Origin of the sequence: Marinobacter manganoxydans MnI7-9 (genome assembly GCF_000235625.1) — a bacterium.
In the GTDB taxonomy this organism is placed as follows: domain Bacteria; phylum Pseudomonadota; class Gammaproteobacteria; order Pseudomonadales; family Oleiphilaceae; genus Marinobacter; species Marinobacter manganoxydans.
In genome coordinates, this window is record NZ_AGTR01000085.1 from 57,672 (window position 1) to 114,626 (window position 56,955).

A 56,955-nucleotide genomic window follows, 5' to 3' on the forward strand; every position below is an offset into this window, starting at 1 on the left:
GCCATCCAGGCGCCACTGGATGATTTTGCCGGCACGGTGAGGCAATTCTTTGAACGGGGTGGCAAGGGCCTGAACGTAACCGTGCCCTTCAAGGAGGACGCCTGGAAGCTGGCGGACCGTCGTACCGAGCGGGCCGAGAATGCCGGGGCCGCCAATACCCTGTATCTCGATGACGAGGGCCGGCTCACCGCTGACAACACTGACGGGTGCGGTATTGTGCGAGACCTGGTTGTGAACCACGGTGTTGTCCTTGGGCAGGCACGCATCCTGGTGCTGGGGGCCGGTGGCGCGGTTCGTGGTGTTCTGGGGCCGATCCTGGCGGAGCATCCTGCCGCCATTACCATTGCCAACCGGACGGTTGCCAAGGCTGACGCGCTGGTTAAGCTGTTTAAACCCGTGGCGGGCGAGACCGCGCTTTCTGCCTGCGGATTCGAACAGCCCCGGGAGCCTTTTGACGTGATCATCAACGGTACCAGTGCCAGCCTCCAGGGCGATCTGCCACCGCTGTCACCGGAGGTACTCGGAGAGCAAACGGTGGTCTACGACATGATGTATTCTCTGCAGACCACCACCTTCAATCAGTGGGCACTTGAACAGGGCGCACAGATCGTCCATGACGGGCTTGGTATGCTGGTGGAGCAGGCGGCTGAATCGTTCCGGATCTGGCGCGGCATCAGCCCCGCCACACGTCCTGTCATTGAGGAATTGCGTAACGACTGAGTCGCGGCCCCCGGATTGGGCTATGCTCAGGGTCAACATTCCGTAGGGATTTTCGATGGATATTCTTACCCTTGTGGGGCTTGTGGCTGGTGTCCTGATCGTCTTGCTGGCGATGCTGGCCAACGCCTCCTTCCTGACGTTCCTGAACCTTCCGGGCCTCGCCATTGTGCTGGGCGGAACCTTTGGTGTAACCCTGATCAAATTCCGCATGGCGTCGGTGATGAGCGCGTTCCGCCTGGCCATGTCTGCCGCGTTTACCGACCGTATGGCGCGGCCGGCGGAGCTGATCCGGGAAGTGGGCGCGCTGGCCATGGTGGTGCGCAAAGAGGGCATTCTCGGCCTGGAAAACCACCAGACGGATAATGAGTTCCTGCAGAAGGCGATCAATCTGTGTGTCGACGGCCACCCGCCGGAACTGGTGGAAGAGGCGCTGGCCCAGGAAACCCAGCAGACCGCCGAGCGATACGAAGTGGCCGAGCGGGTGTTCCGGGGTATTGGCGAATCGGCCCCGGCCATTGGCATGCTGGGCACCCTGGTGGGTCTGGTACAGATGCTCAATACCCTGGATGACCCGTCCTCCATTGGCCCGGCCATGGCGATCGCCCTGCTCACCACCTTGTACGGTGCGTTTATTGCCCAGCTGATTGCCCTGCCCCTGGCCGACAAGCTGCAGCTGAAAGCCGAGGACGAGGCCCGGAACCAGATGCTGATCATCACGTCCATCAAGAACATCATGCGCGGCGAGAATCCCCGCGTAATGACGGAACTGCTGTCCTCCTTTGTTACCCCTGAGCAGCGCACCGGCCTGGCGCCGGAGCGGGAGGCCTGAGGGTTTGGAACTGGTCCAGAAGAAAAACAGGAAGCGTCTGCAGAACCAGACGCCGGCCTGGATCGTCACTTTTGCCGATCTGGCCACCCTGCTGCTGACCTTTTTCATACTGCTGCTGTCGTTTGCCGAAATGGACGTTGAGAAGTACCGGGCCATGGCCAACTCCATGGCCGTGGCCTTTGGCTCCAGCAACGTCCTGGCGGAGGATATTGGTGGCTCCCCGTTGACCATGATTGAATCGGACACGGTCTCCCTTCCCGAGCCCACAGAATCCCAGGCACGGGAGCCCGAGTTCATTGATGAGCGCGCGGAGGGTGCCGCGCCCACCCAGATTCCGGGTGGTGTGATCGATCTGGCCAGCCGGATGATCCGGGAACTGGAATCGGAGGTGGCTTCGGAAGCCCTGAGTGTCAATTACGACCAGAACCAGGTGGTGATCCGCTTCTCCGAGGAGGCTACCTTTCGATCCGGCGAGGCCGCCATCAAGCCCGAGATGATCCCGATTATCGAACGGGTGGTGAACGTGCTGTCGGCGTGTACCGGTGATGTGTTGGTGTCCGGCTACACCGATAACCGGCCCATTTCCAGTGACCGCTACCGCTCTAACTGGGATCTTTCCGCGGCCCGTGCCGTGTCCGTGGTGCACGAGTTGGTGATGAATCGGCAGGTGCCGGCCGAACGGGTGGTGGCGGCCGGGCGTGCCGAGACCAACCCGCTTGCGCCGAACGACACACCGGAGAACCGGGCCCTGAATCGCCGGGTGGAAATCGCCATTCGCAATCCCGAATGCAACGACGAGGTGCCCACCGGCGATCTGCCCGTCGAAATCAGGCCCTGAGCCTTATATCTGAGGCGTAGCTTCTCATTCGCAATCCATATAACTGTCCAGCTTTCAGGGCTTTATACTGTGCGCCCGATAATTCACTGGCACAGCGAAGCGAGAGAGCAACCATGAGTGGACCGGATAAGCCGAAAGTGATTGGCGAGGAATGGAGCGATGAGCGGGTCAGGAGTTTTCTGGATATCCGCCCCTGGGATGCTGCGGAGAATGCCGACTATAACGCTCTGTTGAAAGCCTACCAGGCCATGCGAGCGGAAGATTTCGAACGCTTTATCGGATTTCTCGTTGCCGAAGGACGGGATCTGAATGCCACCGGCCCGGACGGGGAAACCATTCTGGACCTGATTTCCCGGCATCGCCGCAGTGTGGATTATGCCCGCGCGCTGGAAAAGGCCGGTGCCAAAAAAACGGCCGCAGCCGGGAACTGATCCCGCTGCGGCCGTGCGTTATTGCCTGAGGTTGTCGGCGTTTACTGCACGTCGACTTCAATGGCCTTGGGCTCCTTCGGCTCGGCTTTCTGGAGCGTCAGGGTCAGCATGCCGTCCTTGAAGTTGGCCTTCACGCTGTTCTCATCGACATTGTCCGGCAGCGTGAAGCGGCGCAGGAAGCTGCCATAAAAACGCTCTATCCGGTGGTGCTTCTTGTCGTCGGTCTCGTTTTCACTCTTGCGTTCACCCTGAATGCTCAGAACGCCCTCGTGTACCGTTACTTTTACGTCTTCCTTGGACATGCCCGGCAACTCCGCCTCGATGGTGAAGGCCTCCGGAGTTTCCTTGATGTCCACGGCCGGAGCCCAGTCGCTGCGGCTGAACACGTCTTTGCTTTCGCGCTCGCCGCCTGAGCGGGTCAGGCCGAACATGCGGTTATAGCGGTTCATCAGGTCTTCGAACTCATTGACCGGATTCCAACGGGTAAGATTGCTCATAAAGCATCCCTCCTTTTCAAACGAAACGAATCTGAATAATTGAATATCAGCTTCGATCGCGGAACAGCTCCATGCCGGTAGCGCCTGCCGGATGGCTATCCGTGAACCTCTGCTAATTCCGAATGTAGGTGCAGCAAAAATGTTTTCAAGGGTGGGGTTGGTCGAATTTTGATCAGGGTCGAATTGGCTTCAGAGTTCCCCGAAATGCCGGTGTAAAAACGGACGGAATCGGCTCATGGTGGCGCCTGCCGTCTCCGGATCGGGCCGGATACCGGGTTGGAATCCCGGGAGCTCGCCGGACAGGAAAGGTTCCACCAGCGATGGGTTGGCACTGATGACATGAACGAGCACATCGCGGCTGGCGTCCTCACCGGTGATCAGCGGCGCCGGCTGATGGTCGCCCAGGATGACCATCAGAGCGTCCTGTTTCAGATAGTGGGTGGCGAAGCCTCCGGCAACTTCCAGGGCATAGGCAATGGCCTGTCCGTAGTGCTGGCGAACCCGGTCCGGATCGCGCCATAGCGAAACCGGTGCCTCGCCGGCACCCTCCCAGCGCCGGAACACCTCTCCGTTGCCGATGCTTTGCCAGTCCTCAAGCACCGGCAGGATCGGAACCCAGGGTGCGTGGCTGCTGATCAGCGCCAGTTCGGCGAACAGCGGCCCCTGATGGGCTTCCCGAATGGCCTGGAACCGGTGCCAGGTGTACTGGTCGGGCATGGTGACCCAGTTGAACGGCGGCCCCTGGTAATCCAGATCATCGTGATCGTAGATCCGGTCGTACCGGAACAGTCGGCCCTCGGGCCAAGCCTGGGTGATTGCCGGCATCACGGCGACAGTGCTGTGCCCTGTACTGCGGAAGTCATCGATTAGAGTGGCGTAGCCGGAGCTGAGGAGGGTTTCGTAGGCAAGCTGGTTGTGGATCCACTGGCCACTCAACACGGATAGATGACCAAGCCAGGACTGGCCACCCTGGATGGGTGATTGCAGCCGGCCGGTGGCGACCGTCAGCCCGGCCGCGTCAAGTGACCGGCCCATGGCTTCAAGGCCTCGGCTGACCGTCGAACGGTAGCGCTCGTCGGTGATTGTCGACACGCCGTAGGATTCGATAAAACCCAGAATTACATCCGTTTGCGCCAGCTTTGGCAACGGAGTGGGCTGGCTCTGTCGTCCGGGCCGGGTGTTCAGCTCGGCGGCAAAGTTCCGGGTTGTCTGGTGGGTGTGGGTGATCAGGGAAGCCTGATTGGCAACGAACGCCAGTGCCGGGCTACCAATCCACGGGGTTACGGCCCCGGCCAGGAAAAGCCCGGACATCAGCCAGAGGGGTTTGCCCAGATGGGCCGGGGAATGATGGCCCAGTCGGTCCAGTCCATAGTGAAACAGCCAGCCTATCCCGACAAGCACGGCTGCCAGAGCACCGAGAGCCAGCACCGCCAGAACGCCCCCCAGGTTGGTATCCAGCAGGTTCCAGGCGGCGTCCAGCAGACCAAACTCCAGATAAAGATTCAGTCCTCGGCCAAGACTTTCCCGAACCAGAGCATCTGCCAGAACAAGAAGCACCAGCAGCCCATACAGAACGGCCAGCACCTGGGCGACGCGATACCGCTGTTGCGGCACTCTGAGCCCGCAGATGACGGCCCAGACGACCAGGGCTTCCAGGGAAAACCAGGGATTGTCGCCGGGCAATGCCAGGGCGGGCAGCAGGAATAATCCGTTCAGGATGAGCAGCCACACCAGTATCACGAGGCCGCCTCTACCCATGCCAGTTCGTCTCGCCGACGGGGCAAGGACACTGCAGCCGGAGGGGCCCCCTCAACGGACTGCGCCATACGAACCAGCACGTCACGCCATGGTGATTCTGATGAGGCATTCCAGGCTCGCCAATGCAGGGCTTCCAGGGCCCCCGGATGGTTGCAGATCAGGCTGAGTTCCCGGTGATTCAGTGCCTCTTTACCTCCCGTGGCGCAAAGATTGACCAGCCGTTCCAGTGCCCGTGCTTTTTTACCGGGGCCGGCTGAGCGTCATATCGGGAAACCCTGGCAAAGACCGGCGACAGAACCATCTGCTCGAACCAGCTTAACCGGTCGGGGTTATGGCGAAGTAGGGGGATGGCGCTGGCCAGTTCAATCACTCTCGCGATATGACCATCCTCGGGCACTTTCAGCCAGGTATCTGTGCTGGGCTTTTGGGCCAGCAAGAAGGCCAGAGCCGGCGCCAGTAATACCGGTGTCATTACCGGTAGGGCCCAGGGCGTCAGAGTCGGCGCGTGCCAGTGAATCAGAGCAAGGCCTGCGGCGGCTGATAACAGAAGCGGGCCAAAGTGCTGGAAGCTGAGCCCCGGAGTGAAACCGCCGGACCGGTTCTGCCCCTGCCAGCCCACCTTGAGATTCAGCAGAGCCCGGACCACATGGAGGGTATGAACCAGCATCCGGATCGGAGCGAGCGCCAGCGCCGCCAGTGTTTCGACGAGAGTGCTGCCATAGAGCCTGAACGGGCCTCCAAACCTGGCGGTTCGTCGGGCCAGACCGTGGTCCGTCACGGCAAGAAGCCGGGGGCCAAAGAGTAGCAGTGCGGTTACCGCAACCAGCAGGGCACCTGTGCCTGAGCCGGCTTCCGTTGTGGCCATTACGCCGGGTAGCGCAGGCTCGGGCGTCGGGCCGGCCAACGCCACATAGCCGGATAAGCCCAGGAAAATCAGCCAGAGCGGAGAAGCCAGATAGGAGAGAATACCGGTCAACAGGGCCATCCGGTGGGCCATTCGGATCTTGCCCATGGTTACCAGTAGCCACAGGTGCTGGAGATTGCCCCGACACCAGCGCCGGTCGCGGATCAGGTCGTCTTCGAGTGTCGGCGGTGATTCCTCGAAACTGCCGGCGATGGCCGGTTCCAGCCATACTTCGTAGCCTGCCCGGCCCATCAGTGCAGCCTCGATGAAGTCATGGCTGAGAACGGGCCCCCGGAACAGACCGGGCCCCCGAAGCTTGCGAAGACCACAGTGAGCCATGAACGGGGCTACCCTGATGATCGCGTTGTGGCCCCAGTAAGTGGCTTCCCCCAGTTGGATGGCTGCCAGACCGGCACTGTAGAGCCTGCCATAGCAGCGATTGGCAAATTGTTGCAGACGGGCAAACCGGGTTTCTGCCCGGGCCAGGCGGGGTGTGGTCTGGATGATCCCCGCCTTGGGCCGAGCTTCCATGAGCTGTATAAGCCGGGTAATGCAGTGGGCACTGAGCAGACTGTCGGCATCCAGGACAACCATATAGCGGTAGCGGCGACCCCATCGACGCAGGAAATCGGCGATATTGCCGCTCTTGTAGTTCAGGTTGATGTTGCGCCGCCGGTAGAACAGGTGCTGGCCTGGGCCCAGCTCCCGGCGTATCTGCTCGCAGGTCGCCTGTTCCTCCAGCCAGATGTCCGGGTCCCGACTGTCCGAGAGCACATAGAAATCCACGGGCCCGGCCTGCCCCTGTTGCTCAAGATCCTGGATGATCGCTTTCAAACCACCGAGGGAATGCTGCACAGGTTCATGGCAGATGGGCATCACGACCGCGGTTGGGGCAGAGAGCGACTCCGAGGGCCCACTCGGCCCTGCACGGCTGGAAAGGCTCCAGGGGTCGCCACCGAAACGGAGGGCAACGAATCCGAAAACGGCCGTCCAGAAACCCACGCCAATCCAGGCAAACAGCACCCCGAATACCAACAGCAATAAGGCGATCATTCCGGAACTGGCCTGATCCGGGATAGTCTGGGCACACAGAACCACGCCGGCCAGCGTCTGAGCGGCAACGAGGAAGACAAGCAGGAAGCGGCGCCGGAAGGCAACCGGGCGCCAGGAGCCGGCATTAATCACGGGGATACCTGATACTGGCCCGGGCTATGGGTGGCAGATGACGACCCTGATGAAGCGCGGGCAGGACAAACCACTGGGACATTTGTTCCAGTAATTGCCCGGTACTCAAGGCCGGGCTCTCAGCCTCGCGCGCCTGCAACATGCTGTGTACCCGCGCTCGGGTTTCCGGGCCGGTATCGTGGCCTGCAGCACGCAGGTACAGCAATGCTCGATCAAACGGTTCGTCCGATGAATCCACAATGGTCTCCGGGATGCTGGGTTACCCCGAAACATACGGCTACGGCCCTGAGTTCAGACCACTGGCTTACTGATCGTTAAGGTACTCATCCTTCAGGCGGACGTAGTTGGCGGCGGTGTATTTGAAGAACCCCCGCTCCTTCTCGGTCAGCGCCCGGGCTTTTTTGCAGGGCGATCCCACATAAAGGTGCCCGGATTCCAGGGTTTTGCCAGGTGGCACCAGACAGCCCGCGGCAACAATCACCTCGTCCTCCACCACGGCGCCATCCATAATGATGCAGCCCATGCCCACCAGAACGCGGCTGCCAATGGTGCAGCCGTGCAGCAGCGCCTTGTGGCCCACAGTCACGTCGTCCCCCAGTGTGAGCGGATAACCACCGGGGTTGTAGTCACTGGCGTGAGTGATATGCAGAACCGACCCATCCTGGATGCTGCACCGATGCCCGATACGGATTTTGTGCATATCGCCACGCACCACGGTCATCGGCCAGATGGAAACGTCATCGCCGGTTTCAACATCGCCAATCACCACTGCACTTGGATCTACCCACGCCCGTTCCCCAAAATCTGGCGTGATACCCTTGTGTGAACGTATATTCGTCATTACATAGTACTCATTGATGAATTACCCGAAGGCCCGGGGTGCCTGTGGGAGAGGCCCTTCCAAAACTGTCTGTCGCCATGGATGGCGACAGTCAAGCGTCACATGGGTGAGGCTGAGCGTTTATGAAGCAAAGCTTCATGCTTCAGCCGAACGACTGCAATCTATGATTGCAGGCCGGACCCCGGAGGGGTGCCGCAAGGAGCGTGTTTTGGAAGGGCCTCTCCCACAGGTGCCAGCCTCATAACTTGAAGAAACCAAACTACCCAAGATTCGACTAGCTGAGAAGGGGACCTATGAATAACCCGTTACTGACTGACGACCTGTTGCCGAAGTTTGACCATGTTCGCACCGAGCACATGGAAACGGCAATTGACCAGATTCTCAGTGAAAACCGGATGAAGATCAGCCAGCTCGCGGAGCAGGAGGATCCCACCTGGGAGACCCTGGCGCAGCCGATGCAGGCGCTGGACGACAAGCTGAGCAATGCCTGGTCGGTGATTTCGCACCTGAACGGCGTGATGAACAACGACGAGCTGCGCAAGGTTTACAAGAACTGCCTGGAGAAGCTCACCGAGTACAGCACCGAAGTGAGCCAGAACGCGGCCCTCTGCGACGCCTACAAGAAGCTGGCCGAGCGAGACGATTTCAAGAACCTGAGCGAAGCCCAGCGCAAGTCTGTGGAAAACACCCTCCGGGATTTTCATCTGGGTGGTGTCGACCTGCCGGAAGACAAGAAAAAGCAGTATGCCGAGTTGTCCCGGGAGCTGTCCGAGCTGTCCAACAAGTTCAGCGATAACGTGCTGGACGCAACCCAGCATTGGTTCAAGCACATCACAGACGTGGATGAGCTCGCCGGCGTCCCGGAGACGGCTATTGAGAGCGCCAAACAGGCCGCCCGCCAGAAAGAGCTGGAAGGCTATGTGATCACCCTGGATTTCCCCAGCTTCTTCCCGGTTATGACCTACTGCGACAACCGGGATCTGCGCCGGGAAGTCTATGAAGCCTTTGTGACCCGCGCCTCCGACCAGGGCCCGGATGCCGGCCAGTGGGACAACACCCCGGTGATGGCGGAGATCCTCAAGCGCCGCCACGCCCAGGCCAAGCTGCTGGGCTTTGACAATTACGCCGAGCGCTCTCTGGCCACCAAGATGGCCCGCAGCAGCGACGAAGTGCTGGACTTCCTGAACCAGCTGGCGGCCAAGTCCAAGCCCCAGGCCGAAAAAGAATTTGCCGAACTCAGGGCGTTCGCGAAAGACGAGTACGGCGCCGAGGAACTGCAGGCCTGGGATATCGGCTATTACAGCGAAAAGCTTCGCCAGAAGCGCTACGACATCTCTCCGGAAACCCTGCGTCCCTGGTTCCCGGTGAACAAGGTGGTGCCCGGACTGTTCCGTGTCGCTGAAAAGCTGTTCGATGTCCAGATTGAAGCGAAGCCGGAAGTGGAAACCTGGCACGAGGATGCGACTGCCTACTGTATCAGTCGCAACGGTGAGCCCCTGGCCTGGTTCTATCTCGACCTCTATGCCCGCCAAGGCAAACGTGGCGGTGCCTGGATGGCCGATTGCCGGGTGCGCTGGCGCAACCTGCGTGGCCAGCTCCAGTTGCCGGTAGCCTTCCTGACCTGCAACTTCACACCGCCGGTCAGCGGCAAGCCGTCACTGCTGACCCACGATGAGGTCACCACCCTGTTCCACGAATTCGGCCACGGCCTGCATCACATGCTGACCCAGGTGGACGTGCTGGATGTGTCCGGCATCAACGGTGTCGCCTGGGACGCCGTCGAGCTGCCCAGCCAGTTCCTGGAAAACTGGTGCTGGAATCCGGAATCCCTGGGCCTGATCGCCTCGCACCACGAAACCGGTGAGCCGCTGCCGGAAGATCTGCTGCAGAAACTGCTGGCGGCCAAGAACTTCCAGTCCGGCATGGGCATGGTGCGCCAGCTCGAATTTTCACTGTTCGACTTCCGCCTGCACGCGGAATTCACCGACGAAGCGCCCACCAACCCGCTGGATATGCATCGCAAGGTGCGAAGCGAGATTGCCGTGGTGGAAGCCCCGGAATTCAACCGCTTCCCCAACTCCTTCTCGCACATCTTTGCCGGTGGCTATGCGGCTGGCTACTACAGCTACAAGTGGGCGGAAGTGCTGGCGGCCGATGCCTTCTCCCTGTTCGAGGAAAAAGGTATCTTCGACCCGGAAACCGGCAAGGCCTTCCTCCATAATATTCTGGAGAAAGGCGGCTCACAGGAGCCGATGGAATTGTTCAAGGCCTTCCGGGGTCGCGAACCGCAGGTGGATGCGCTACTGAAACAAACCGGCATCACGGACGAAGCGGCCTGACCCAATTTGAGCCGGCAGTCGTAAAGGCTGCCGGTTGTTCCAAACGGGAGTATTTATATGGCGAGTCCAAAACGTTTTATCGCCGGCGCCGTCTGTCCTCGCTGCGCGGAGATGGACAAGATCATGATGTTCACCACCGACGACGATGACCAGGTACGCGAGTGCGTGGCCTGCGGCTTCACCGATGCGGTGTCTGACGCCGAACAACCGTCCAACCCCGAGCTCGAGACCCGGGTGAACAAGCGCAAGAACGAGGACGATCACACCGTCAAGCAGGTTGTGTTTTTCAAGTCTGCTGCTGACGACGAGGATTAATTCTTATCTCCTGGCCTTCTGGTTGAGGGGCGGAGAGGCCATGGGAATGCTTTTCTTCTGGGAAAAACAACTCGCTTCGCTCAGACATCTTTTTCCCGGCAGAAAAGCACACCCACACCCTCTCGATCTGACTCAAAAGATATCTCTTTAAGGCAAATTCTTTTCAGCGATATCTGATGGTTTCTATGTGAGGGGGCCGGGATATTTTTCCCGCCGGAAATTGATGTCTGAGCGCAGCGAGTTGCCATTTCCAAGGGAAAAATATCCCGGCCCCCTCGCAACTCCCCTCAACAAGCAGGCTACAGAAAAACCTCCCAGCTCAAAGAACCATAGCCGCCAACCACCCAAAGCCAAGCAGCGGCAAATTGTAGTGCAGGAACGTCGGCACCACGGTATCCCAGATGTGGTTGTGCTGGCCGTCGGCGTTCAGGCCGGCGGTGGGGCCGAGGGTGGAGTCGGAGGCCGGGGAACCGGCATCCCCCAGGGCGCCGGCGGTGCCGACCAGGGCCACGATGGCCAGGGGGCTGAAACCCAACTGCAGGGCCAGGGGCACGTACAGGGCCGCGATAATGGGGATGGTCGAGAAGGACGAACCGATACCCATGGTAATCAGCAGACCCACCACCAGCATCAGCAGCGCCGCCATGGCCTTGTTCTCGCCGATAGTCGCCACGGAGCTGTCCACCAGGGCGGCAATTTCACCGGTTTCCCGCATCACTTCGGCAAAACCAGACGCGGCGATCATGATGAAGCCGATCATGGCCAGCATCTTCATGCCCTCGGTGAACAGGTCATCGGCTTCTTTCCAGCGCACCACACCAGACAGGTTGAAAAGCACGAACCCGGCCAGGGCGCCCAGGATCATCGAGCCAAGCCAGAGTTGCACCACGAAGGCAGTGACGATGGCGACCAAGGCCATCACCAGGGTGCGCGGGCTGTAGCTGGTGTCTACCCGTTCCGCTTTGGTGATGGTTTCCAGGTTATAGGTGCGGCCGTTTCGGTAGCTGAAAAAGACCGCGATCAGCAAACCACAGAGCATGCCCAACGCTGGCAGGGCCATGGCTTTCATGACGCTCAGGCCGGAGGCATCGACGCCGTTGGCGTTGATCTTGGCGATCAGGATCTCGTTCAGGTAGATGCCGCCAAAGCCGACGGGCAGGAACATGTAGGGTGTAATCAGGCCGAAGGTCAGCACACAGGCAACCAGGCGGCGGTCCATGTTCAGTTTTGCCATCACGTACAGCAGCGGCGGTACTACCAACGGTATGAAGGCAATGTGGATCGGCAGGATATTCTGGGACGAGATGGCAATGGCCAGCAGCAGGCCAATGATCAGGAAGCGGATGCCGTTAACGGCGGCGCCTTCTTCCTGGCGACCGACCAGGGCCAGGGCCTTGTCGGCCAGGGCGTGGGCCAGGCCGGACTTGCCGATGGCAACGGCGAAAGCACCGAGGGTGGCATAGGACAGTGCCACGGTGGCACCGCCGCCCAGGCCGCTATTGAAGGCTTCGATGGTGGCTTCCAGGGACATTCCTGCAATCAGGCCGCCGGATACGGCACCGATGATGAGGGCAACAACAACGTGAATGCGGCACAAACTCAGGACGAGCATGATGGCAACCGCAGCAACAACGGCATTCATGGCAAAACTCCGGGTAGGAATTAATGGTTTGTCCGGCCCCTTGTGGGGACCGGCATCATGAAAAGCGCGGTAATGTGCAGGAAATGATCGCGGTAGTCAAAGCGGTTGTGTAACGGTCAGACTTCGTCAAGGCGGGCAAAGCGGGGGACCTGTTCGCCGGCCATTTCCACGGTTTCCCGGAACATGGTCAGCGGGCGTACCCAGAGGCTGTAATCACCGTACAGGCAGCGATAAACCACCATCTGTTCTTCAGTTTCACTGTGCCGGGCGATCCCGAGTACTTCGTAATCCTTGCCCTTATAGTGCCGGTAACGGCCAGGGCGTATGTCGTTCTTGCGTTCGGTCATTCTCGGCCTCGATGGTTTCAGGCAATGCTGGCCTTGCAGTTATAGAGGACGCAGCACGCGCAACCGTCTAAAATGGAAGCAACTGCAAGGATGCAAAAAGACTCAGTCAGGGCCTGAAAGTGTAGAACACCAGGAAGGGCCCGGAAACCGGAAACCGGAAACCGCTATGATGCGGCAGTTATCCTGCATCCTTCTGATTTTTCTGTCGCTGGCATGCCTGGCCAGCGCGCCTGGCAGAGGTTTGGCTCAAATGAGGTTTTTAATCGCGGGTTCAGCGATGGCAGTTTCTGGCTGAGAGTCGAGATTCCGCCAGAGCCGGTGAACCGGGTTCTGGAAATCGGCTATCCGTTGCTGGACGAGGTGTCCGTGCACTGGGTGGTTGATGGCGAGCTGATCCAGACCCACCATACGGGCGATACCCTCCCGTTCAGCAGTCGCCCGATTTATCACCGCAATTTCGTCTTCCTGGTACCGTCGAATACCGATACGGCGACCGCCTTTGTGCGCGTGCAAACGCTCGGGTCGGTACAGATTCCCGTGGCAGTCACGCCTTCGGCCGAATTCCTGGCCAATGAGCAGCTGTCTTACGGCTGGCAGACGATGTTTCTGGGTATCATCGCTGCGATGGCGCTCTACAATCTGTTTCTGTTTGTCATCGTGCGCCATTCCACCTACTTCTGGTACGTGCTGACTGTTGTGTTTACCGGGCTGGTTCAGCTCAACTTCAATGGTGTGCTCTTCCAGTGGCTGTGGCCGAATGCCCCGGGTATCAACCGGTATTTCACCATTCCGGTTATCTGTTTCGCTCTGTTCTCCGCCATTATCTTCGCCATCCGTTTTCTCAATATCCGGTCCTACAGCCTCAGAAGTTACCGCTTCCTGCAGTGGATTCTGGCCGCCATTTCTGCCAGCTTCGTCTTTACTCTTTTTGGCAGTTACCAGACGGGGATTGTCCTGGTCAGCGCGATTGCGGCAGTGGTCACTCCCGCGGTCTGGTTCATCGGTTTCCTGGTCTGGCGGAAAGGTCAGGTATTGGGCGGTTTCTACGTTCTGGCCTGGACGCCATTGCTGATCGGCCATCTGATTCTCGCGGTCAGCAAGCTTGGCATCATGCCCCGCAGTTTCCTGACCGAGTTCATGCCTCAGATCGGCGTGGCCCTGGAGGTGGTTCTGCTTTCCTTTGCGCTTGCCTACCGGATCAACCTGGAACGTCGCAAGCGCCATGAGGCCCAGGAGCAGGCGCTGGCGATCCAGCAGCAGGCCAACCTGACCCTGGAGATGCGGGTTCAGGCGCGCACCGACGAACTGGAACGGGCCAATGAGCAGCTCAAGGCGATCAGCCTCACCGACGGTCTGACCCATGTGGCCAACCGGCGTCGGTTCGATGAAAAACTCAACGATGAGTGGCGACGGGCCCAGAGACACGGTCACCCGTTGAGCCTGTTGATGCTGGATATTGATCACTTCAAGCGGGTAAACGACGAGCTGGGACACCTGGTTGGCGACGATTGCCTGACCGCGGTGGCCGCCTTGTGCGTCGCAGAAGTGCAGCGTTCCGGGGATCTGTTGGCCCGCTATGGCGGCGAGGAATTCAGCATCCTGCTACCAGCCACGCCTGAGGAGGGAGCGGTTCGGGTGGCCGAGCGAGTGCGTCAGGCGGTGGCCCGTTCCCCGGTGCATTCCGGGGAACGGGTGGCTCCGGTCAGTCTTACCATCAGTGTGGGCGTGGCGTGCCTGGTGCCAGGGCCAGATATGGAGCCCCAGGAGCTCATCCGTCAGGCCGATGAGGCGCTATACGCGGCCAAGGAGTCTGGCCGTAACCGGGTTATGGTGGCGCGGGATTTCAGGGCGGCGAGCGCACCTGGTGCCTGAGGTCTCCCGGATCTTCAGTTCTTCAGTTTGTACCGCCCTGGTCCGAGGAATATCACTGCAACTGCTGTAAAGAGGAAGAAGCCCTGCAGCTCCAGCGCCCAGCCGCCGCTGCGCCCAAGGCTCAGGAGTTCGTTGCCGTGAACCAGGATGATGGCAAACAGCATGTTGAAAATAATCAGCAGCGCACCGATCCGGGTCTGATACCCAAGGATGACCATCAGCGGCGCGATGATCTCACCCACGTACACCCCGTAGGCGAGGAAGGTTGGCAGGCCGTGGCTGGCCAGCTCCCCTTCAATGAAGCCGATGCCGTTGAGCAGCTTGGCAATGCCATGGAACAGCATCAGGCCGCCCAGGGTCAGGCGGATAATCAGTTTTCCCAGATCAGCGTTTTCGAGCAAGGTACAGGTCTCCGTTCTACAGATTGCGAATGTCAGGGTAAAGCGGCAGCAGTTGTTTGATCAGTCGGTTCTGGGCGCCGGTTGGGATATCGTTCTGTTCCATGGCCAGAATCAGGTTCTCGGCCAGGGCATTGAACTGGGTGTCCGTGATGTCCATGTCAGAGTGCAGTTCACGCATCTCTCGCCCGGTATAGCTGCAGGGCCCACCGCTGAGCTCGCACAACTGATCCGTGAGGTTCTGGTGAAACCGGGCGACATCCATGCCTTTGAACTGTTGGTTGATGCGTTCGTCCTCGACGATCAGGTAGAGCAGGTCCTCCACCACGTTTTCAATGCCTTCACGTTCACCGAGCTGCTGATAAAGGGATCTATCAGGTTGGCTGTTCAGACTCTGGCAGCCACCGAGCATCAGTGCCAGCGAGATTAACAGGGCGGTAGGCGTAAGGTAGAGATTGGTAAGTGCCATGATCAGAAACTCCCCTGCAGCGACAGATACAGACCTTGCTGGTCTTCCAGTGTGGCAACGTCGCCCAGGTTGACCAGGGCGCCCGTGACCGCCAGACGACGGTCCGGCACCCAGGCCACGAACAGGTCCCACCAGTCATCTTCGGTGGCAAACCCCAGGTTGTCCGGTTTTTGCCGGTATTCCGCGCCCACCAGCCACTGGCGGTTGAGGAAAAGCCCGACGCTGCCCTCCATCATCAGTTCGTGGCTGTTGTTCTGGTCGCCGCCAAAACCGAGAAGCCCGCCCTGGTTGGCCCGGGTTGCCCGCGCGGACAGGTTTACCAGCAGGTTGCGCTCCATCACGGCGGCAAAGAACAGCTTGCTGCCGCTGACATACACATCGGTGCCACTGTCGTCCCGGGCGCCAATCGCCGACGGCACGGTGAAATCCCGCTGGCGCTTGTACTGAACGCCCGCAGACCACTGGCCCCAGGGACTGTACAACACATCGCCGGCGAGCCGGACCTTGGCGCCGAAAATATCCTGATTCAGTTCATCCTGCTCCAGGCCAAAGCCGTCCTTGAGGGTAAACACCAGGCTGTCCAGATCCAGGGTCTGGCGGGCCACGGTGATCTCCAGGCGGTTATTCCAGTTCAGCCCGGCACCGGTCACCGAGAGAGAGTAATCGTCCACTTCGGCCCGGCTGAGTGCCACGGTGCCGCCCCACTCCTCGTCGCTGGCGTAGCTGCCCAGTAGAGCCCAGGGAACCAGGCCACCGCCGGCACTGCCCTCAATGGTGGTGACGCCTCCGGTCGCCCAGATCCGGCTGCCGATGTCGGCCATGGCGGCCGGTGCCATCAGAAGCGCCACGGTCAGTGTCATCAGACGTCTCTTTATCATTCTGAATACTCCGGGTTGGGTCGGCTCAGCTCTCCTTTGCGGGCAGCCAGGGACAGCGCAGTCTCCGGCAGATCCTCGGGGGCAATCGGGCGGCTCAGGTAAAAACCCTGGCCGAGGTTGCAGCCCCAGTGTTGCAGCAGCTGCCAGGCTTCCAGGTTCTCGATCCCTTCTGCCACGACCTTCAGCCCGAGGCCGTGGGCCATATCAATGGTGGACCGGACAATCAGCTGGTCCTGGGGCTCGGAATCCAGCTTCAGCACGAATGACTTGTCGATTTTCAGCTCCTGTACCGGCAGCTTGCGCAGCTGGGACAACGAGGAGTAGCCGGTGCCAAAGTCGTCCACCGACAGGGTCACTCCCAGCGCCCTGAGCTGGTTCAGGGTGGCCATGGCCTCTTCCGGATCTTCCATCAGGGCACTTTCCGTGACTTCCAGGGTCACCCGTTCCAGATCGTGGTGCCAATCGTGAAAGGTTTCCGCGATGTGCCGGGTCAGGGCGGGCCAGGTGAGGTCCATGGCGGACAGATTGATGGCAACGCCCGCGTCAACACCCTGCTCGTGCCATCGCCGGGCATCGCTGGCCACCCGTTGCAGGATATGGGCTGTCAGGTCGTGGATCTGCCCTGACTGTTCGGCGAGAAAGATGAACTCCTCGGGGGAAATAAAGCCCAGTTCCGGGTGAATCCATCGCACCAGGGCCTCTACCTGCACCAATTCGCCGGTCTGGCTGTTCAGTTTGGGCTGGTAGTTCATGTGCAACCCGTTATGCAGAATTGCGGCGTGCAGGTCGGTGATCAGTTTCAGTTCTCTGAGGTGACTCTCATCCTGCCCGGGCTTGTAGCGCGTGAAGGCTTCGGGGTGGGCCTCCGCCTGCTCGAAGGTGAGATTGAGCCGGCGACGCAGGGCGTCGGTATCCGAGGCATCTTCCGGCAGTTCCATGGTGACGATGGTGACCCTGAGGGAGAAGGGCGTCTGGTCTACCTGCAAGGGAGATTCGATGAGCGCGTGCAGTTGCCGGATTCTGTCACTGCCTTGCTCCGGGGGCAGTGAAGGGATCAGGGCCAGGAATTCGCCGCCACCGGTGCGGGCGAGGATATGGGCGTCCGGGAGTTCCTGCTGCAGGCGCTTGGCAATACCGATCAGGACCTTGTCGCCGAATTCCAGCCCCAGGGTGTCGTTGATATCGGAGAGATCGTTGAGCCGGATCCCCACCAGTGAACCCGTGCCACGGTTCTCAAACAGCTCGGCGGCCTCCTGCATCAGGGCGTTGCGGTTTTTCAGTCCGGTGACGTCATCGTGGGTTGCCGCATAGCGGATCTGGGCTTCCCGCTCCCGAAGGCCAGACAGCATATCCCGCAGGGCGTTGCGGAGCTGGGTCAGTTCGCCGCCGGCCCGGATGGCCGGTGCCTCGGGTGTGGTGCCCTCACCGATAGCCCGCGCGTAGCTTGCCAGCTGCAACACCGGGCGCCCGAGGTTCCGGGCAATGACCAGCGCCAGCAGAATGGCGAAAATCAGGATGGCGGTCACCAGCAGGGCAATTTCCACCGCTCGCCGGTAGTAATTCTGGAGCGTGGCATCACGGCTAATAAGCAGCACGGCCTGGACGGCGGCGGGGTCTGATTCGCCCAGGTTGATGATCCGGGTGAAATAACCGGCACTTTCAATAAAATTGGCGTTGGCGGATGCGCCTGCAAGCTCCTGTTCCAGCTTGGCATCGATGCTGCTGGTGGCGGCAAAACTGTTCAGGTTGTCGTTCTGGTTCGATCGCGCCCGGAAGATCACCGAGGTGCCACTGAGCCTGGCGATGACCTCTGCCAGGGACTGGTCCATGGCAAAGCCGCTGACCAGCGAGGCCCGAAGCCCCGGGGCCTCTATCGGGATGATGAGAATCTCGTAGCCCCTGCCATCAATGGCCCGCAGTGACCGGGTAAACCCATTACGACGGGTGCTTGTCAGCTGTTCCTGGCTGACGGCAGGAAAAGGGTTTTGCAGGGTCGAGGCCAGGGGCTCTCCCTGACTGTCCAGCAAGAGCGCGAAGTCGGCACCCACCCTGCCGCTGTGGTTTTCCAGGGCACTGTCGATGGTTGCCGGGTCGCGGCTGGCAATGGCCGAGCGAAAGCCGAAATCCTGCACCACAACACTGAGCCGGGACAGTTCCAGATCGGTCCGGCGATCAATGACCTCGTTGGTCAGCCGCTCTCCGATGGCCAGCTGTTCCAGTGCACGGCTTTTTTCATCCTCGAACAGGTACACCATCAGCAGGGCGATGATCACCAGGCTGACCAGCGCCACCAGTGAGATCATCGCCGCAATAAGCCGGCCCCGGAATCCGAGACGAGATACCAGACCCATCAAAGCTCCCGAAAGCGCTGCTGGAGACGGTCCAGCGAGCCTTCTGCGGCAGGCTCGGGCTCAAGATTGAGGGTGACGATTGCGGACTCGCTATCACGTTCGATTTCACGGGTGACCGGGCGGGTATTATCCGGCAGCCGTGGGTGCCAGATCTCAAGTGTCACCGTGCCCTGGCTGCCCTCGCTGGGCAGTGTATCGAGCGACAGGGTGACCTTGCCGGAGGTATCTGTCCGGCCGGTGTCAGCGGTGTCGGTGACCACCACAAAGCCCTGCATGTGGTCGTGAATGTTGCAGCCCAGTTCAACGATGCCTGGCTTGTCGAAAACAATGGGAGCCGCCGGGCGGTCGGCGTAAAGCTCGATGTTGAAGGTTTTTGCCGGCGAGAAGGAATACACGTGATGCTGGGTATTGTCGCGATTCGGGAAATCCACGCTGGAGCCGACTGGCACCACCAGTACATGGGGATGGAAGGCGCGATCCTTCTGATAGATTTCGGCAGAAACCGGTGTTGCCGGACGGGCACTGTCTACGGAAACCACGGCATTGGCCACGGGTTCGGTGTTGCCTTCCAGGGTGACGGTTACGGACAGCTCGTACGCGTTGGCTGTCGATACCATGGCAGAAATCAACAGTCCCGCCAGCACTGCAATCGCTGATACTTTCATTAAACCTCTGAACCTGTCAGGCCAGGCCGGACCCGAGAGAAAATCGAATGTGGTTCCTTACCAGCAGATTTTCCCAGTAATGCCGCATCCAGTCCCAGGCGGCGTTGTTCACCTGCTCGACAAACGGGTCGAGGTTGAGTTCGTAGTAGTCCGGCGTGCCTGCTATCTGCAACACGGTTACGGTGATGGAGTCGTCCAGCTCGTTGGCAAAGGGCTCGCCGATAAGCTGATGAGCCAGAAGATTAGCACGAGTTGCTTCCATATCCACGATTTCGCTGGCCCGGGTACACCGGTTGTTTTCGTACATTTCTTCCATCAACCGATGACAAAGGTAGGCGCGGATCAGTAGGCCATCGAGACCGTCGTAGCGAACCAGGAGCGCTGATGGCTGAGTAAAATACCGGATGGCGGCATTCACAAAGGGCTCAAACAGATCGGCTTTTCCGGCTTCCCGGGCACAGGCTTCAACGCATTCGATGAGCCTTGGTGCCATTTCGATGTACTCAACCACGAACTGGAACAGGCAGGTGGCGGGCTGATACCCCTCAATAGTGACCGCAGACGGGAGCGCGGCAACCTTTTCGTGAAGCTGTCGGAGGAAGGTCCCGGAGCGGGCTTCCTTGCGCCGCGCCTGGTCAATAATCTCAAGGACTACCTGTGGTGTCATTTCAGGAGAAGCCGATGTCTGAACGAATTGAGGTCGCAAGGCGCCTCCCGTTGTTAGCAACTGATAGCAACGAGTTCCCGGGCAGGAGAGGAGGGCTGGCTACCACATCGTGCCTGCCTTTTCAGACAAGTGTAGCCGAGATTTTTGCGACTGCTTTTCCGCTGTGATGAAAATACCCGGCTGTAATGTTACGGATTGAATCTGCGTCACTGGCTCTGGAACCAACGGTCGTTCCTGGTATGGGACCAGCACAGCCATCCCATGCTCAGGGCCCGCGCTACCATCAGAGAGATCAGCGCGAACCAGAGCCCGTGATTGCCCCAGCCCGTGGTCAGCCACCAGACCGGTGCAAACACGGCCAGGGCCGAAAACAGCATGGTGTTCTGCATGTCCCGGGTTCGGGTTGCGCCGATAAAAATCCCATCAAGAAGAAAGCCCCAGACTGCGGCAAAAGGTAGCAGCCAAAGCCAGGGCAGGTAGCGCCAGGCGGTGGCTCTCACTTCCTCGATACCGGTTAGCAGTGCAATGAGCCAATGCCCGCCGGCCACAAAAACAATGGTGAGCAAGAGGGCGCCCCAGAGTGACCATCGCAGGGCACTTCGAAAGACCACCCGGAAGCGCCGCCGGCTGCCTTTGCCGATAGCCTCGCCAATCAGCGCCTCGGCAGCATTGGCAAAACCGTCCAGGGCGTTGGAGATCAACAGAAGAAAGGTGATCAGAACGGCATTGGCAGCGAGGATGGTGTCTCCCTGACGGGCGCCCTGGGCGGTAAAAAATGCCAGCACCAATAACAGCGCGATGGTTCGGACCATGATGTAGCGGTTAACCTGGAGAATCCTCAGGTAATCCTCGAGTTTGCCGAACAGAGCCTTCGTCAGCCCCTGCCCCTCAGGCATTCGCCGTAATACGATCAGGAAACCGATGGCGGCGGCACCGTATTCGGCGATCACAGTGGCAATGGCCACGCCACGGCTGTTCCAGCCAAGCACGGTAACAAAAAGAATATCCAACACGATGTTCAGGCCGTTTGCTGCAATCAGCATGATCATCGGGCCCCGTGGAAACTGGGTGCCGATGAGCCAGCCAACCAGCGTGTACTGGCAGAGAACGGCCGGCGCGCTCCAGATCCGGATTCCGGCGTACTCGGCCGCCAGTTCGGTCACGTTGTCACTGGGATTCATCAGGCTCAGGCCGGTCTGTATCAGAGGCTGGTGAAACAGAATGAGAAGAAGGCCGATCCCGGTTGCCAACAGGATCGAGCGCAGCAGCAATGCCACCTGACTGAAGTTGTCCCGCTTGCCCCATGCCTGAGCGGCCAGGCCGGTCGTGCCCATGCGCATGAAGCCAAAGGTCCAGTACAGGATGCTGAACAGATTGGCACCAACGGCGACGGCGCCAAGATACTCCGGGCTTTCCAGGTGGCCGAGCACGGCCGTATCCACCAGTCCCAGGAGAGGGACGGTGAGGTTGGTGAGCATCAATGGCCAGGCCAGGGCCCAGAGACGTCGGTCGGTTGCCGGCAAGTTAAAAGGCATATGCGTTTTAATTCTTAAAAAATTCTGTTTAGCTTTTTTGGGTTTAGCCGATTTTTTAGTCTTTTTTTGATCTGTGTCTATACTCCAAGCTGAGTATCCGAAAGCAGGCTTCCACTCTGGTTTTGCGGTGTATGCGACGCCGAAAATGCCAGCGGGATAACGCAAAATCCGACAAGAATAACACTCTGTGGAGACACAGTATGCGCGTGCACGCTCAGCGGGCAGGTGCCCTTTTAGGCGGTCTGATGTTCCCCGCCTGGTCCATGGCGGACTGGACACTGAACATGACCCCCGGGGTGACCGGCACCAGTAATGACATTTTCAGCCTTCACATGACCATACTCTGGATCTGCGTCGTCATTGGCGTCGTGGTTTTCGGTGTCATGTTCTGGTCTATTTTTGCCCACCGTAAATCCCAGGGCGCCAAACCGGCGAACTTCCACGAAAACACTCTGGTCGAGATTCTCTGGACCATCATACCTTTTGCGATACTGGTTGTTATGGCGATTCCTGCCACTGCAACTCTGGTGGACATGTATGACACTTCGGAATCGGAAGTGGACATCAAGGTCACCGGCTATCAGTGGAAGTGGCAATACGAATACATTAATGAAGATTTCGGTTACTTCTCGAATTTGTCCACGCCCCGGGATCAGATCGAGAATCGCCAGGCCAAGGGAGAGAACTACCTCCTCGAAGTGGATAACCCGCTGGTAATTCCTGTCGGGAAAAAGGTTCGCTTTTTGTTAACGGCCAACGATGTCATCCATTCCTGGTGGGTTCCGGATTTTGGCGTCAAGAAAGACGCCATCCCGGGCTTTATCAACGAGACCTGGACCCGGGTCGACAAGCCCGGCATCTATCGCGGCCAGTGTACTGAGCTCTGCGGGAAGGATCACGGCTTCATGCCGGTGGTTGTCGAGGCGGTGCCCGAGGAGGAATACAACGCCTGGGTCGCTGAAAAGAAAGAGGCCGCCGAGCGAGAACGCCAGCTGACCCAGAAAGACTGGACCATGGCAGAGTTGATGGAGCGCGGCGAGAAAGCCTATCAGACCGCCTGCGCCGCCTGTCACCAGCCGAACGGTCAGGGCGCGCCACCAGCCTTCCCGTCTCTGGTCGGAACCCAGGTCGTTACTGAAGACATGGCAGCCCATATCGACATCGTTGTGAATGGTGTCTCGGGAAGCGCCATGCAGGCCTTCGGCAATCAGCTGAGTGAAGTGGACCTTGCAGCCGTGATTACCTACGAGCGTAATGCCTGGGGTAACAACACCGGCGAAATGGTCACTCCGAAAGAAATATTTGATTACAAGAACCAACAGTAATCATCGCCAGATAACAGATATCACCAGCCACAAAAAATGGCGGTAACGGGGGTTTTCATGAGTGCGGTTGCAGATACCCACGCCCAGGATCATCATCACGGCCCGGCCAAAGGCATAAGCCGTTGGCTGTTGACCACAAACCACAAGGATATCGGGTCCATGTACCTGATATTCAGTTTCACCATGTTCCTGCTCGGCGGGGCCATGGCAATGGTCATCCGGGCGGAGCTTTTCCAGCCGGGGCTGCAGATTGTGCAGCCGGAATTCTTTAACCAGATGACCACCATGCACGGCCTGATTATGGTGTTTGGTGCGGTCATGCCGGCGTTTGTCGGGCTCGCCAACTGGATGCTGCCGCTGATGATCGGGGCGCCGGATATGGCATTGCCACGGATGAATAACTGGAGTTTCTGGCTGCTTCCGTGCGCCTTCCTGATCCTGGTTTCCACCCTGTTCATGGAAGGGGGTGCGCCCAACTTCGGCTGGACCTTCTACGCCCCCCTGTCGACGACCTACGGGCCGCCGAGCACCACCTTCTTTATCTTTGCGGTTCACATAATGGGTGTCTCGTCGATCATGGGTGCGATTAACGTGATCGCCACGATCCTGAATATGCGGGCACCGGGCATGACCCTGATGAAAATGCCCCTGTTTGTCTGGACCTGGTTGATTACCGCGTTCCTGCTGATTGCAGTCATGCCGGTACTGGCCGGCGTCGTCACCATGATGTTGATGGACATCAACTTTGGCACCAGCTTCTTCGATGCTTCCGGCGGCGGTGATCCGGTGCTGTTCCAGCACGTGTTCTGGTTCTTCGGGCATCCCGAGGTTTACATCATGATCCTGCCGGCCTTCGGGGCGGTCTCACACATCATTCCGGCGTTCTCCCGCAAACCGCTGTTTGGCTATGCCTCCATGGTCTACGCAGTCGGTGCCATTGCTCTGCTCTCGTTTGTGGTCTGGGCGCACCACATGTTTACGGTGGGTATTCCCATCGTCGGCCAGCTGTTCTTCATGTACGCCACCATGCTCATCGCAGTGCCCACCGGGGTGAAGGTTTTCAACTGGGTGGCCACGATGTTCAGGGGCTCATTGACCTTTGAGGCGCCGATGCTGTTCTCAGTTGCCTTCGTCATCCTGTTTACCATCGGCGGTTTCTCCGGCCTTATGCTGGCTATTGCGCCGGCAGATTTTCAGTACCACGACACCTACTTCGTAGTCGCCCACTTCCACTACGTGCTGGTACCGGGTGCGATCTTCGGTATCTTTGCCTCCGCCTACTTCTGGCTGCCCAAGTGGACCGGGCACATGTATGACGAAACCCTGGCCAAGACCCATTTCTGGCTGTCTTTTGTTGGCATGAACCTGGCGTTCTTCCCGATGCACTTCCTGGGACTGGCAGGCATGCCACGACGGATTCCGGATTACGCGCTGCAGTTCGCCGATTTCAACATGGTTTCCAGTGTCGGTGCATTCATGTTCGGTGCCACACAGCTGTTGTTCCTGTTTATCGTGGTCAAGTGCATCAGGGGTGGCAAAGAGGCTCCGGCCAAGCCCTGGGATGGTGCTGAAGGTCTCGAATGGACTGTGCCCTCACCGGCGCCATACCACACCTTCGCAACGCCGCCGGTAGTGAAGTAGGGGGCACTGGCTATGGCAGAACAACAGGCAAATAGCGCCGGAGCCCCCAAGGGCAATGCTCGAGTGGTGGGCTGGTGCATGGTCAGCGTGGTCGGCATGTTTGCCTTTGGATTTGCCATGGTGCCTCTGTACGACGTGTTCTGCGAAATTACCGGGATTAACGGAAAGACCGGGGGGCGGTACGAATCCACCGAGGTGGCAGAAGCAGACGTGACCCGAACGGTCAAGGTTCAGTTTCTCGCCTCCAACGGACCGGGGATGACCTGGAAATTCCGCCCGGTTGTGCGGTCGGTGGATGTTCACCCCGGTGAGCCGACTACTGTGAATTTCTATGCCGAAAACCCGACAAGTGAGCCAATGGTAGGCCAGGCGGTCCCTAGCCTCGCGCCTTCAGAGGGGACGCTGTATTTTCATAAGACCGAGTGCTTCTGCTTTAACCAACAGCCTCTTGAAGCGGGTGAAAGTACCGAAATGCCTCTGATCTTTATCGTCGACAAGGACTTGCCGGCGCATATCACCAAACTAACTCTGTCTTACACGCTCTACGATCAGGGTAAACAGGTGTCGGCAGCACAAAACTCCCGGAAAGAAACAACAACAAACGACAACGGATAAGCCATCGGAGACTGTCATGGCGGATAACCAGACCTATTACGTTCCGGAACAGAGCAAGTGGCCGATCGTCGCCACGATTGGCCTTGGGGTAACTCTTTACGGGGTGGCCTCAATCTTGGTGAATGGCAAACAGGGGGACAGCACAACCGGTGCCTGGATAATGTTCTGGATCGGCGCCCTGATTATGGCCTACATGCTGTTCGGGTGGTTTGGAGCCGTCATCAAAGAGAGTCGGGCGGGACTCTACAGTGATCAGATGGACCGCTCGTTCCGCTGGGGGATGAGTTGGTTCATTTTCTCAGAGGTGATGTTTTTCGCCGCGTTTTTCGGTGCGTTGTTCTACATCAGGGTGTTTGCGGTGCCCTGGCTTGGTGGCGAGGGTGACCGAGGTTCCTCGAACATGTTGTGGGAGGGCTTTCAGTCGACCTGGCCTCTTATCAACAATCCCAGCCCGGAAGCTTATCCCGGCCCCAAGGAGGTTATCAGCGCCTGGGGCCTGCCTTTGATGAACACGATCTTGCTGGTGACGTCTTCATTTACGGTAACCGTGGCGCACCATGCATTGAAGGCAGGTAATCGGGCGAAGACCAAACTTTGGCTGGCTGCAACCATCGCTCTGGCCGTGGTCTTCATGTTTGTTCAGGGCTATGAATACCTCCATGCCTACCGTGACCTCGACCTGACCCTGCAATCCGGCATCTACGGCAGTACGTTCTTTATGCTGACTGGCTTCCACGGTGCCCATGTGATGCTTGGCACATTGATGCTGGCCATTATGCTGGTGCGAATCAACAAGGGCCACTTCACTGCGGAAAACCATTTTGGTTTCGAGGCAACCGCATGGTATTGGCATTTTGTCGACGTGGTCTGGCTGGGATTGTTCGTGTTCGTTTACATCATTTGATCTGCGTAGTCAGGGAGTCGGATTAAGAGTCAGGCTCCCGTTCCACAGAGCAATCAGTACCACAGCCAGGAGCAGTATGCTAAGCGTCACCCGGACGGCCAGAGAGTTAACAACCCGATTGGTCTTGCCGCCGTCTTTAATGAGAAAAAACAGGCCACTGAAAAGGCTTACAACCACAGAAAGCATCAGGAAAACAATAACTGCTTTGAGCATGGGACTTCCTGTTTTTATTGGTTTGATGGATGTACGGTTCGCAAACGGTTCCGGACTCGCTGAGGTCACTATAGCAGAGCATGTCTGATTCGCAGGGCAAACACCGCCGATGGCAGTTTGACTGGCGGCTGCTGGTGTTCAGTGGGGTCTTACTGCCGATACTTATTGGCCTCGGTGTCTGGCAGCTGAATCGGGCGGAAGAAAAGCAGCTTCTGCTGAACCAGTGGCAGCAGGAAGCGGAAAACCGGGCCTGGCAGGACATGGAGTCCGGTGATCTGACCCGTGGTCGGCCTCTGACACTGACCGGGATGTACGGAAGCCGAAACTGGCTGCTGGATAACCGGACCCGTGATGGCATCCCGGGTTATGAAGTCCTGACAGAGTTTCGTCCTCTGGAAGGGCCGCCGGTTGTGGTTAATCGCGGTTGGGTCCAGGCGCCGCGAACCCGGGATCAGCTCCCGCAGCTGGAAACGCCGGAAGGGATTTTTACCCTGGAAGGTCGACTCAGTGACTATCCGGTGCCGCCGGTGCTGGTGGATCAGCCAGAGGCAGGCGGTCCGTGGCCCCGGCGGGTACAGAGTCTGTCCGGAGAGGCCGCACGAAAGGAGATTCCGGATCTTCCCGACAAAATAGTAAGGCTTTCCGGCAATCGCCAGCCGGGCGCTTACCGGGCGGATTGGGAACCGGACCTGATGGGGCCACAAACCCATTACGGATATGCCACGCAATGGTTTGCGCTGGCCGTGGCGCTGACTATATTGACTATAGTGGCGAGTTACCGAAAGACAGGAGCCAATAATGACAATGACAATGGCTAACCGGATATCCGACCAGGAACACAACGAAGGGCCAACCCCGGAACAGGTGCGTCGCGGCCGTCGCACGGCATTCCTCCTGTTTGCGCTGGGTTTTGGCCCGATGATTGTTGCAACCATCATGTTTTATACCGGCTGGCTGAACCCGGCCGGCCACACCAATAACGGCGTTTTGCTCCAGCCAGTGGCCCCGGTTTCAACGCTCAATCTCGAAACGGCTTCCGGTACTCCGCTGGCAGAACGCTTTGGCCCGGAAAAAATCGATCCGGACTGGCTTATGATTGTGGCTTCCGGCCAATGTGGTAGCCAGTGTGAAGAGCTGCTCTATCTGGCCAGGCAGGTGAATATCGCCCTTGGCAAGAACGCTAACCGAGTCTCCCGGGCTGCCGCACTGGGTAGTGTGCCCTCCGATCTGCAGGCGCGTTGGTCCTCCGAATACAGCTCCATGGAGCGCCTTGTGCCTGCGGCGGGTGCCCGGCCGGACTGGCCAGCCGGTATCAATCCGGAAGCGGAGCCGCGCATCCTGCTGGTTGATCCGTTCGGTAATGTGATGATGCATTACGGTTCCGAACATACTGGAAAGGATATGCTGGAGGATCTCAAGCATCTGCTCAAACTGTCGCAGATCGGTTAATGGCCAGAGCGGAGAGTCAGCCTTGAATCAGTCATCTGTTTCCCCAACCACGGCAGCCCACAAGATGGCAAAGTGGGCAACCTTTGCCGTTTTGCTGGCGGTTGTCGTGATCATGCTGGGTGCCTGGACCCGCCTGGTGCACGCAGGGCTGGGGTGTCCTGACTGGCCCGGGTGCTATGGTTTTCTCACGGTGCCCCAGAGCGAATCGAACATTGCCATAGCGAATGCCCGTTTTCCCGATACGCCGGTGGATGTGCAAAAAGGCTGGCCCGAAATGATCCACCGTTACGCCGCCGGCACCCTGGGGCTGGTGGTGTTCGGCCTGGCGGCCTACGCGGTTCGTAACCGGCGCCAGGGTGTTCCGGTAAAGCTGCCTTTGTTTATCGCCGTTTTCATCATTCTTCAGGGCGCTTTCGGCATGTGGACGGTGACCCTGAAACTGTGGCCCCAGGTGGTGGCGCTGCACCTGCTTGGCGGCTTTACCACCCTGAGTCTGCTGGCGTTGCTGGCATTCAGGTTGCGACGTCAGGCCAGGCAGACGCAGGATCGGGAACCACCGCTATCAACCGCCCTGTCGGGTTTCCGGCCCTGGCTCTATGGCGGGCTGCTGTTAGTGGTGATGCAGATCGCCCTGGGGGCCTGGACAGCGGCCAATTACGCGGCCGTTGCCTGTACCGATCTGCCTACGTGCCAGGGCCAGTGGTGGCCTGAGGGCATGGATTTCCGGCACGGCTTTGACGTTACCCAGCACGTGGGCCCCAACTATCTGGGAGGTCAGCTTACCGCTGACGGGCGGGTGGCGATCCATGTTACACACAGACTTGGTGCTGTGGTGGTACTATTCTATTTCACGGCATTGCTGGCGTTGATGTGGCGGCGACGGGGCGAATCCGGACTCGACAACCCCGTTAAACTGGTGGCGGTCCTGCTGGGTGTCCAGATCCTGTTGGGTCTGGCCAACGTGATTTTCCATATTCCCCTGTCCATCGCCGTGGCCCATAACGCCATGGGCGCAGGACTCCTTCTTTCAGTTATTCACCTGATCTGGCGGCATCAGCTATTACTCGAACCACATAGCGTCCCGGCAACACACACAACAACAATGAACCAGGAGGTTACGGCATGAGCGAGCAAGTGGAAGCACTGCCGGCCCAGGCAATTGCGAGCGACTCCAGAACAACCATTTCCTGGCGTGACTTTCTGGAGCTGACCAAGCCCAGGGTTGTCGCGCTGATGATCCTTACCTCGGTGATCGGCATGCTGCTGGCGGCGCCAGGCGTGCCCGGTTGGGGCGTGTTGGTCTGGGGCAATCTGGGTATTGCCCTGCTTGCCGGCTCGGCTGCGGTGGTCAACCATGTGGTAGACCAGAAAATTGACACCGTCATGGCTCGCACCCGCAAGCGCCCGGTGGCCACAGGCAAGATCTCGCCTCTGGATGCGATCCTGTTCGCAACGATACTCGCGTGTGTTGGTATGGCCGTGCTGATGTGGCAGGTGAACCACCTCACTGCCTGGCTGACCCTCGCCTCCCTGGTGGGTTACGCCGGTGTTTATACCTTGTTCCTCAAGCGGGCTACGCCCCAGAATATCACCATCGGAGGTCTTGCCGGGGCCATGCCACCGTTGTTGGGCTGGACCGCTGTGACCGGCCAGGTTGAGGGCCACGCTCTGCTGCTGGTGCTGATCATTTTTGCCTGGACCCCGCCGCATTTCTGGGCTCTGGCTATCCATCGCAAGGAAGAGTACGCCAAGGCGGGCATTCCCATGCTGCCGGTCACTCATGGCAACAAGTTCACCGAGCTGCACATCCTGCTCTACACCCTGATGTTGCTGGCGGTCAGTCTGCTACCTTTTGTCACAGGCATGTCCGGCGGTATCTACCTGGTGGGCGCCCTGGCCCTTGGCCTGCGCTTTCTGCAGTATGCGGTAAGGCTGTTGAAGGGTGACGATCGGCGGGTGGCCCTGAATACCTTCAAGTATTCCATCACTTACCTCATGGCCCTGTTTGTGGTATTGCTTGTGGATCATTTTGTATTCTTTTGAGTCAGACATTGTGCTGACGCAGGCGGGGATGGCTTTCCGAAACACGCTGTAAATACGTCCGTGTACGCCCGGCTACGCCATCCATGGCTCCGCACGGTTTCGGAAAGCCATCCCCGTCTGCTTATCTGATCAACGAAGTGGACCACCCATGAAAAGCTCCAGCTCTATTCGCCTTACCCTGTTCTGCCTTCTGCTAATCGTTGTTCTGATCTTTGGACTGGTTGTTGGACGGCAGGTATTTCTGGTGGGTAACCAGGAACCGATTCCGGCGCCGGAGCTGACGGAGTTCAATACGTATGTCTATGATCAGCCTCGTCAATTGGCAGAGTTCACGCTGACGGATGAGAACGGTGAAACGGTCACGCGGGAGAGTCTGAGGGGTCGCTGGACCATTGCATTCGTGGGCTACACCAATTGCCCGGATATCTGCCCGGCAGCCATGGCCAATTTGCGCCAGACCGACAAGCTGCTGTCCAAGGAATTGCCCCAGCCTGACTATCTGCTGGTCAGCGCTGACCCGGAGCACGATACGCCGGAGAAACTCAAAGCCTACACGGACTTCTTCGGTGAACATTTCCATGGTCTGACCGGAGATCTGGACACCTTGCGGGAACTGGCCAAAAGCCTGAACGCGGTGTTTGTCCATCGTGAGGTGGATGGCGAGCTGCTGGTGGATCACAGCGGCCATTTTGCGCTGCTGAACCCCGACGGCGAACTTGCTGCTGTGATCCAGCCGCCCCATAATCCGCACAACCTGGCCGAGGCCTTTGAGCGGATTTACCAGTGGGCAAAGGCCAATCGTGAACGGGTGAGCTCCTGACGCTTCAGAAACCCGGAATCCGATGCTCCCTATTGATGCCATTCTTCCAGACCTGAAAGCGGCCCTGGAACGCACGACTACCGTACTTCTGCAGGCTCCGCCCGGTGCCGGTAAAACCACCCGTGTGCCTGCCGCCCTTCTGGATGCGCCCTGGCGCGGTGACGGCAAGATCCTGATGCTGGAGCCCCGTCGGCTTGCAGCTCGCTCTGCCGCCCGGTTCATGGCCCGGCAACTCAATGAACAGCCCGGACAGACGGTAGGCTATCGCACAAGGCTGGATACCCGTGTGTCTGCGGCCACCCGGATCGAAGTCGTGACCGAAGGCATCCTGACCCGGCTGATCCAGGCGGATCCGATGCTGGAGGAGTACGCGGCGGTCATCTTTGATGAGTTCCATGAGCGCTCTTTGCAGGCGGATCTGGGCCTGGCCCTGGTGCGGGAATCGCAGCAGGCGTTGCGGGAGGATCTGCGGTTGCTGGTGATGTCCGCAACCCTGGATACCGGGCCGATTGCGCAAGTGCTTGGAGACGTTCCCGTAATAACCAGTGAAGGACGGGCGTTTCCGGTCGATGTTCATTACCGGCCGTTGCCGCGCAGTGGCCGCATGGTGGATCAGGTTACCGCTGTGGTTCGGGAGGCATTGGCTGATCAAAGCGGCTCACTGCTGGTGTTTCTGCCCGGTGTGGGTGAGATACGTCGGGTTGAGCAACAGCTCCGTGCAAACCTGCCGGACCGGGTGATACTTGCTCCACTATACGGCAATCTGAAATCGGAGCAGCAGGACCAGGCAATCTCGCCGGCTCCCGAAGGCCAGCGCAAGGTGGTGTTGGCTACGGCTATTGCCGAAACCAGTCTGACCATTGAAGGGGTTCGGGTTGTTATCGATTGCGGTCAGCAGCGTCGGGCCGTTTTTGATCCCAACAGTGGCATGACCCGCCTGGTCACTGGCCGGGTATCCAGGGCTTCTGCGGAACAGCGTAAAGGCCGGGCCGGCCGGATGGAGCCCGGGGTCTGTTATCGATTGTGGAGCGAATCGGAACAGTTCGGATTGGCCGATTACACGCCGCCCGAAATTCTGAAGGCCGATCTGGCACCCTTGGTGCTGGAATTAGCCCAGTGGGGCGCGCGGGAAGCCGATGCCGTCGCCTGGATTGATAAGCCCCCTGCCGCCCATTGGAGGCAGGCTGTGGCCCTCCTGCGGTGGCTCGATCTGCTCGATTCAGACGGAGCTATTACGGACCACGGCAAAGCGGCCCGGGAGCTGGGTATACACCCGCGACTGGCGCATATGGTGCTGAAAGGCCGTTCTATAGGGCTCGGAGGCGCGGCTGCGGCCGTGGCCGCCTTGCTGGAAGAGCGTGATCTCCTGGGCCCCGGAACTGGTGCGGACATGCACGAGCGGGTTCGGGTGTTCTTCGGGGAACGGCGGGATCGCACGCTGGATGTCGCTCGCCTGAAGGCTGTACGCCAGTCGGCCCGGCGTCTTTCCGGGCCCGGGACGACTGAGGCAACACCGCCCTCGGAGACCGAAATCGGCCGATTGCTTGCCCTGGCCTATCCGGACCGTATTGCCAGGCGGCGATCGGATAAGGCGGCGAGGTATCAGCTCAGTAATGGCAAAGGTGCGGTACTGAGAGAGGATGATCCCCTGGCACGGCACGAGTGGCTGGTGGCGGCCGAGCTGGATGGCCAGGCCCGCGAAGCCACGATTTACCTGGCCGCGCCGGTGGACATTCCGGACCTGGAGCTCGACCTGGCTGACCACATACAGGAGATCGAAGAGGCACTGTGGGACGACAGCCAGGGTAAAATTCTGGCGCGGCGTGCGCGAAAACTGGGTGAACTCGTGCTTCAGGAAAAGCCGCTCGGCCGGGTGGATCCGGAACTGGTCCGGCAGGGGCTGCTCAGCGCGATTCGGAAGAAGGGCCTGGAAAGCCTGCCCTGGAGTGATGGCAGTCGCCAGTGGCGTGCCCGAATGAGGTTGCTCGCCAGAACCTTCCCGGATTCCGGCTGGCCGGACACCGATGACGCGGCGTTACTGGATAGTCTCGAGGTTTGGCTGGGCCCGTTTCTGGTCGGCATGACCCGATGGTCCGATCTGGCCCGGATCGACTTGCTGGCGGCCCTTAACAGCCTGATTGATTACCCGTCCCAGCAGCAGCTTCAGAGTCTGGCGCCAACACATCTGACCATACCGACCGGCCAGCGGGTGAGTCTGGATTACACCGCCGACAATGGCCCGGTGTTGGCGGCCAAGCTCCAGGCGCTGTTTGGCTGGAAAGAAACCCCTGCCGTTGCCGGTGGGCGGGTACCGGTGGTGCTTCATCTGTTGTCCCCCGCGCAACGGCCTCTGGCGGTCACCGCCGATCTGGCCAGTTTCTGGCGTAACGCCTACCCCGAGGTGCGCAAGGAAATTCGTGGGCGGTATCCCAAGCATCCCTGGCCGGAAGATCCGTTTACCGCCGAGGCTCAGCAGGGCACGAAAAAACGCCCAACTCGCTGATGCGTTTGCTGACCAGCGCGTGTGGCACCCGCTCAAAGTAGATATTCCGTGGCGTTATCCAGTCTCCCGGCGGTGCGTTGAGTTCTTCCGCGGGCATTTCCTCGAGTTCAACCGACCCGGGGTCGGCGTCGCTGTTCCGGAAGCTGTCGGCAAGAACCCAGAGGGGCTTCCCGGCCGCATGGGCCGCCAGAGCCAACAAGTGTGTACCGCTTTTGTTGATAAAATGCCCATTGGAAAGCCAGGTATCGCACCCGGTGATCACCAGGTCAGCCTGGGGCACAAACAGCCCCATCTGCGCATCGGTGATCAAGGTGACGGGTATGGCTAGCTCGTTCAGCGCCCGTGCCAGGGAGTGGCCCTCGAAGCCCGGGCTGCTCTGGGTGCAGATGACAGAGAAGGCCTGGCGCTGTTCCGCCATGTTACGAAACAGCGCCAGTACCGCGGAGCTGGCGCTATGGGTCAGTATCACCGGCGACTCTGGCAGAAGATCGAGGGCTTGCCGGGCAATGGTTCCGGTGGCATTTTCCAGCTGGTCTCTGATGTCCATGACGGCCTGAAGGGCGACCTGAACATCACTGGAAAGACGCTGCTCGATCATGGCCAGTGCATTGCCAATCACGATCATGCTCGGGCGTGCCGCCCGGAGTTCTGCCAGTAGCCTCAGAAATGTCTCGCCCTCTGGCTCGACCTCGTCCAGGTAAGATAGCAGTTGATCGAGGGTGTTCATTGCCAGCTGTGTAGCGCCTGACCGGGAGTCCGCTTTCAGTGCGGCCAGAAGGGACTTTGCCCTCGCATCAAGTTCCTGCATTCCGCTCTTCCGTGCTTATGTGCTGCTTCAAGGGTAGCACCTGTACGGTCTTTTCCTGATGTCTGGAGGTGAAAATAGCACTTGCCTGAATGTCAGCCCTGTATAAAATACGCGCAACTCAACCCCGAGTGCGCAGTATCCATGCACCTTGTTTCCTTCGATATTTTCCGAACCCTGGGTTTTCCCGACACCACCGTCCTCAAGCCGGACCAGTTTTTGCGTCATAAAGAACTGTTGCGGGAAGCAGATTGGGTCCTGTTTCCAGAGTACTGGCAGTTAAATGCCCTGGTTCACGGTCTCAAGTGCCGGGTGTTTCCCAGCGAAGCCAGCTACCGCATCGGCCACGACAAAGTGGAGATGACCCGTGCATTCCAGACGGTGGCCCCGGAGCACACGCCCTGGACCATGATTGAGGCCAACGGCCCGGTGGAACGTGACATGATCTGGGATGCCATGGTGCATCCGTTCGTGGCAAAGCTTCCCAAGGCCAGCATGGGCGAAGGCGTCTGGCTGATTGAATCCCGCGAGGACTGGCGCCGCTACTGCGAACGCACCGACGTGCTCTACGGCCAGGAATACCTCCCTCTGGACCGGGATGCGCGAGTTGTGGTGGTTGGCGATCAGGTGCTGACGGCTTACTGGCGAACCCAGGCCGATCAGGGCTTCTACAACAATGTGGCCCGGGGTGGCCGCATTGACAACAGTCCGGTTCCCCCGGTGATGACGGACCTGGCGTTGCGGCTGGCCAGGGATCTGGGTGTTGATCACGCAGGCTTTGATATTGCGCTGGTGGATGGCCACCCTTACGTACTGGAATTCAACCGGCTGTTCGGAAACAAGGGATTGGGCCAGGGCACGGAGCTCCAGGAGGCGATTCTCGGCTATCTCCGGGAACAGACCGAACCGGAAGACCCGGACGGCCCCACCGAACCACCGCCGATATGGCCGGTGGCGGTCTAGGAATTCCCGCCAGAATTCATGCCAGTGGCGTTGCCAGTATTGCCCATTACTTATGGGTAGATATGCTCATATCCGGGCCCTCAAAAAAGCCCGATGATCGCGCTATCTAACGGGTGCTGCAGCGTTGCTGTAGTGCCTTTTTTTATGCCTGTTTGCCCTGTGGAGGGACACACCACCCATGACCGAAGCCGCTAACGCCAATATCGCCGATTACTACGAAGCCGACACGTTCAAGCGCATCAAGGACTTTGCCGACGGCAAGGAAACTCCGTTTGTGGTGATCGACACCGCAACGATTGACCGTCAGTACGACGAGCTGGTCGAGGGTTTCCCCTACGCCAAGGTTTACTATGCGGTGAAAGCCAACCCGGCCCCGCAGATCCTGACCATGCTGCGCGACAAGGGTGCCTCTTTCGATATCGCGTCGGTTTACGAGCTGGACAAGGTGATGGCCCTGGGTGTGACCGGTGAGCGGATCAGCTACGGCAATACCATCAAGAAGGCGAAGGACATTCGCACCTTCTACGAGAAAGGCGTTCGTATGTTTGCCACCGACTCGGAGGCAGACCTTCGCAACATCGCCAAGGCGGCCCCGGGCTCGAAAGTGTATGTGCGTATCCTGACCGAAGGTACCCTGACGGCAGACTGGCCGCTGTCCCGCAAGTTCGGCTGCCAGACCGACATGGCCATGGACCTGCTGATCCTTGCCCGTGACCTGGGTCTGGTGCCCTACGGCGTGTCGTTTCACGTCGGTTCCCAGCAGCGCGAGATTGGCGCCTGGGATGCGGCCCTGAACAAGGTGAAGGTGATTTTCGAGCGTCTGAAGGAAGAAGACGGTATCGAGCTTAAGATGATCAACATGGGCGGTGGTTTCCCGGCCAACTACATCACTCGCACCAATGAGCTGAAGGTGTACGCCGAGGAGATTGCCCGCTTCCTGCACGAGGACTTTGGTGCGGAGCTGCCGGAGATCATCATCGAGCCGGGCCGATCGCTGATTTCCAACGCCGGTGTTCTGGTGAGCGAGGTGGTTCTGATTTCCCGGAAATCCCGTACTGCCCTGCATCGCTGGGTGTTTACCGATGTGGGCAAGTTTTCAGGCCTGATCGAGACCCTGGATGAGGCGATCAAGTTTCCGATCTGGACTGAGAAGGCGGGCGAAGGCGAGGACTGTGTGATTGCCGGGCCGACCTGTGACAGTGCCGATATCATGTATGAGCATCACAAGTATCCGTTGCCGTTGAATCTGGCGATTGGGGATCGGATGTATTGGCTGTCTACCGGAGCCTATACGACGACCTACAGTGCCATTGAGTTTAATGGGTTTCCTCCGTTGAAGGACTATTACATCTGACCCTGTATTAGTTCGGAGTCTGGCCGCGGGGCGGGGGTGTCCTTTCCTCTGGGAAAAACAACTCGCTTTGCTCAGACATTTTTTCCCGGCGGAAAGGACACCCCCGCCCCACGGCCGTTCCGGCTGGATACGGGGAGTCCGCGAAGGGAAAATTGGTATTCAGAGAAGGATCAGCTTCCGGGCTGGTCCTTTTTTCGTTCCAGGTTCAGGGTAAAGGCCAGGGGCAAGACCAGCAGGCCGTAGGTGATCATCAGCATCAGGGCGTGGCGGGCATCGCCGGTCCAGTCGGCGACGACACCGCCAAGCATGGGCACGCAAAAAGCGACGGTGTAACCGACCAGAAAGGTGCCGGCGGAGAGGCGGCCAGTTTCGGCGGCGGAGACCACCAGCGGGGGTATCGCTACGAGCAGGATCAGGAGCATGCCGGCGACCAGGCTCATGAGAGTGGCGCTGACGATGGACCACCAGCCGGTAAGCATGACCGCGCCAATGGCGCCGAGCAGGCTGATGCTGGCCAGGGTGGCGATGACGCCACGACGCCCGACCCAGTAGCGCGCCATTTTCAGCATGATCAGGGAGGCGAAGACCTGGGCAAGGTTGTACCAGAACAGGGCATCCGGCAGTTTGTCGAACTGGCCCTGATGCTGCAGCAGGTTGCCCATGTACGCGTTGAGGCCAAAAAACAGCGAGCCGGAGAGGCCGAGCAGTAGACCGATTCTCAGGGTCAAGGGGTTATGCCAGTCCGGTAGCCAGGCTACTTTTCGCACCGGTTTAGCCCGGTCCCGTTTGGGCAGGAACAGGGCTGCGGCAACCAGCAGCGCCGGGAGTGACCAGGCCACCAGGGTGGCGCGCCAGCTGTTGTCTAGCAGGGGCATGAGCACAGGCAGCGTGATGCCGGCACCGATGAACTCACCCATCAGCATGCCGTTCATGTAGATCGCCGAGCCTAACGCGAGGTGGTGGGGTTCCAGCCACCGGGGCAGTAGTGCCGGCAGTGATGGTTGCATCATGGAGACGCCGATGCCCATGACGGCACTGGCAATCATCAGGGTCAGGGTGTCGGGCATCAGGCCGCGCCCGGCGGAGCCGATCACCATAATCACCATGGCCAGAGCCAGGGTATTGCGGGGGCCAATCCGGGCAATGGCCAGTGAGCCGGGCATGGAGCCGATGGCCAGCATCAGGATGGGCAGGGTGGTCAGGGCGCCGGTGAGTGCCTGGGTGAGTGCCAGTTCGTTGCTGATGAAAGGCGCCAGGGGCGGCGCGACCAGTACCGGTATCCGCAGGTAAACGCCGGCCAGCCAAAGCAACACCGCCACCGGCAGCAGCTTCGCTGGCGGTGGCGGTGTGGTCGCGGCCTGGTGTTCAGCCACGGGCAAGACGATTCAGTCTTCGCTGGTGTCCGGCAGGTAGGCTCCGTCTTCGTCGTGGACTTCACGGCCGGTAACCGGTGGATTGAAGGCACAGATCAGTCGCATGTCCTCGGTGCCACCGTACAGGGTGTGCTGGTCATGCTTGTCGAGTGCGTACAGGGTTCCGTCAGTGATCTCGTGGGTTTCACCGGTGGCCTTGTCCAGGATCTTGCCGTTGCCGGCAACGCAATAGACGGCTTCCAGGTGATGCTTGTACCAGAGGTTCAACTCGGCCCCGGCAGGGATGATGGTCTCGTGGAAGGAAAAGCCCATGCCGTCTTTCTTGAGCAGCATGCGGCGGCTTGTCCACCCTGGTCCGGTGACTTCCCGCTCGGTACCGATAATGTCTTGCACTCGTACGATTTTCATGAGCATTCCTCATTGTGTGATGGAATAGCCTTTTAGTATAAACATCCCTTTCAGGTGCGGTTCAACCGCCAATCGTCGTAAACGGCCATGGCCTGTTCGAGCGAGGTGGCGAATCTTTCCCGCTGCCGTTCATCCAGGGGGCGCCGTTTCCGGCACTTGTCGAAGGCTTTCTGAATTTCCTGTCGGCTCGATTTTTCAAGTCGCTCGAGCCAGTGATGGTCTGCTGGCTCAAGGTCCAGCAGGTCGCGACCAGCGTGATTCCGATGGGAGATATGCCACCAGTGATCCACGGCCCTTCCCAATACAACATAGCCGAACTGGCTGTCCTGTACAGGACCGAAGGTGGCTGTTTTCAATCCGTCCCTGAGCACGCCGATACTCAGCGCCGGCAAGGCCAGCCGATCGCCGTAGAAATAGCTGCCGGCAGCACCGATCAAACCGCCCACCAGAGCACCGGTTCCAAGGGAGGAGCCGAAGGTCAGCGCGTCGATTCCGGCGCCACTGACGGCGCCCGCGCCGAAGCCGGCGGTGGCCAGGTAGCGCTTGCTGACCGCCCAGGCTTTGCGGCTGTCTTCCGAGAACAGGTCGTGTTCGCTGTGCCACTCCAGTTCGGCTTCCTGGCGACGGATGCGCTGGTGCTGATAAAGATGTTCGATATCCACGCGCAGGGTCTGTTCCCGCTTGCGCTGGTGACGATACCAACGTTCCCGCAGCTGTTCGGCCAGGGAGCCGTCACTGGTTTCTGCAGCCTGGCCGGCGGTAAGCGTCCGTTTTTCCTGGTAGGACATCATGCTCTCAAGTGTCCTGGCGATCAGTACTGCGGCCTGATGGCGGCGCTGCTGCCGCTGGGCGGACAGGTAGTGAGTGGCCTGTTCCAGTGGTGTTTCCCAGTCCGGCTCCAGTTGTCCGAAAGCCCGTAAAAGGCCCAGATGTTGCTCGAATGGGGCGCGAACAGCGTCGAAACGGCGGACAACCTGAAAGAACTGGCCCAGCGCGGCCTGCCAGGTATCACTGTAGTCGTCGGCACCGATGCTGTTGATCAGGGCCAGGCTCGGGCGGCCGGTCCAGCGCAGGATGGTCATTTCTGCCTCGTGCTCTGCGCTGTAGGGCACCGAGCCGTCCACCACGTAGATGATCCCGGCGCCTTCAATCAGCGGTCTGAGAAGCTCACATTCATCGGTGAATCGGCCGTCCCCCTCATGCTGTGCCACAAAGGCTTTGACGGTGTCTGCGTGATCAGAGACGGAGACACTGTGAGCTTCCAGCCACTCCATTACCCGTCTCGGCCGCTGGAATCCGGGCGTGTCGACCAGAGTGTAGAGGGTCTGGCCGTCCACCTTCAGCGGGTAAGCCTGATGCCTGCGTGTGGTGCCGGGTTCCAGGGCAATGGCAATGGCATCGTTCTGGGACAGGGTCGCCACCACGCTGGATTTACCCTTGTTCGGGTGTCCGACGACCGCAAACGTGGGTATCTGAGTCATGACCCGTCCCCGATGGCTGTGTAGGGATCCCGCATCTGGAATGGGGGCAGAGACACCTGGACGAACTCGCTGCCCAACCTTTGGGCAAATCGCAGCCAGGGCTGGATCTGGTGGGCATCGGGTTGCTGATTGCTGTCCGTGGCCAGTGGCACCAGCGCGACCCTGGCGTTGTCGGGCCAGATGTCCCGGGCGGCCGCGAGGAAGTCCTGAAGCTCGCCGGTCGGGGGTTGCCAGCAGCGAACCAGCAGGATGACTGCCTTGGCGTTGTTTTTCAGATGCTCGGCGATCCGGTGCAGAGCCTGATCATCGTCCGAAAGGCTGGCGCTGCCGCCGGCCGTGAGCACGAGCTGCTTGCCTGACCGAAGCGACTCTGGCAATTCCGGTTCACCGGCGCCGGCCCAACACAACAGAATGTCGCTGTCGGGCAGTGGTAGCAGGTTGCCTCGAGTGTCGGTGTCCGGAAGATCGTCGGCGTCATGATGGCTGTTGCCAGTGTCCAGGGCGGGTGTTTCCATGCGATACAGCAGGGCGTGCATGGCTGGATGACTGGTGAGCAGGCGCCGGGATTTTTGCCGGGCCTGCACGGACGCACACGCCCAGAGAATTATCCTTGGCAGAAGAACCCAGGTTGCCCACATCATGGCCACAAACGGCCACCACAGGCCCCAGAGGGCCGGGTCAGGACTTGCCGTTGGGTTACCGGCCCGGAAAAAACGCGTCGCCTCGACCAGCGCAAGATCCGGGGCCGCGGCAGGCCAGAGCCAGGCCCAGGGCGTCGCAATGGCCTTTACCAATCCGTGATAGCTGGTGGCGGCAGTGTCCAGCGTGGTGCTCCAGCCGAAGGCGAGGTCCTGCAAGACGACCATGGCCAGCAGGGTAAACAGCCCTGCGATGGCGAACGCAATGCCGCCCAGGTGAGCCGCTCTGGCCATCAGGGCAGGCTGAAGCCTGGTGAAGGCGCCATCTCCCGGGTTGACCCCCAATCGATGCGCCAACCAGCGCCAGGGCTGCCATCCGGCCATGGCTTGCACGGTGGTGAACAGGGCGAATATCAGGTGCAGCAACACGAACGCCAGGAAAACCGTGATGTTGATGCGCTGGCCGCCGTCATAGAACAGCAGCCCGGCCATCGCCAGCGTGCCCGCGACCGCGCCTGACACTGCAAAACCACCGTTGATCCGGCGCCACGATGCCAGTGTCCGGTCCGCGGATGTCGGGGTTGCCCGGGGACCGCTGAGGCGGTTCAGGTGGGCGAGCCAGCGGGCCGCGTCCGGGGCCTCGCCCTGCTCTTCACAGACGAGAGCAAACTTGCGATCGCGTCGATGCAGGAAGGTAGGCGGCTGTGATCTGTCCCGTTGCGCCTGGCTGTCAAACTCCAGCAGCAATCGGAGGGGGTTGTCGGTCATTCAGGGTTCCGGTGTCGAATTCGGGCTGTCGGGCCCCGTCGGGCTTTAGTGCTAGGATATAGGGATACCCGCACCTGATACCAGACAACGAGAGTCCATGCCCCACCATCTGATGAACCTGCGCCATGTACCCGATGACGAGGCCGAGGAAATCCGGGCCCTGTTTGATGCCCACGAGGTAGCCTATTACGAGACGCCACCAAGCCGCTGGGGCATCAGCATGGGCGGTTTCTGGGTGCACGACGACGATGAGGCGGCCAGGGCCAGGGCGCTGCTGGATGAGTATCAGAGGCAACGCTATGAAACCCAGCGACAGGCCTACGAGGAGCACCTGGCCCGGGGCGAATCCGGCGGTTTCTGGTTCATGCTCAGGCAGAGGCCAATCCGGACTCTGGCGGCCTGCATTGCCATTCTGGTCATCATGGGTCTGAGCCTGCTGCCGTTCATCCGGATCGGATAGCGACCCGGCAATCAGTTGCTTTTCTTTCGGTCGAGGAATGCGATTGCCTCGTCAACCGCATCGCCGGCTGTGAGAAAGCTGGTGACATGTCCTCGCAGATGCATTTCATAGAGTTCGCTGTATACCTGATGACTTGCGAGTGCGTCCCGGAAACGTTCGGCCTGGCTGAAGGGCACAAGCATGTCCACGGCGCCGTGAAACAGGAAGAAGGGCGGTGCGTTGGCCGTCACGTGACTGATCGGTGAGGCACTGCGATAGGTGTCCGGCATCGCCTGCTGCTCGCCACCGAGGAACTGCCGGATCAACTTGCTCGAACCGAACGCCATGAGGTCAGACGGCAAGCCGCCGGCGACAACAGCGTGCAGCCGGGACTCCGGCCCGCCGTAGGGCTGGTTCAGCTCGCTGTCGGAGCTTGCCACCAGGGCCAGCAGGGCAATCAGATGGGCGCCGGATGAAAACCCGAAACCACTGACTTGCTTGCGGTCTAGGCGGTATTTGTCGGCATGCTCGTTCAACCACTGGCGGGCGAGCTGGAGATCATGCAGCTGCGCCGGGAAGGTGTATTCCGGTGCAAACCGGTAGTCGATGTTCAGCACCGCGAAACCGCGGCTGGCCACTTCTTCCGCGATCCAGGCCATGTCTTCACGGGACCGTCGTTGCCAGCCACCCCCGTGAACCATCAGGACCACCGGATGGCGATGCCCTGAGGCCCCGTTTTCGGGCAGGTAAAGGTCGGCGAACAGTCGTTGTGGCCAGTTATCGGGGGAGAACTGTACATTGCGCTCTACCTGAAAGGATTGTTCTCCCGGCAAGGCCGCGTTCTCTGGTGCATTGTGGTGGGTCGCGCACCCGGCCAGCAACAGCAGGCTGCCAATCACGCCGACCAACCCACCCCGTCTGCCCCCTGTTCGGTAACCGGGCACTGGGCTCTCCTTTTTCAGGCGAATTGAGGTTTCACACCAAATTTACGACAGACTGATATTGATGGATGCCGGTACGGGGCGGGTTGCCTTATCCAGACTCCATTGTCTGACATTCAGTACAGTGTCCGGTTTCAAGGACAATCTCTGCAAGGCTCGCAATAGGCGTGTTTTTCGATGATTGCCGGCCCCGGGGCTGTCCGGAAATCCGGAATTATTCTCTAAGGCTCAAGTAAGAGGTAAATTTAATTTTTATAAATCATAGACATAGCCAATTGGCACAGGATGCGCATGGCGTTCCCGGGGCCCGGCTTGCGGCCTGGTCTGTTCGTTTACAACAACAAACAAGGAACGATCATGAAACGAATAATGCTCTGCGCCCTGATCGGCGCCACGGGGTTGACCCTCTCAGCCTGCAAGGATAATCCACCGTTCAACGAAATCCCCGATTTCATTCAGGGCGATATCAGTCAGACCAGCTACGACGGTATTACCGATGACCTGCTTACTGCGGGCCTGGGTGCCAGCGGTCTGGCCAGTGCGCCCGGGCCTGCATTCGCAGACCCTTTGAACCCTACCGCTGCAGAACTTCGACGGTTGGCGATCTATAACAACTATCGCGCACTGGTGGATACCGCCCCCGGAGGCGGTTATGGGACCTTCTTTGGTCCGCAGGTTAACGCCAGCGGTGAAGGCCTGATTGCGGGTGAAGAATTCATTGCCTACATGTCAGTGCCCGGAACCGACGTGCCGGTTACGGTGATGGCTCAGGTGCCCGATAGCTTTGACCCGGATCGACCCTGCATGGTCACGGCGCCGTCCTCCGGCTCCCGTGGCATCTACGGTGCTATCGGTACGGCCGGCGAGTGGGGCCTGAAAAAAGGGTGTGCTGTCGTATACACCGACAAGGGCACAGGAACAGGTTCCCATAACCTGGCTACAAACACCGCCCAGCGGATTGATGGCACGCTCACCTCCGATGTCGAACCAGTGCAGTTCCGGGCCGACCTGACCGATGGGCAGCGAGCGGATTTCGACAGCGCCTGGCCGGATCGGTTTGCCTGGAAGCACGCTCACTCCAGAGCCAATCCGGAAGCCGACTGGGGCCAGCATGTACTGCAGTCCATTGAATTCGGGTTTTACGTGCTGAACGAGAAGTTTGGCCGTGAGCTGGGCAACGGCGAAACGCTGCTGACCATCAAACCCAAAAACACCGTGGTCATTGCCTCCAGTGTCTCCAACGGTGGTGGTTCTTCCGTCCGTGCAGCCGAGCAGGATACGAAGGGCCTTATCGATGGCGTGGCGGTGTCCGAGCCCAACGTGAACCCGCAGGTGGACCGGAGCTTCACCATACGCCAGGGCGAGGGCCTGGAGATTACCGAGCACAGCCGCAGCCTGCTGGATTACACCACGGCCCTTGCCGTCTATCAGGGCTGTGCCAACCAGGCGCCGGCGATCCGGGACGATGCGCCATTGAACGCCACCTTCAATCCCCCTGCAATCGGCGAGAATATCTGTAACTCCCTTGCCAACAAGGGGCTGGTGAGTGGTGCCACGCTGGATGACCGAGCCACAGACGCGCTGCGCATCCTGAACGAGGACTTTGGTATTCAGCCGGAGCAGAATCTGCTGGCGCCGGTGCACTTCGGGCTCGCCGTAGCCCAGAGTATTTCTATGACCTATGCCAATGCTTATGGTCGCGCCGGTGTCGAGGATCGTGTCTGTGATCTCAGCCTGGCGGCAGTGGATGGCGCCGGGGCAGTGGCTCCGATAGCGCCGGGGGTAGAGGCCGCTCTGTTCTCTGTCAGCAATGGCATTCCGCCGTCGGCCGGCGTAAACATCGTCTACGATGGTGCCGATGGTCAGCCCACCAATCTGCCTGCCAGTGCTTCACCAAGTACCAACCAATTGGACTATGGCCTGGATGCACTGTTGTGCCTTCGTAGCCTTGCCCAGGGCAGCGACCCCGTCAGCGGAGCTGATCTGCAGGGCTCTGACGCCGAGCTGGCAACGGCTATTGCCGAGGGTATCGCCGAAGTCCGTGCCTCGGGTGATCTGCAGGGCAAGCCGACGGTTTTCGTGACCGGCCGTGCCGATGCGATTCTACCCATCAACCACACCTCCCGGCCCTATTTTGGCCTGAACCAGCGAGTGGAAGGAAAGAAAAGCAACCTGCGGTACTACGAAATCCTGAACGCGCATCATCTGGACGTACTTAATGGGTTCCCGGGCGTTGCTGACCGGTATGTGCCGTTGCACCACTATTATTTCCAGGCGCTGGACCTGGTCTGGGCGAATCTGACTGAAAAGCAGGCGTTGCCGCCAAGCCAGGTAGTCCGGACGGTGCCACGGGGGGCTATCACAACACCGCTGGCGGAGGTCAACCTGCCGGCGATCAATCCCGCGCCGGATGCCGGCGACCGGATTGTCTTTACTGACAACCAGGTCCGGATCCCGGAATAAGTGTGACACGCGCCGGCCCGTTGCGGGGCCGGCTTCGTTTGCCCCCGGTCCGGGGGCCCCATATACTTCCGTCACTGCACCCGGCCTGTCGGGTGCGAGGGTTATCCAGATGAATGACATTCGACCCGTTGGTGCGCGGTACATGACACAGCTGTTTTCTGACAACAATAAAAGTGGCCTGACCAGAGACCTGATCGAAGCCCTGTTTCCCATGTTCGAGGAAGCCAGCGCCGGTGCCATCGCCGTGGACTGCGATGCACGGATTACCTGGATTAACAGCAGCTACTCCCATCTTCTTGGCCTGGGCGATCCGTCTACCATCATCGGCAAACCGGTGCGCCAGCTAATCCCTCACACCCGAATGCCCGAAGTGGTCGAAACCGGTAAACCCCTGCTGCTGGACATCATGGAGCACAACCAGCAACAGTTGGTGGTAACGCGCCTGCCGTACTACGACGACAACGGAAAAATCGTCGGTGCCGTGGCCTTTGTACTTTACGACGACCTTCAGCCCCTGACGCCACTGGTGTCGAAATACCGTCGGCTCCACCAGGATCTGGCGGCCGCGCGCAAGGCGTTGGCGAAAAAGGCACGAGGTACTCGCTACAGCCTCGGTGATTTCGTTGGTGCCAGCCCGGCAGCGCTGGAGGTCAAGCGTCGTGCGCGCTTGGCGGCCGGTCGCGACATGCCGGTGCTATTGCTTGGTGAGACAGGCACCGGCAAGGAAGTGCTCGCCCAGGCGATTCACACGGTCTCGGGACGTGCGGAGAAACCATTCGTGGGAGTGAATGTGGCCGCCATTCCGGACAACCTCCTTGAGGCCGAGTTCTTTGGCGTCGCACCCGGCGCCTACACCGGTGCCGATCGCCGCACGCGGGAAGGCAAGTTTCAACTGGCCAACGGTGGCACCCTGTTTCTTGACGAAGTGGGTGACATGCCGTTGCCACTGCAGGCCAAGCTGCTGCGGGCCCTGCAAGAGGGAGAGATTGAACCGCTGGGCTCCAACAAGGTGGTTTCGGTGGATGTTCGGGTTATTGCTGCCACCAGCAGAAACCTTGAGGTCATGATCTCCGAAGGTACTTTCCGCTCCGATCTTTATTACCGCCTTAATGTCCTGGAAATCCCCATCCCACCCTTGAGGGATCGGCTGGCGGATCTCGGTGTGCTCTGCGAAGCGCTTCTTGAAGAGATCTGCGAGGGTCTGGAGTTGCGTGGTGAGATTACGGATGCTGGCGTCTCGGCGCTGGGCAGTTATGACTGGCCGGGCAATATCCGCGAGTTGCGCAACGTTCTTGAGCGGGCAATGACCATGGGCGAGGAAGGCGGCTTGCTCGATGCCGACGCTATTTTCAAGGTGTTGCCCCGAGCCGGGACACGTCCGGTGTCTTCTCTGGCGCCGCAACCGGTGAGGCCGTTGTCCCAGACACTCGCCGAGGCAGAGGCCCAGGCCATCGAAGAAGCTCTGGTGGCAAGCCGTGGCAACCGTACCCGGGCTGCCAAGCTGTTGGGTATATCCCGATCTGTTCTGTACGAGAAACTGGCCAAGTTGTCCTGAAATCCGGACGACTGTCTGCCCATCCGTACAATCCCTTACGACTGACGTCTAATGATGTCCTCGATTCCGGACACTTTCCCTCGTGCCGGCCCCGGCCGTATTTTATAACTAGCTGAAATATATCAATAAAATTAACATGGCATAGTGTCTGCTATATCCGAGGCGCAGGACGTCAGAACAATGCACAGAACAAGACTGACGCTAACTGTTGGACCCCAAACATTACCCTGTCCGTCTGTTCCTGCATTCTCTGACTATACTCAGTTCAGGCCTTTCTGGTTGTAAGCCGCCAGGCCAGACAAAACAACAAAGTTAGGAGACTTGCCAATGAAACTTCTCAAGGCTCTCACCGGTGTGGCCGGTGCGATCGCTCTTACCACGGGCTCTGCGTTTGCAGAAGATCTGCGCTGGAAAATGCCCGTAGCCTTCGCAACCAACCTTCCGGGCCTCGGTTCTCCCGCCGCCTGGGTTGCAGACAACCTCACTACCGCTTCTGATGGCAGCATCCAGGTCCGTGTTTATGAGCCCGGCAAGCTGGTTCCGCCGTTCGATATCCTGCAGTCTGTTTCAGACGGCAAGGTTTCCGCCGGTTACACCTGGATCGGTTACGACCAGGGCAAAGTGCCTGCGATTCCCCTGTTTGCCGCTGTTCCCTTCGGCATGAAGCCGCCTGCCTATATCGGCTGGTACTACTACGGTGGCGGTCATGAAATGCTGCAGGAAACCTATGCCAACAAGGGCTTCAACGTTCACGCTCAGCTGTGCGGTATCATTGGGCCCGAGACAGCCGGCTGGTATTCCGAGCCCATCGAAACACTGGAAGACTACAAAGGCCTGAAGATCCGCTTCGCCGGTCTCGGTGGTAAGGTTCTCGAGAAACTGGGCGCCTCTGTCACCATGATGCCTGGCGGCGAGCTCTACCAGGCACTGGAGAAGGGCACCATCGATGCCACCGAATTCTCCATGCCAGCCATCGATCAGATCCTGGGCTTCAACCAGGTGGTCAAGTACAACCTGTTCCCGGGCTGGCACCAGCAGTTCACTGCCCAGTACATGCTGATCAACAAGGACGAGTGGGCACGTGCCACCGAGGCACAGAAGGCGCTGGTTGAGGCTTCCTGCACTGCGGCAACCACCCGTGGTCTGGCCGAGGGCGAGTACAAGAACGGCAAGGTTCTGGCCGAGTTCCAGGACAAAGGCGTTCAGGCTGACCAGATCCCCCGCGACGTTCTGCTCAAGCTGAGGGAAGTAACCGAGGAAGTGCTCGAAGAAGAAGCTTCCAAGGATGCTGACTTCAAGCGTGTTTACGAAAGCCAGCAGGAGTTCATGGAATCCTACAAGGTGTGGGATACCCGCGCCTACGTTCCGGCGGACCTGTAAGGTTCGGGGCTGACCCTGGGCACCGGACGCAATGCCGGTGCCCTTTGATTTAGTCTGGATGGCCCTGCGGGGCCATCCTTGTTTCACGGCAGGCTTTCTGAACGAGGAACTGTTGTATGACAGTGTCTGATAAAGGCTCTCCGCCCGAGGTGCATGCATCGGCGTCGGACGCCGGTCAATTTATTCATCATCACACCGAGTTTCCAACCACCTGGCTAAGCCGGGTTCTGGACGCCGTGATTTCTGCAATAGGCAAGAGTGCCTCCTGGCTCTGGATTGTGGTCACGGGCGTGATTATCTACGCAGTGGTGGGGCGCTATGCCTTTGGCATGGGGTCGGTCACTCTGGAGGAAGTTCAATGGCATCTGGCTGGCGCGGGCTGGTTGTTGGGGCTGGGCTACACCCTGGTAACCGATGATCACGTGCGGGTGGACGTTATCCATGAGCGCTTGTCGTTGAAAGGCCAGGCCTGGATCGAGCTGTTTGGGCTGGTGTTCCTGTTGTTGCCGTTTTTGGTTTTGGCGGTCTACGAAATGATTCCCTATGCCGTGAGCTCCTGGGAGCAGGGCGAGACCAGTCAGGCGCCGGCGGGCCTTCCTTACCGCTGGATTCTCAAGGGCGTTCTCGCGCTGTCGTTTGGGCTCCTGATCGTCGCGGCCCTGTCCCGTCTGCTGAAAGTGACGGCTTTGCTTTTCGGCTTTCCGAAGCCAATCCGGGTCGAGTCCGGTGAGACCAAGAAAGAGGATGCGTCCTGATGGAGCTTGAAACCCTATTTGTAATCGGCATGTTCCTCACCTTCGGGGCGCTGCTGATGACCGGCTATCCGGTTGCTTGGGTACTGGGCGGCACCGCGGTTATCTGGACCGTTGTTGGTGTCGTCGCCGTTGAGAATTTTGGAGCCAATCTGTGGTTCGATTATCAATCTTCCATGGGGCTTGTGCCCGAGCGAATCTGGAAGGTGGTCAGTAGCGAAACCCTTGTGGCACTGCCCATGTTTATATTCATGGGCATCATGCTTGACCAGTCCGGCGTAGCCGAGCGACTGATGAACAGCATGGTCAAACTGTTTGGCGCCGTTCGCGGCGGCTATGCGGTGACCGTCATCGTTATCGGCGTTCTGTTGGCCGCGACCACCGGTATCATCGGGGCGTCCGTAGTGCTCCTCGGCATGTTGTCCCTGCCGGTAATGATGGAGAACAAGTACGACAAGGGCTTTGCGGTGGGTACGGCGTGTGCCACCGGAACCCTGGGTATTCTGATTCCGCCCTCCATTATGCTGGTTCTGATGGCCGACCGCCTGGCGGTTCCCGAGGCGTCAGTCGGTGACCTGTTCATGGGCGCCTTCTTCCCCGGCCTTATGCTGGGTGCCATGTACGTGGCCTACGCGATTATCCGTCCGATGCTGCAGCCGAACATTGCGCCGGTGCCGGAAGGTACCGAAAAAGTGAGCTGGGCCATCGTCTGGGAAGTGGCAAAGGCAGTAGTGCCAACCGCCGCGTTGATCCTGGGCGTACTGGGTTCCATCTTTGCCGGCATAGCGACTCCAACGGAGGCTTCCGGTGTGGGCGCCCTGGGTGCTCTCCTGCTGGCACTGATGTCTGGCCGACTGAACCTGAACGTGCTGAACTCTTCCATGCAGCAGACGACGCGCACGGCGGCGTTCATCTTTGCCATCTTCCTGGGTGCCACCGCGTTCTCCGTGGTCCTGCGGGGTCTGGGCGGCGACCAGGTGATCGAGGACGCCCTGTTGGGTCTGCCGTTCGGCCCTTATGGTGTGGTTCTGACCATTCTGTTCGGCGTATTCCTGCTCGGCTTCTTCCTGGACTGGGTGGAAATCACACTGATCATCCTGCCGCTGGTTGCCCCGGTTGTGCAAAGCCTCGGCTTTGATCTGGTCTGGTTCACCATCCTGTTTGCCATGTGCCTGCAGACTTCTTTCCTGACGCCGCCGGTCGGATTTGCGCTGTTCTACATCAAGGGTGTGGCGCCGCCGGAGATCGCCGTTACCGACATCTACCGTGGCGTTATACCGTTCATCATTATTCAGCTGGCAGCGCTGGCTATTGTGTTCGTGGTACCGGAAATCGCGACCTGGCTGCCCAGCGTGGCTTACGACTAAGGAGAAAATAACCATGCGTCTGGAAAACCGGATTGCTTTGATTACCGGTGCCGGTCGCGGCATCGGCCGGGCCATTGCCGAGGCCTACGGCCGCGAAGGCGCCAAGGTCGCTGTGGCTGACCTGACACTCGAGGCGGCCCAGGACACCGTAGATGCCATCGAGCAGGCCGGCGGCACTGCCATCGCCCTTGAAATGGATGTCACTGACGAAGATGCAGTTAACGTAAACGTCAATTCTGTGGTTAAACAGTGGGGTGGTCTGGATATCGCCATCGCGAACGCCGGCATCCAGCACATCGACCCGGTGCACAAGCTGGCCTACTCCGATTGGCGCAAAGTCATGAATGTGCATCTCGATGGCGCATTCCTGGTGACCCGCGCGGCACTCAAGCACATGTACGAGAGTGGCGGGGGCACCATGCTCTACATGGGGTCGGTGCATTCCCAGGAAGCCTCGCCCCTGAAAGCCCCATACGTGGCGGCCAAGCATGGCATGCTGGGGCTGTGCCGGGCGGTGGCGAAAGAGGGTGCGGAACACGGGGTGCGGAGCAACATCATCTGCCCCGGGTTCGTGCGCACGCCTCTGGTGGACAAGCAGATTCCGGAACAGGCCAAGGAGCTGGGCATTTCCGAAGAGGAAGTGATCAGTAAAGTTATGCTCAAGAACACTGTGGACGGCGAATTCACGACCCTGGAAGACGTGGCAGAGTTGGCGGTTCATCTGGCTGCATTCCCCTCTGCGGCTTTGACTGGCCAGTCCATCGTAGTCAGTCACGGCTGGCATATGCAGTAACATTCAGGAGATATGGATGAGCAATGAAGAACAATCACCGGTAGTCTGGTCTCCGTCGGAAGACACCCTGGCCAATTCCCGTATGGGCCAGTTCAAGGCCTGGCTGGAGCAGCAGGGCTTCGGCCCGTTTGCTGACTACCACGCACTGCACCAGTGGTCCATTGATGAGCTGGAAACCTTCTGGCAAAAAGTCTGGGATTACTGTGGTCTTGTCTGCGATACACCGGCTGAAAGAGTACTGGGCAAGCATGAAATGCCGGGCGCCGAATGGTTCCCCGGGATGAAGCTGAACTTTGCCGCCAACCTGCTGAGGCTCGCAGATGGTGAGCACCGCGATCGCGAAGCCGTGGTGGCGTACTGTGAAACCCGTCCGGTGCTGCGTCGCACCTATGCCGAACTGAAAGCCGACGCCGGTGCCCTGGAAGCCTTCCTGCGAAGTAAAGGCATCAAACAGGGTGACCGGGTAGCCGGTGTTGTTACCAACGGCTATGAAGCCCTGGTGGGGATGCTGGCCGCTACAAGTCTTGGGGCCATCTGGAGTTCCGCTTCACCGGATTTCGGCATCGGCGCGATTCTTGACCGCTTTGGCCAGATCGAACCTTCAGCTCTGATCGTCGTGAACGGCTACGGCTACGGCGGCAAAGTGTTTGCGCGCCAGCAGGATTTTGCCGAGCTCATTGCCGGCCTGCCAACGCTCAAGGCGGTTGTCAGTGTCCAGCAACTGCCAGACGAGGCTCCGATTTCGGGCGATCTGGTGACTACCTGGGAAAACGCCCTCGCTGCTGGCGAAGGAACGGCTCCTTCCTTTACGCCTCTGCCTCCGGATCATCCGGTGTATATCCTGTATTCCTCTGGCACCACGGGCAAACCCAAGTGCATCGTGCACGGCAATGCTGGCCTGCTGGTCAATCATGCCAAGGAGCTGATGCTGCACGGCGACGTTGGTCCCGAAGACCGGTTCCTGTACTTCACCACCTGTGGCTGGATGATGTGGAACTGGCAGGCCTCCGCCCTGATGACCGGCGCCGCCGTGATCACCGTTGATGGCTCTCCGGGTTACCCGAGCCTGAACTTCCTGTGGGACACCGTTGCGGAAGAGAAGGTCACCCACTTCGGAACCAGCGCCCGGTTCATTGCCGGCTGCCGCAAAGGCGAACTCAAGCCCGCAAAAACCCTGGATCAGAGCAATTTGCGAGTGGTGTTTTCCACCGGCTCACCGCTGTTGCCGGAAGACTATGACTGGGTCTACAGCGATGGCGCCCCCGAGGCCCTGCTTGGCTCCATTGCCGGTGGCACGGACATCTGCGGCTGCTTCGTGGGTTCAACGCCACTTCTGCCTGTTCGCCGCGGTGAAATCCAGTGCCGTTTCCTGGGCGTCGACGCGGTTGCCTACGGCGACGATGGCCAGCCGGTCAGTGAAGGTCGCGGCGAGCTGGTCTGCCGTCAGCCGCTGCCATCCATGCCCGTTAGCTTCTGGCAGGATCCGGATGGCGAGCGCTACCGCGACGCCTACTTCAACACCTTCCCGGACGTATGGGCCCACGGTGATTTCATCGAGTTCACCGAGCACGGCGGGGCTATCATCTATGGCCGCTCTGACGCCACCCTGAACCCGGGCGGCGTTCGAATCGGTACCGCGGAAATCTACCGCCAGGTCGAAACCGTGGCCGAGGTCAAAGACAGCCTCGTTGTCGGCCGTCAGATCGACGGCGACGTGGAAGTGGTTTTGCTGGTGGTTCCGGCCGACGGCCAGGAAATCACCGACGATCTGCTGAAACAGCTCAAGAGTCGAATCCGCGAAGGCGCCAGCCCACGGCACGTGCCCAAGCACATTGTGGAGGTGAACGACATTCCGTACACCCGCAGTGGCAAAAAGGTGGAATTGGCAGTGGCCCGTCTGATCAATGGTTCGAAGAAGGCGGACAATCGGGATGCTTTGGGGAACCCCGAAGCGTTGGATCACATTCGGGAGCGGTTGGCCGAGGTTGGGCTGTTGCCCAGTTGAAGGTCTGAAATCTGATGGAGGCTGTCGGTTTATGCTGTGCTAATCCGACTTACTCTCTTGATTTTGTCGACAAAAATGCTTCCGAGAATGGCCTTGATTGACCGCGCGGAGGCACACCGAGAGGCCCGGTGAGCGGCAGAAGAACCCCTTTCCAAAACTGTGCGGAGCCAGGGATGGCGGAGCCCAAGCGTCACAGGGATGTGCCGTTAGGAGCGTGTTTTGGAAAGGGGTTCTTCTGCCGCTCTACCCGAATGTCCGATGTTAGAAAGTTTCGTAAATTCCCGCCATTTCATCGTCTTGTAACCGAAGATCAGGCATTTTTAGTCCGTTCTTATACTAAGATCGTAACCAAAATTAACGAAAAAATGGTATCTTAGTAGCCCTATCAAAAGTTCCTAATCAGTCATTGCTCAGGTCGGACGTTCAAAAGACGCCTGACCCCGCCATGACCGTCCTGAACCCACCCATTAGCCTGAGGACGAAAATGACATCATCCAAAGCCAAGATTGTCTACACACTGACCGACGAGGCGCCAGCCCTCGCAACACGGTCGCTTCTTCCCATCCTGGAAACCTACGCCAAGCCGGCTGGTATTGAATTCGAAACCAGCGACATCTCTCTCGCGGCGCGTATTCTGGCGAACTTCCCGGATTATCTGGAGGAAGATCAGCGGGTTCCGGATGCCCTGGCCGAACTGGGTGAATACACCAAGGACCCGGACGCCAACATCATCAAACTGCCGAATATCTCAGCGTCCATTCCCCAGCTGCGGGCCGCAATCAAGGAGCTGAACGAGCAGGGTTACAACGTTCCGGAATACAAAGAAAATCCGGAAAATGACGAAGAGAAAGAAATCCAGTCCCGTTATGCCAAGGTTCTCGGTAGTGCCGTTAACCCGGTTCTGCGTGAAGGCAACTCCGACCGTCGTGCGCCGACTGCCGTAAAGGCTTTTGCCCGCAAATACCCGCATTCCATGGGTGAGTGGAGCCCGGCCTCACGCACCCACGTGGCCCACATGCGCGGTGGCGACTTCTACTCCAGCGAGCAGTCTGTCACTCTCGACAAGGCGACCAAAGCCAACATCGTGTTCGAGAACAAGCAGGGTAAGCAGACGGTTCTGAAGGCCGACCTGCCGCTGCAGGAAGGCGAAGTTCTGGACGGCATGTTCATGAGCAAGAAGGCGCTGGTGAAGTTCTTCGAGGACGCCATTGCCGATTGCGAGAACACCGGTGTCATGTTCTCCCTGCACGTGAAAGCCACCATGATGAAAATCTCCCACCCGATCGTGTTCGGTCACGCGGTGAAGGTTTTCTACAAGGATCTGTTCGACAAGTACGGTGAGCTGTTCGACGAGATCGGCGTGAACCCGAACAACGGTCTGTCGAGCGTGGTCGAGAAGATCAAGCAACTGCCGGAATCCAAGCAGGAGCAGATCCAGGAAGACCTGCACGCCTGTTACGAGCACCGTCCGGAAATCGCCATGGTCGATTCCGTCAAGGGCATCACCAACCTGCACGTTCCAAGCGACGTCATTGTTGATGCTTCCATGCCGGCGATGATCCGTAACTCCGGCAAGATGTGGGCGCGTGACAACAAGCTCAAGGACACCAAGGCGGTTATGCCCGAGTCCACTTACGCCACCATCTACCAGGAAGTGATCAACTTCTGTAAGACCCACGGTGCCTTCGATCCCACCACCATGGGGACCGTACCGAACGTCGGTCTGATGGCGCAGAAAGCCGAAGAGTACGGCTCTCACGACAAGACCTTTGAAATCAAGGAAGACGGTGTTGTTCGCGTTGTTGCCGAAGACGGCACCGTGCTGACCGAGCACAACGTTGAGAAAGGCGACATCTGGCGCGCATGCCAGACCAAGGACCTGCCGATCCGTGACTGGGTCAAGCTGGCGGTCAATCGTGCCCGTGCCACCGGTATGCCGGCCGTGTTCTGGCTGGACGACGAGCGTGCTCACGACGCGCAGCTGATCCAGAAAGTGAACACCTATCTGAAGGATCACGACACTGAAGGTCTGGATATCCGGATCATGTCCCCGGTTCGCGCCATCCGCTGGACCATGGAGCGCCTGATTCGCGGCCTCGACACCATCTCCGTGACCGGTAACGTACTGCGTGACTACCTCACCGACCTGTTCCCGATCCTCGAGCTGGGTACCAGTGCCAAGATGCTGTCCATCGTTCCGCTGCTCAACGGCGGTGGCCTGTACGAGACCGGTGCCGGCGGTTCCGCACCCAAGCACGTGCAGCAGCTGATCCAGGAAAACCACCTGCGCTGGGACTCCCTGGGTGAGTTCCTGGCTACTGCGGTCTCCCTGGACGAGCTGGGCGAGAAGCAGAACAACGAGCGCGCGCGTCTGCTGGGTCAGACTCTGGACAAGGCGACCGAGCGTTTGCTGGAAAACAACCAGTCTCCGTCCCGGGTTACCGGCGAGCTCGACAACCGTGGTTCCCACTTCCACCTCGCCCGCTACTGGGCAGAGGAACTGGCCAACCAGGACAGCGACAAAGAGCTGAAGGAGTTCTTCACCAAGCTGTCTGCCCGGCTGGAAGAGAACAAGGACAAGATCCTGGAAGAGATGACGGTGGTTCAGGGCAACCCGGCGGATATCGGTGGCTACTACCACCCGCCGATGGAGAAGGTCTGCGAAGTGATGCAGCCGAGCGCCACGCTGAACCGGATTCTCGAAGAAGCTCGCGCATCCGTGAAGTAAGTCAGCCTGTGAGCATCCGGTTCAACAGCCGGATGCCCTCAAAAAAAACCGGCAACCCTGGCGGGTTCTCCGGTTTTTTTATGGCTGTATACCGGGCGTTCATTCCTTGTCCGGTTCGTCCTGATAGCCTTTGCCGGTTTCGCCGGCTCGCCTGAGCTGAATCAGGGTGAGTGGGGGTCCCACCAGTTCAAAGATCACCGTTGCACCAATGACCAGAGGCAGAATATACGTCAGTTCCGGCAGCCGTTCTGTGGCCAGCAGTGCCAGGCCTAGGGCAACGCCGGCCTGGGGCATGAGGCAGGCGCCGATCCGTTTCCGGGTATGAGATGCAGAACCGGCCAGATAGCCGCCGAACCGTCCGCCGGCCAACCTGCCGGCAATCCGGGCGGCAACATAGGCGAGGCCCAGTGCGCCGAGGGTTGGCAGCATGGCCCACTCGAGCTGGTAGCCGGCCATAAAGAAGAACAGGGCCAGGAACGGCTCGGAAACCCCTTCAATTGAGCGGAACGGGCGCACATGATGCCTTGCCCGGTTGGCGACCACGATGCCGAGGGTCATGCAGGTCAGCAGATAGGAGAGACCAAGAAATAACGCGATACCGGCGGCTACAAAAACAAACCCGGCGGACTCGAGCAACATCGGCTCGCCGGGCCGCAGCCGGCCCGTAAGCCAGGCCATAGGCAGACCCAGGACCGTGCCCAGCAGAACCGCCCCTCCGACATCCAAAAGACCGACTCCGAGGGTCGAAAGCCCGGTACCGCCTTCGCCCAGCAGCAGTTGTGCACCGACCAGGCAGATACTGAACAGGATGGCGCCCCAGGCATCATCAATGGCGACGACCTGGAACACCAGCCGGGTCAGCGGACCGTTCGCACCAGCTTCCTTCAACGTATCAAGTGTTGCTGCCGGTGCTGTTGCTGTTGCGATGGAACCCAGGAGCAGCGCAGCGGGTAGATTACGAGTAACAAGCCAGACTGCAACGGCAACAAATGCCGCCGTCACCAGAGTGACCGCGAGGCTCACAATCACGGCTTCCCGGCCTTCTGACAGGTTTTTCACTGCCATGCGCTCGCCCAGCAGGAAGCCGACCATGGCAAGCGTTAATTGGGTAATGAATCCGAAGTGATCGTCTGCACCTGCTGGCAGAAGATCCAGAAGTTCCGGCCCGGCAAGCGCCCCAAGCAATAGCAACAGGGTAACCCTGGGCACGTGTATGCGCTGGCCGATGCCGTGTGCGGCAAGAGCCAGCAGCAGGGTGCCGCCGATTAGTAGCAGATCCGTTGCGTGATTCACGGGCTACTCCTGGTGGGGGGTGGAATGTAGCGGAGCGAACGCGCCTTTGGTCAGGAGGGCCAGATCGCGGGGCGCAAGTTCAATCTCTAGCCCTCTGCGCCCCCCGCTGACAAATATGGTGTCGAAGTCCAATGCCGAGTCGTCAATAAAGGTTGTCAGCTGTTTTCTCTGGCCCAGGGGGCTGACACCACCCAGGACATAGCCGGTGGTGCGCTCGACCAACTGTTTGTCTGCCATCCCGGCTTTTTTCCCACCTGAGGCCCGGGCGATCAGTTTCATATTGAGCATGGTGGTCACCGGGACAATGGCAACCACCAGCTCCTTGCCGTCGATGGCCACAACCAGTGTTTTGAAGACCCGGGCGGGATCCACGCCGGTTTTCTCGGCGGCCTCGGTACCATAGCTCTCGCTGGCCGGGTCGTGGTCGTACTCATGGATGGTATGGGGTACAGAGG

At 59.4% G+C, this 56,955-nt stretch carries 51 protein-coding genes (2 of these 51 running past the window's edge); 28 read left to right on the forward strand and 23 right to left on the reverse strand.

The genetic code is table 11. The annotated features are described in order from the left end of the window. The 4 genes from aroE to KYE_RS18885 form a co-directional block, all read left to right on the forward strand. Window positions 1-720: the 3' portion of a shikimate dehydrogenase gene (aroE, locus tag KYE_RS18870; RefSeq protein WP_008176678.1), read on the forward strand. It extends 108 nt beyond the left edge of the window; 720 of the gene's 828 nt are visible here — the last part of the coding sequence; its start codon lies beyond the left edge, outside the window; it ends in the stop codon at window positions 718-720. Between the two features lie 55 nt (window positions 721-775). Next, the gene (locus KYE_RS18875) at window positions 776-1,549 is read left to right on the forward strand and encodes a motility protein A (protein ID WP_008176680.1); all 774 of its coding nucleotides are present in this window, start codon (window positions 776-778) and stop codon (window positions 1,547-1,549) included. A gap of 4 nt (window positions 1,550-1,553) precedes the next feature. Next, window positions 1,554-2,387 carry a flagellar motor protein MotB gene (locus KYE_RS18880; RefSeq protein ID WP_008176682.1) on the forward strand — a complete coding sequence of 278 codons (834 nt, stop codon included), beginning with the start codon at window positions 1,554-1,556 and terminating at the stop codon, window positions 2,385-2,387. A 113-nt stretch (window positions 2,388-2,500) separates the two neighbouring features. Continuing rightward, entirely contained in the window at window positions 2,501-2,818 is a 318-nt protein-coding gene (locus KYE_RS18885; protein ID WP_008176684.1) for a PA4642 family protein, read from the forward strand. A 41-nt stretch (window positions 2,819-2,859) separates the two neighbouring features. On the opposite strand, the gene KYE_RS18890 is transcribed toward KYE_RS18885, so the two are convergent. From KYE_RS18890 to KYE_RS18910, 5 genes are all read right to left on the reverse strand, one after another. Next, entirely contained in the window at window positions 2,860-3,315 is a 456-nt protein-coding gene (locus tag KYE_RS18890) for an Hsp20/alpha crystallin family protein (RefSeq protein WP_008176686.1), read from the reverse strand. Between the two features lie 189 nt (window positions 3,316-3,504). Next, window positions 3,505-5,073: a hypothetical protein gene (locus KYE_RS18895; protein WP_008176689.1), complete on the reverse strand. Its 1,569-nt coding sequence runs from the start codon at window positions 5,071-5,073 to the stop codon at window positions 3,505-3,507. A gap of 178 nt (window positions 5,074-5,251) precedes the next feature. Beyond that, a complete protein-coding gene (gene mdoH, locus KYE_RS18900; RefSeq protein ID WP_008176691.1) occupies window positions 5,252-7,162 on the reverse strand; it encodes a glucans biosynthesis glucosyltransferase MdoH in 1,911 nt (636 codons plus the stop codon). Then, window positions 7,155-7,400 (reverse strand): hypothetical protein, encoded by a 246-nt coding sequence (locus KYE_RS18905; RefSeq protein WP_008176693.1) that lies wholly within the window; start codon window positions 7,398-7,400, stop codon window positions 7,155-7,157. The genes mdoH and KYE_RS18905 overlap by 8 nt, the downstream gene beginning before the upstream one ends. A gap of 66 nt (window positions 7,401-7,466) precedes the next feature. Beyond that, window positions 7,467-8,003 carry a gamma carbonic anhydrase family protein gene (locus tag KYE_RS18910; protein WP_008176696.1) on the reverse strand — a complete coding sequence of 179 codons (537 nt, stop codon included), beginning with the start codon at window positions 8,001-8,003 and terminating at the stop codon, window positions 7,467-7,469. A 293-nt stretch (window positions 8,004-8,296) separates the two neighbouring features. Between KYE_RS18910 and prlC the strand changes: the two genes are divergently transcribed. Further along, complete coding sequence (gene prlC / locus KYE_RS18915) at window positions 8,297-10,342, forward strand: oligopeptidase A (RefSeq protein ID WP_008176698.1); 2,046 nt, start codon at window positions 8,297-8,299, stop codon at window positions 10,340-10,342. A gap of 57 nt (window positions 10,343-10,399) precedes the next feature. Beyond that, window positions 10,400-10,657 (forward strand): YheV family putative zinc ribbon protein, encoded by a 258-nt coding sequence (locus tag KYE_RS18920; protein ID WP_008176700.1) that lies wholly within the window; start codon window positions 10,400-10,402, stop codon window positions 10,655-10,657. A 319-nt stretch (window positions 10,658-10,976) separates the two neighbouring features. On the opposite strand, the gene KYE_RS18925 is transcribed toward KYE_RS18920, so the two are convergent. Together KYE_RS18925 and KYE_RS18930 are read right to left on the reverse strand one after the other, a co-directional pair. Then, a complete protein-coding gene (locus tag KYE_RS18925) occupies window positions 10,977-12,299 on the reverse strand; it encodes a Na+/H+ antiporter family protein (protein ID WP_008176701.1) in 1,323 nt (440 codons plus the stop codon). Between the two features lie 116 nt (window positions 12,300-12,415). After that, window positions 12,416-12,646 (reverse strand): DUF1653 domain-containing protein, encoded by a 231-nt coding sequence (locus KYE_RS18930; protein ID WP_008176702.1) that lies wholly within the window; start codon window positions 12,644-12,646, stop codon window positions 12,416-12,418. A 213-nt stretch (window positions 12,647-12,859) separates the two neighbouring features. Between KYE_RS18930 and KYE_RS18935 the strand changes: the two genes are divergently transcribed. Further along, entirely contained in the window at window positions 12,860-14,518 is a 1,659-nt protein-coding gene (locus KYE_RS18935) for a diguanylate cyclase (protein WP_008176703.1), read from the forward strand. Between the two features lie 14 nt (window positions 14,519-14,532). Here KYE_RS18935 and KYE_RS18940 read toward each other — a convergent pair whose 3' ends face one another. The 7 genes from KYE_RS18940 to KYE_RS18970 form a co-directional block, all read right to left on the reverse strand. After that, the gene (locus KYE_RS18940) at window positions 14,533-14,919 is read right to left on the reverse strand and encodes a DoxX family protein (RefSeq protein ID WP_008176705.1); all 387 of its coding nucleotides are present in this window, start codon (window positions 14,917-14,919) and stop codon (window positions 14,533-14,535) included. Window positions 14,920-14,935: 16 nt separating this feature from the next. Continuing rightward, window positions 14,936-15,385 (reverse strand): group I truncated hemoglobin, encoded by a 450-nt coding sequence (locus KYE_RS18945; RefSeq protein ID WP_008176706.1) that lies wholly within the window; start codon window positions 15,383-15,385, stop codon window positions 14,936-14,938. A 2-nt stretch (window positions 15,386-15,387) separates the two neighbouring features. Continuing rightward, window positions 15,388-16,263, reverse strand: a complete 876-nt coding sequence (locus KYE_RS18950) for a DUF3034 family protein (RefSeq protein ID WP_008176708.1) — start codon at window positions 16,261-16,263, stop codon at window positions 15,388-15,390. Beyond that, window positions 16,260-18,614, reverse strand: a complete 2,355-nt coding sequence (locus KYE_RS18955; protein ID WP_008176710.1) for a putative bifunctional diguanylate cyclase/phosphodiesterase — start codon at window positions 18,612-18,614, stop codon at window positions 16,260-16,262. Before KYE_RS18955 ends, KYE_RS18950 begins: the two co-directional genes overlap by 4 nt. Next, complete coding sequence (locus KYE_RS18960; RefSeq protein WP_008176712.1) at window positions 18,614-19,279, reverse strand: methylamine utilization protein; 666 nt, start codon at window positions 19,277-19,279, stop codon at window positions 18,614-18,616. The genes KYE_RS18955 and KYE_RS18960 overlap by 1 nt, the downstream gene beginning before the upstream one ends. Before the next feature lie 16 nt (window positions 19,280-19,295). Next, complete coding sequence (locus KYE_RS18965; RefSeq protein ID WP_008176713.1) at window positions 19,296-19,946, reverse strand: hypothetical protein; 651 nt, start codon at window positions 19,944-19,946, stop codon at window positions 19,296-19,298. 206 nt (window positions 19,947-20,152) lie between these two features. Beyond that, window positions 20,153-21,481, reverse strand: coding sequence for an MATE family efflux transporter (locus KYE_RS18970; protein WP_008176715.1), 1,329 nt, complete (start codon window positions 21,479-21,481; stop codon window positions 20,153-20,155). Between the two features lie 200 nt (window positions 21,482-21,681). On the opposite strand from KYE_RS18970, the gene coxB reads away from it, so the two are divergent. The 4 genes from coxB to KYE_RS18990 are packed head-to-tail and all read left to right on the forward strand — an operon-like array spanning window position 21,682 to window position 25,966. Next, the gene (coxB, locus tag KYE_RS18975) at window positions 21,682-22,806 is read left to right on the forward strand and encodes a cytochrome c oxidase subunit II (RefSeq protein ID WP_008176717.1); all 1,125 of its coding nucleotides are present in this window, start codon (window positions 21,682-21,684) and stop codon (window positions 22,804-22,806) included. Window positions 22,807-22,863: 57 nt separating this feature from the next. Continuing rightward, on the forward strand, window positions 22,864-24,447 hold the full coding sequence (gene ctaD / locus KYE_RS18980; RefSeq protein WP_008176720.1) for a cytochrome c oxidase subunit I: 1,584 nt from the start codon (window positions 22,864-22,866) through the stop codon (window positions 24,445-24,447). Between the two features lie 12 nt (window positions 24,448-24,459). Beyond that, window positions 24,460-25,062, forward strand: coding sequence for a cytochrome c oxidase assembly protein (locus KYE_RS18985; protein WP_008176722.1), 603 nt, complete (start codon window positions 24,460-24,462; stop codon window positions 25,060-25,062). A 16-nt stretch (window positions 25,063-25,078) separates the two neighbouring features. After that, window positions 25,079-25,966, forward strand: a complete 888-nt coding sequence (locus KYE_RS18990; RefSeq protein WP_008176724.1) for a cytochrome c oxidase subunit 3 — start codon at window positions 25,079-25,081, stop codon at window positions 25,964-25,966. Between the two features lie 9 nt (window positions 25,967-25,975). On the opposite strand, the gene KYE_RS18995 is transcribed toward KYE_RS18990, so the two are convergent. Further along, window positions 25,976-26,179, reverse strand: coding sequence for a twin transmembrane helix small protein (locus tag KYE_RS18995; RefSeq protein WP_008176725.1), 204 nt, complete (start codon window positions 26,177-26,179; stop codon window positions 25,976-25,978). 80 nt (window positions 26,180-26,259) lie between these two features. Here KYE_RS18995 and KYE_RS19000 point away from each other — a divergent pair, with 80 nt between their 5' ends. The 6 genes from KYE_RS19000 (at window position 26,260) to hrpB (ending at window position 32,994) form a co-directional block, all read left to right on the forward strand. After that, entirely contained in the window at window positions 26,260-26,997 is a 738-nt protein-coding gene (locus KYE_RS19000) for an SURF1 family protein (RefSeq protein WP_008176727.1), read from the forward strand. Further along, window positions 26,990-27,628 (forward strand): hypothetical protein, encoded by a 639-nt coding sequence (locus KYE_RS19005; RefSeq protein ID WP_008176729.1) that lies wholly within the window; start codon window positions 26,990-26,992, stop codon window positions 27,626-27,628. The genes KYE_RS19000 and KYE_RS19005 overlap by 8 nt, the downstream gene beginning before the upstream one ends. A gap of 64 nt (window positions 27,629-27,692) precedes the next feature. After that, complete coding sequence (locus KYE_RS19010; protein ID WP_050898353.1) at window positions 27,693-28,754, forward strand: COX15/CtaA family protein; 1,062 nt, start codon at window positions 27,693-27,695, stop codon at window positions 28,752-28,754. Then, window positions 28,751-29,671: a heme o synthase gene (gene cyoE, locus KYE_RS19015; RefSeq protein WP_008176734.1), complete on the forward strand. Its 921-nt coding sequence runs from the start codon at window positions 28,751-28,753 to the stop codon at window positions 29,669-29,671. Before KYE_RS19010 ends, cyoE begins: the two co-directional genes overlap by 4 nt. Before the next feature lie 148 nt (window positions 29,672-29,819). Then, window positions 29,820-30,491 carry an SCO family protein gene (locus KYE_RS19020; RefSeq protein ID WP_008176736.1) on the forward strand — a complete coding sequence of 224 codons (672 nt, stop codon included), beginning with the start codon at window positions 29,820-29,822 and terminating at the stop codon, window positions 30,489-30,491. 22 nt (window positions 30,492-30,513) lie between these two features. Continuing rightward, window positions 30,514-32,994 carry an ATP-dependent helicase HrpB gene (hrpB, locus tag KYE_RS19025; RefSeq protein ID WP_008176737.1) on the forward strand — a complete coding sequence of 827 codons (2,481 nt, stop codon included), beginning with the start codon at window positions 30,514-30,516 and terminating at the stop codon, window positions 32,992-32,994. Here hrpB and KYE_RS19030 read toward each other — a convergent pair. After that, on the reverse strand, window positions 32,948-33,802 hold the full coding sequence (locus KYE_RS19030; protein WP_008176740.1) for a translation initiation factor eIF-2B: 855 nt from the start codon (window positions 33,800-33,802) through the stop codon (window positions 32,948-32,950). The genes hrpB and KYE_RS19030 overlap by 47 nt on opposite strands. 141 nt (window positions 33,803-33,943) lie before the next feature. On the opposite strand from KYE_RS19030, the gene KYE_RS19035 reads away from it, so the two are divergent. Together KYE_RS19035 and KYE_RS19040 are read left to right on the forward strand one after the other, a co-directional pair. Beyond that, window positions 33,944-34,762 (forward strand): hypothetical protein, encoded by an 819-nt coding sequence (locus tag KYE_RS19035; RefSeq protein ID WP_008176743.1) that lies wholly within the window; start codon window positions 33,944-33,946, stop codon window positions 34,760-34,762. 178 nt (window positions 34,763-34,940) lie between these two features. Then, window positions 34,941-36,116 carry a type III PLP-dependent enzyme gene (locus tag KYE_RS19040; RefSeq protein WP_008176745.1) on the forward strand — a complete coding sequence of 392 codons (1,176 nt, stop codon included), beginning with the start codon at window positions 34,941-34,943 and terminating at the stop codon, window positions 36,114-36,116. 170 nt (window positions 36,117-36,286) lie between these two features. On the opposite strand, the gene KYE_RS19045 is transcribed toward KYE_RS19040, so the two are convergent. From KYE_RS19045 to KYE_RS19060, 4 genes are read right to left on the reverse strand one after another with little or no spacing between them, the layout of a single operon-like run. Then, window positions 36,287-37,489 carry a CynX/NimT family MFS transporter gene (locus tag KYE_RS19045; protein ID WP_039882152.1) on the reverse strand — a complete coding sequence of 401 codons (1,203 nt, stop codon included), beginning with the start codon at window positions 37,487-37,489 and terminating at the stop codon, window positions 36,287-36,289. 12 nt (window positions 37,490-37,501) lie between these two features. Further along, the gene (locus KYE_RS19050; protein ID WP_008176749.1) at window positions 37,502-37,897 is read right to left on the reverse strand and encodes an ectoine synthase; all 396 of its coding nucleotides are present in this window, start codon (window positions 37,895-37,897) and stop codon (window positions 37,502-37,504) included. Window positions 37,898-37,947: 50 nt separating this feature from the next. Next, a complete protein-coding gene (locus KYE_RS19055) occupies window positions 37,948-39,378 on the reverse strand; it encodes a GTPase/DUF3482 domain-containing protein (RefSeq protein WP_008176751.1) in 1,431 nt (476 codons plus the stop codon). Then, window positions 39,375-40,784: a DUF2868 domain-containing protein gene (locus KYE_RS19060; protein ID WP_008176753.1), complete on the reverse strand. Its 1,410-nt coding sequence runs from the start codon at window positions 40,782-40,784 to the stop codon at window positions 39,375-39,377. The genes KYE_RS19055 and KYE_RS19060 overlap by 4 nt, the downstream gene beginning before the upstream one ends. 97 nt (window positions 40,785-40,881) lie before the next feature. Here KYE_RS19060 and KYE_RS19065 point away from each other — a divergent pair, with 97 nt between their 5' ends. Then, entirely contained in the window at window positions 40,882-41,244 is a 363-nt protein-coding gene (locus KYE_RS19065) for a DUF6164 family protein (protein ID WP_008176755.1), read from the forward strand. Window positions 41,245-41,255: 11 nt separating this feature from the next. Here KYE_RS19065 and KYE_RS19070 read toward each other — a convergent pair whose 3' ends face one another. Continuing rightward, window positions 41,256-42,167, reverse strand: coding sequence for an alpha/beta hydrolase (locus KYE_RS19070; RefSeq protein ID WP_008176757.1), 912 nt, complete (start codon window positions 42,165-42,167; stop codon window positions 41,256-41,258). Window positions 42,168-42,521: 354 nt separating this feature from the next. On the opposite strand from KYE_RS19070, the gene KYE_RS19075 reads away from it, so the two are divergent. The 8 genes from KYE_RS19075 to KYE_RS19110 all read left to right on the forward strand — a co-directional run bounded on the left by KYE_RS19075 (window position 42,522) and on the right by KYE_RS19110 (window position 55,207). Continuing rightward, entirely contained in the window at window positions 42,522-44,627 is a 2,106-nt protein-coding gene (locus KYE_RS19075; protein WP_039882175.1) for a 3-hydroxybutyrate oligomer hydrolase family protein, read from the forward strand. 142 nt (window positions 44,628-44,769) lie between these two features. Next, window positions 44,770-46,182, forward strand: a complete 1,413-nt coding sequence (locus tag KYE_RS19080) for a sigma-54 interaction domain-containing protein (RefSeq protein ID WP_014578922.1) — start codon at window positions 44,770-44,772, stop codon at window positions 46,180-46,182. A gap of 327 nt (window positions 46,183-46,509) precedes the next feature. Further along, a complete protein-coding gene (locus tag KYE_RS19085) occupies window positions 46,510-47,562 on the forward strand; it encodes a TRAP transporter substrate-binding protein (RefSeq protein ID WP_008176764.1) in 1,053 nt (350 codons plus the stop codon). 116 nt (window positions 47,563-47,678) lie between these two features. Then, window positions 47,679-48,317, forward strand: a complete 639-nt coding sequence (locus tag KYE_RS19090; RefSeq protein WP_008176766.1) for a TRAP transporter small permease subunit — start codon at window positions 47,679-47,681, stop codon at window positions 48,315-48,317. Further along, entirely contained in the window at window positions 48,317-49,681 is a 1,365-nt protein-coding gene (locus KYE_RS19095; RefSeq protein WP_008176768.1) for a TRAP transporter large permease, read from the forward strand. The genes KYE_RS19090 and KYE_RS19095 overlap by 1 nt, the downstream gene beginning before the upstream one ends. 13 nt (window positions 49,682-49,694) lie before the next feature. After that, window positions 49,695-50,474, forward strand: coding sequence for a 3-hydroxybutyrate dehydrogenase (locus tag KYE_RS19100; RefSeq protein ID WP_008176771.1), 780 nt, complete (start codon window positions 49,695-49,697; stop codon window positions 50,472-50,474). A 16-nt stretch (window positions 50,475-50,490) separates the two neighbouring features. Continuing rightward, window positions 50,491-52,479, forward strand: a complete 1,989-nt coding sequence (locus KYE_RS19105) for an acetoacetate--CoA ligase (RefSeq protein WP_008176774.1) — start codon at window positions 50,491-50,493, stop codon at window positions 52,477-52,479. A gap of 484 nt (window positions 52,480-52,963) precedes the next feature. Further along, complete coding sequence (locus KYE_RS19110; protein ID WP_008176775.1) at window positions 52,964-55,207, forward strand: NADP-dependent isocitrate dehydrogenase; 2,244 nt, start codon at window positions 52,964-52,966, stop codon at window positions 55,205-55,207. A 99-nt stretch (window positions 55,208-55,306) separates the two neighbouring features. On the opposite strand, the gene KYE_RS19115 is transcribed toward KYE_RS19110, so the two are convergent. Next, complete coding sequence (locus KYE_RS19115; protein ID WP_008176779.1) at window positions 55,307-56,500, reverse strand: cation:proton antiporter; 1,194 nt, start codon at window positions 56,498-56,500, stop codon at window positions 55,307-55,309. A gap of 3 nt (window positions 56,501-56,503) precedes the next feature. After that, on the reverse strand, window positions 56,504-56,955 hold the 3' portion of the coding sequence (ybaK, locus tag KYE_RS19120) for a Cys-tRNA(Pro) deacylase (protein WP_008176781.1). The gene runs 31 nt beyond the window's last position; the window shows 452 of its 483 coding nt (coding positions 32-483); the start codon falls outside the window, past its right edge — the gene reads right to left on this strand; it ends in the stop codon at window positions 56,504-56,506.

What these genes read in the sequence shown, in the direction of transcription:
- KYE_RS18875 (WP_008176680.1), top strand. Translation starts at nt 776, where the DNA reads ATGGATATTCTTACCCTTGTGGGGCTTGTGGCTGGTGTCCTGATCGTC.
- KYE_RS18885 (WP_008176684.1), top strand. Translation starts at nt 2,501, where the DNA reads ATGAGTGGACCGGATAAGCCGAAAGTGATTGGCGAGGAATGGAGCGAT.
- KYE_RS18890 (WP_008176686.1), bottom strand. Translation starts at nt 3,315, where the DNA reads ATGAGCAATCTTACCCGTTGGAATCCGGTCAATGAGTTCGAAGACCTG.
- KYE_RS18895 (WP_008176689.1), bottom strand. Translation starts at nt 5,073, where the DNA reads ATGGGTAGAGGCGGCCTCGTGATACTGGTGTGGCTGCTCATCCTGAAC.
- KYE_RS18910 (WP_008176696.1), bottom strand. Translation starts at nt 8,003, where the DNA reads ATGACGAATATACGTTCACACAAGGGTATCACGCCAGATTTTGGGGAA.
- prlC (WP_008176698.1), top strand. Translation starts at nt 8,297, where the DNA reads ATGAATAACCCGTTACTGACTGACGACCTGTTGCCGAAGTTTGACCAT.
- KYE_RS18920 (WP_008176700.1), top strand. Translation starts at nt 10,400, where the DNA reads ATGGCGAGTCCAAAACGTTTTATCGCCGGCGCCGTCTGTCCTCGCTGC.
- KYE_RS18925 (WP_008176701.1), bottom strand. Translation starts at nt 12,299, where the DNA reads ATGAATGCCGTTGTTGCTGCGGTTGCCATCATGCTCGTCCTGAGTTTG.
- KYE_RS18930 (WP_008176702.1), bottom strand. Translation starts at nt 12,646, where the DNA reads ATGACCGAACGCAAGAACGACATACGCCCTGGCCGTTACCGGCACTAT.
- KYE_RS18935 (WP_008176703.1), top strand. Translation starts at nt 12,860, where the DNA reads ATGCCTGGCCAGCGCGCCTGGCAGAGGTTTGGCTCAAATGAGGTTTTT.
- KYE_RS18945 (WP_008176706.1), bottom strand. Translation starts at nt 15,385, where the DNA reads ATGGCACTTACCAATCTCTACCTTACGCCTACCGCCCTGTTAATCTCG.
- KYE_RS18950 (WP_008176708.1), bottom strand. Translation starts at nt 16,263, where the DNA reads ATGATAAAGAGACGTCTGATGACACTGACCGTGGCGCTTCTGATGGCA.
- KYE_RS18955 (WP_008176710.1), bottom strand. Translation starts at nt 18,614, where the DNA reads ATGGGTCTGGTATCTCGTCTCGGATTCCGGGGCCGGCTTATTGCGGCG.
- KYE_RS18960 (WP_008176712.1), bottom strand. Translation starts at nt 19,279, where the DNA reads ATGAAAGTATCAGCGATTGCAGTGCTGGCGGGACTGTTGATTTCTGCC.
- KYE_RS18965 (WP_008176713.1), bottom strand. Translation starts at nt 19,946, where the DNA reads ATGACACCACAGGTAGTCCTTGAGATTATTGACCAGGCGCGGCGCAAG.
- KYE_RS18970 (WP_008176715.1), bottom strand. Translation starts at nt 21,481, where the DNA reads ATGCCTTTTAACTTGCCGGCAACCGACCGACGTCTCTGGGCCCTGGCC.
- coxB (WP_008176717.1), top strand. Translation starts at nt 21,682, where the DNA reads ATGCGCGTGCACGCTCAGCGGGCAGGTGCCCTTTTAGGCGGTCTGATG.
- ctaD (WP_008176720.1), top strand. Translation starts at nt 22,864, where the DNA reads ATGAGTGCGGTTGCAGATACCCACGCCCAGGATCATCATCACGGCCCG.
- KYE_RS18985 (WP_008176722.1), top strand. Translation starts at nt 24,460, where the DNA reads ATGGCAGAACAACAGGCAAATAGCGCCGGAGCCCCCAAGGGCAATGCT.
- KYE_RS18990 (WP_008176724.1), top strand. Translation starts at nt 25,079, where the DNA reads ATGGCGGATAACCAGACCTATTACGTTCCGGAACAGAGCAAGTGGCCG.
- KYE_RS18995 (WP_008176725.1), bottom strand. Translation starts at nt 26,179, where the DNA reads ATGCTCAAAGCAGTTATTGTTTTCCTGATGCTTTCTGTGGTTGTAAGC.
- KYE_RS19000 (WP_008176727.1), top strand. Translation starts at nt 26,260, where the DNA reads ATGTCTGATTCGCAGGGCAAACACCGCCGATGGCAGTTTGACTGGCGG.
- KYE_RS19005 (WP_008176729.1), top strand. Translation starts at nt 26,990, where the DNA reads ATGGCTAACCGGATATCCGACCAGGAACACAACGAAGGGCCAACCCCG.
- KYE_RS19010 (WP_050898353.1), top strand. Translation starts at nt 27,693, where the DNA reads ATGGCAAAGTGGGCAACCTTTGCCGTTTTGCTGGCGGTTGTCGTGATC.
- cyoE (WP_008176734.1), top strand. Translation starts at nt 28,751, where the DNA reads ATGAGCGAGCAAGTGGAAGCACTGCCGGCCCAGGCAATTGCGAGCGAC.
- KYE_RS19020 (WP_008176736.1), top strand. Translation starts at nt 29,820, where the DNA reads ATGAAAAGCTCCAGCTCTATTCGCCTTACCCTGTTCTGCCTTCTGCTA.
- hrpB (WP_008176737.1), top strand. Translation starts at nt 30,514, where the DNA reads ATGCTCCCTATTGATGCCATTCTTCCAGACCTGAAAGCGGCCCTGGAA.
- KYE_RS19030 (WP_008176740.1), bottom strand. Translation starts at nt 33,802, where the DNA reads ATGCAGGAACTTGATGCGAGGGCAAAGTCCCTTCTGGCCGCACTGAAA.
- KYE_RS19035 (WP_008176743.1), top strand. Translation starts at nt 33,944, where the DNA reads ATGCACCTTGTTTCCTTCGATATTTTCCGAACCCTGGGTTTTCCCGAC.
- KYE_RS19040 (WP_008176745.1), top strand. Translation starts at nt 34,941, where the DNA reads ATGACCGAAGCCGCTAACGCCAATATCGCCGATTACTACGAAGCCGAC.
- KYE_RS19050 (WP_008176749.1), bottom strand. Translation starts at nt 37,897, where the DNA reads ATGAAAATCGTACGAGTGCAAGACATTATCGGTACCGAGCGGGAAGTC.
- KYE_RS19055 (WP_008176751.1), bottom strand. Translation starts at nt 39,378, where the DNA reads ATGACTCAGATACCCACGTTTGCGGTCGTCGGACACCCGAACAAGGGT.
- KYE_RS19060 (WP_008176753.1), bottom strand. Translation starts at nt 40,784, where the DNA reads ATGACCGACAACCCCCTCCGATTGCTGCTGGAGTTTGACAGCCAGGCG.
- KYE_RS19065 (WP_008176755.1), top strand. Translation starts at nt 40,882, where the DNA reads ATGCCCCACCATCTGATGAACCTGCGCCATGTACCCGATGACGAGGCC.
- KYE_RS19075 (WP_039882175.1), top strand. Translation starts at nt 42,522, where the DNA reads ATGAAACGAATAATGCTCTGCGCCCTGATCGGCGCCACGGGGTTGACC.
- KYE_RS19080 (WP_014578922.1), top strand. Translation starts at nt 44,770, where the DNA reads ATGACACAGCTGTTTTCTGACAACAATAAAAGTGGCCTGACCAGAGAC.
- KYE_RS19085 (WP_008176764.1), top strand. Translation starts at nt 46,510, where the DNA reads ATGAAACTTCTCAAGGCTCTCACCGGTGTGGCCGGTGCGATCGCTCTT.
- KYE_RS19090 (WP_008176766.1), top strand. Translation starts at nt 47,679, where the DNA reads ATGACAGTGTCTGATAAAGGCTCTCCGCCCGAGGTGCATGCATCGGCG.
- KYE_RS19095 (WP_008176768.1), top strand. Translation starts at nt 48,317, where the DNA reads ATGGAGCTTGAAACCCTATTTGTAATCGGCATGTTCCTCACCTTCGGG.
- KYE_RS19100 (WP_008176771.1), top strand. Translation starts at nt 49,695, where the DNA reads ATGCGTCTGGAAAACCGGATTGCTTTGATTACCGGTGCCGGTCGCGGC.
- KYE_RS19105 (WP_008176774.1), top strand. Translation starts at nt 50,491, where the DNA reads ATGAGCAATGAAGAACAATCACCGGTAGTCTGGTCTCCGTCGGAAGAC.
- KYE_RS19110 (WP_008176775.1), top strand. Translation starts at nt 52,964, where the DNA reads ATGACATCATCCAAAGCCAAGATTGTCTACACACTGACCGACGAGGCG.